This is a genomic window from Arthrobacter sp. UYEF36 (genome assembly GCF_040547025.1).
Lineage (GTDB): Bacteria > Actinomycetota > Actinomycetes > Actinomycetales > Micrococcaceae > Arthrobacter.
This window is the reverse complement of sequence record NZ_JBEPOX010000008.1, coordinates 1-57,671: the sequence shown is the minus strand read 5'-3', so window position 1 is coordinate 57,671 and position 57,671 is coordinate 1. Positions and strand designations below refer to the sequence as shown.

Annotated in this window: 43 protein-coding genes (1 of these 43 running past the window's edge); 18 read left to right on the top strand and 25 right to left on the bottom strand. The window is 68.1% G+C overall.

Annotated elements, in window-relative coordinates; genetic code table 11:
* Nucleotides 1-98, bottom strand: the 5' end (the start) of a protein-coding gene (locus tag ABIB29_RS12955) for a DUF2505 domain-containing protein (RefSeq protein WP_354173216.1). 400 nt of this gene lie to the left of the window's left edge; the window shows 98 of its 498 coding nt (coding positions 1-98); it begins with the start codon at nt 96-98; its stop codon lies off the left edge, out of view.
* Between the two features lie 48 nt (nt 99-146).
* Nucleotides 147-1,682, bottom strand: a complete 1,536-nt coding sequence (locus ABIB29_RS12950) for an SDR family oxidoreductase (RefSeq protein WP_354173215.1) — start codon at nt 1,680-1,682, stop codon at nt 147-149.
* A 337-nt stretch (nt 1,683-2,019) separates the two neighbouring features.
* Here ABIB29_RS12950 and ABIB29_RS12945 point away from each other — a divergent pair, with 337 nt between their 5' ends.
* From ABIB29_RS12945 to ABIB29_RS12935, 3 genes are all read left to right on the top strand, one after another.
* A complete protein-coding gene (locus ABIB29_RS12945; RefSeq protein ID WP_354173214.1) occupies nt 2,020-7,068 on the top strand; it encodes a peroxidase family protein in 5,049 nt (1,682 codons plus the stop codon).
* Nucleotides 7,069-7,260: 192 nt separating this feature from the next.
* Nucleotides 7,261-10,953, top strand: coding sequence for a transcription-repair coupling factor (mfd, locus tag ABIB29_RS12940; protein WP_354173213.1), 3,693 nt, complete (start codon nt 7,261-7,263; stop codon nt 10,951-10,953).
* A 6-nt stretch (nt 10,954-10,959) separates the two neighbouring features.
* Nucleotides 10,960-11,790, top strand: coding sequence for a metal-dependent hydrolase (locus ABIB29_RS12935; RefSeq protein ID WP_354173212.1), 831 nt, complete (start codon nt 10,960-10,962; stop codon nt 11,788-11,790).
* 66 nt (nt 11,791-11,856) lie between these two features.
* On the opposite strand, the gene ABIB29_RS12930 is transcribed toward ABIB29_RS12935, so the two are convergent.
* The 6 genes from ABIB29_RS12930 to nirB all read right to left on the bottom strand — a co-directional run bounded on the left by ABIB29_RS12930 (nt 11,857) and on the right by nirB (nt 18,931).
* Nucleotides 11,857-12,087: a hypothetical protein gene (locus ABIB29_RS12930; protein WP_354173211.1), complete on the bottom strand. Its 231-nt coding sequence runs from the start codon at nt 12,085-12,087 to the stop codon at nt 11,857-11,859.
* A 63-nt stretch (nt 12,088-12,150) separates the two neighbouring features.
* Entirely contained in the window at nt 12,151-12,861 is a 711-nt protein-coding gene (gene deoC / locus ABIB29_RS12925) for a deoxyribose-phosphate aldolase (protein WP_354173210.1), read from the bottom strand.
* Between the two features lie 86 nt (nt 12,862-12,947).
* Nucleotides 12,948-13,808, bottom strand: a complete 861-nt coding sequence (locus ABIB29_RS12920; protein ID WP_354173209.1) for an FAD-dependent oxidoreductase — start codon at nt 13,806-13,808, stop codon at nt 12,948-12,950.
* Nucleotides 13,809-13,956: 148 nt separating this feature from the next.
* Nucleotides 13,957-15,117, bottom strand: coding sequence for a uroporphyrinogen-III synthase (locus ABIB29_RS12915; RefSeq protein ID WP_502915609.1), 1,161 nt, complete (start codon nt 15,115-15,117; stop codon nt 13,957-13,959).
* A gap of 38 nt (nt 15,118-15,155) precedes the next feature.
* Nucleotides 15,156-16,190, bottom strand: a complete 1,035-nt coding sequence (gene cobA / locus ABIB29_RS12910; RefSeq protein ID WP_354173208.1) for a uroporphyrinogen-III C-methyltransferase — start codon at nt 16,188-16,190, stop codon at nt 15,156-15,158.
* A 2-nt stretch (nt 16,191-16,192) separates the two neighbouring features.
* Nucleotides 16,193-18,931, bottom strand: a complete 2,739-nt coding sequence (gene nirB / locus ABIB29_RS12905) for a nitrite reductase large subunit NirB (RefSeq protein WP_354173207.1) — start codon at nt 18,929-18,931, stop codon at nt 16,193-16,195.
* Between the two features lie 269 nt (nt 18,932-19,200).
* On the opposite strand from nirB, the gene nirD reads away from it, so the two are divergent.
* Entirely contained in the window at nt 19,201-19,578 is a 378-nt protein-coding gene (gene nirD / locus ABIB29_RS12900) for a nitrite reductase small subunit NirD (protein ID WP_354173206.1), read from the top strand.
* A gap of 16 nt (nt 19,579-19,594) precedes the next feature.
* Here nirD and ABIB29_RS12895 read toward each other — a convergent pair whose 3' ends face one another.
* On the bottom strand, nt 19,595-21,358 hold the full coding sequence (locus ABIB29_RS12895; RefSeq protein ID WP_354173205.1) for a phospho-sugar mutase: 1,764 nt from the start codon (nt 21,356-21,358) through the stop codon (nt 19,595-19,597).
* Nucleotides 21,359-21,489: 131 nt separating this feature from the next.
* Here ABIB29_RS12895 and ABIB29_RS12890 point away from each other — a divergent pair, with 131 nt between their 5' ends.
* Nucleotides 21,490-21,972, top strand: coding sequence for an RrF2 family transcriptional regulator (locus ABIB29_RS12890; protein WP_354173204.1), 483 nt, complete (start codon nt 21,490-21,492; stop codon nt 21,970-21,972).
* Between the two features lie 23 nt (nt 21,973-21,995).
* Here the strand turns inward: ABIB29_RS12890 and ABIB29_RS12885 are convergent, their stop codons facing one another.
* Nucleotides 21,996-22,814: a purine-nucleoside phosphorylase gene (locus ABIB29_RS12885; protein WP_354173203.1), complete on the bottom strand. Its 819-nt coding sequence runs from the start codon at nt 22,812-22,814 to the stop codon at nt 21,996-21,998.
* Between the two features lie 116 nt (nt 22,815-22,930).
* Here ABIB29_RS12885 and ABIB29_RS12880 point away from each other — a divergent pair, with 116 nt between their 5' ends.
* Complete coding sequence (locus ABIB29_RS12880; RefSeq protein ID WP_354173202.1) at nt 22,931-24,346, top strand: NAD(P)H-quinone dehydrogenase; 1,416 nt, start codon at nt 22,931-22,933, stop codon at nt 24,344-24,346.
* Between the two features lie 19 nt (nt 24,347-24,365).
* Nucleotides 24,366-25,070 carry a hypothetical protein gene (locus ABIB29_RS12875; protein WP_354173201.1) on the top strand — a complete coding sequence of 235 codons (705 nt, stop codon included), beginning with the start codon at nt 24,366-24,368 and terminating at the stop codon, nt 25,068-25,070.
* Here the strand turns inward: ABIB29_RS12875 and ABIB29_RS12870 are convergent.
* A complete protein-coding gene (locus ABIB29_RS12870; RefSeq protein WP_354173200.1) occupies nt 25,067-26,524 on the bottom strand; it encodes a benzaldehyde dehydrogenase in 1,458 nt (485 codons plus the stop codon). The two genes, ABIB29_RS12875 and ABIB29_RS12870, sit on opposite strands and share 4 nt — an antisense overlap.
* A 178-nt stretch (nt 26,525-26,702) precedes the next feature.
* Between ABIB29_RS12870 and ABIB29_RS12865 the strand changes: the two genes are divergently transcribed.
* Complete coding sequence (locus ABIB29_RS12865; protein ID WP_354173199.1) at nt 26,703-27,242, top strand: flavodoxin domain-containing protein; 540 nt, start codon at nt 26,703-26,705, stop codon at nt 27,240-27,242.
* A 15-nt stretch (nt 27,243-27,257) separates the two neighbouring features.
* On the opposite strand, the gene ABIB29_RS12860 is transcribed toward ABIB29_RS12865, so the two are convergent.
* Complete coding sequence (locus ABIB29_RS12860) at nt 27,258-27,950, bottom strand: hypothetical protein (RefSeq protein ID WP_354173198.1); 693 nt, start codon at nt 27,948-27,950, stop codon at nt 27,258-27,260.
* 1,176 nt (nt 27,951-29,126) lie between these two features.
* Here ABIB29_RS12860 and ABIB29_RS12855 point away from each other — a divergent pair.
* Entirely contained in the window at nt 29,127-29,579 is a 453-nt protein-coding gene (locus ABIB29_RS12855; protein ID WP_354173197.1) for an HIRAN domain-containing protein, read from the top strand.
* On the opposite strand, the gene ABIB29_RS12850 is transcribed toward ABIB29_RS12855, so the two are convergent.
* From ABIB29_RS12850 to ABIB29_RS12835, 4 genes are all read right to left on the bottom strand, one after another.
* Nucleotides 29,569-30,150 (bottom strand): PASTA domain-containing protein, encoded by a 582-nt coding sequence (locus tag ABIB29_RS12850; RefSeq protein WP_354173196.1) that lies wholly within the window; start codon nt 30,148-30,150, stop codon nt 29,569-29,571. The genes ABIB29_RS12855 and ABIB29_RS12850 overlap by 11 nt on opposite strands.
* Nucleotides 30,151-30,761: 611 nt before the next feature.
* Complete coding sequence (locus tag ABIB29_RS12845; protein ID WP_354173195.1) at nt 30,762-32,318, bottom strand: FAD-dependent oxidoreductase; 1,557 nt, start codon at nt 32,316-32,318, stop codon at nt 30,762-30,764.
* Entirely contained in the window at nt 32,315-34,537 is a 2,223-nt protein-coding gene (locus ABIB29_RS12840) for a molybdopterin oxidoreductase family protein (RefSeq protein ID WP_354173194.1), read from the bottom strand. Before ABIB29_RS12840 ends, ABIB29_RS12845 begins: the two co-directional genes overlap by 4 nt.
* A gap of 1 nt (nt 34,538) precedes the next feature.
* Nucleotides 34,539-35,927: an MFS transporter gene (locus ABIB29_RS12835; protein WP_354173342.1), complete on the bottom strand. Its 1,389-nt coding sequence runs from the start codon at nt 35,925-35,927 to the stop codon at nt 34,539-34,541.
* Between the two features lie 323 nt (nt 35,928-36,250).
* On the opposite strand from ABIB29_RS12835, the gene ABIB29_RS12830 reads away from it, so the two are divergent.
* On the top strand, nt 36,251-37,663 hold the full coding sequence (locus ABIB29_RS12830) for an MFS transporter (RefSeq protein ID WP_354173193.1): 1,413 nt from the start codon (nt 36,251-36,253) through the stop codon (nt 37,661-37,663).
* A gap of 155 nt (nt 37,664-37,818) precedes the next feature.
* Here the strand turns inward: ABIB29_RS12830 and ABIB29_RS12825 are convergent, their stop codons facing one another.
* The 3 genes from ABIB29_RS12825 to ABIB29_RS12815 all read right to left on the bottom strand — a co-directional run bounded on the left by ABIB29_RS12825 (nt 37,819) and on the right by ABIB29_RS12815 (nt 41,273).
* Complete coding sequence (locus ABIB29_RS12825) at nt 37,819-38,550, bottom strand: glutamine amidotransferase (RefSeq protein ID WP_354173192.1); 732 nt, start codon at nt 38,548-38,550, stop codon at nt 37,819-37,821.
* Between the two features lie 67 nt (nt 38,551-38,617).
* Complete coding sequence (locus ABIB29_RS12820; RefSeq protein ID WP_502915602.1) at nt 38,618-40,471, bottom strand: acetyl/propionyl/methylcrotonyl-CoA carboxylase subunit alpha; 1,854 nt, start codon at nt 40,469-40,471, stop codon at nt 38,618-38,620.
* 124 nt (nt 40,472-40,595) lie between these two features.
* Nucleotides 40,596-41,273: a Maf family protein gene (locus ABIB29_RS12815; protein WP_354173191.1), complete on the bottom strand. Its 678-nt coding sequence runs from the start codon at nt 41,271-41,273 to the stop codon at nt 40,596-40,598.
* Nucleotides 41,274-41,345: 72 nt separating this feature from the next.
* On the opposite strand from ABIB29_RS12815, the gene ABIB29_RS12810 reads away from it, so the two are divergent.
* Entirely contained in the window at nt 41,346-41,639 is a 294-nt protein-coding gene (locus ABIB29_RS12810; protein WP_354173190.1) for a hypothetical protein, read from the top strand.
* Between the two features lie 99 nt (nt 41,640-41,738).
* The gene (locus ABIB29_RS12805; RefSeq protein WP_354173189.1) at nt 41,739-43,163 is read left to right on the top strand and encodes an HNH endonuclease; all 1,425 of its coding nucleotides are present in this window, start codon (nt 41,739-41,741) and stop codon (nt 43,161-43,163) included.
* Between the two features lie 119 nt (nt 43,164-43,282).
* On the opposite strand, the gene ABIB29_RS12800 is transcribed toward ABIB29_RS12805, so the two are convergent.
* A complete protein-coding gene (locus ABIB29_RS12800; RefSeq protein ID WP_354173188.1) occupies nt 43,283-45,823 on the bottom strand; it encodes an MMPL family transporter in 2,541 nt (846 codons plus the stop codon).
* A 1-nt stretch (nt 45,824) separates the two neighbouring features.
* Nucleotides 45,825-46,580 (bottom strand): TetR/AcrR family transcriptional regulator, encoded by a 756-nt coding sequence (locus tag ABIB29_RS12795; protein ID WP_354173187.1) that lies wholly within the window; start codon nt 46,578-46,580, stop codon nt 45,825-45,827.
* Between the two features lie 237 nt (nt 46,581-46,817).
* On the opposite strand from ABIB29_RS12795, the gene ABIB29_RS12790 reads away from it, so the two are divergent.
* Nucleotides 46,818-47,384, top strand: coding sequence for a hypothetical protein (locus ABIB29_RS12790; protein ID WP_354173186.1), 567 nt, complete (start codon nt 46,818-46,820; stop codon nt 47,382-47,384).
* An 81-nt stretch (nt 47,385-47,465) separates the two neighbouring features.
* On the opposite strand, the gene ABIB29_RS12785 is transcribed toward ABIB29_RS12790, so the two are convergent.
* From ABIB29_RS12785 to ABIB29_RS12770, 4 genes are all read right to left on the bottom strand, one after another.
* A complete protein-coding gene (locus ABIB29_RS12785; RefSeq protein ID WP_354173185.1) occupies nt 47,466-48,908 on the bottom strand; it encodes a dicarboxylate/amino acid:cation symporter in 1,443 nt (480 codons plus the stop codon).
* 176 nt (nt 48,909-49,084) lie between these two features.
* A complete protein-coding gene (locus ABIB29_RS12780) occupies nt 49,085-50,794 on the bottom strand; it encodes a DUF885 domain-containing protein (RefSeq protein WP_354173184.1) in 1,710 nt (569 codons plus the stop codon).
* Between the two features lie 93 nt (nt 50,795-50,887).
* Nucleotides 50,888-51,136, bottom strand: a complete 249-nt coding sequence (locus ABIB29_RS12775; RefSeq protein WP_354173183.1) for an acyl-CoA carboxylase epsilon subunit — start codon at nt 51,134-51,136, stop codon at nt 50,888-50,890.
* A gap of 77 nt (nt 51,137-51,213) precedes the next feature.
* Entirely contained in the window at nt 51,214-52,797 is a 1,584-nt protein-coding gene (locus ABIB29_RS12770) for an acyl-CoA carboxylase subunit beta (protein ID WP_354173182.1), read from the bottom strand.
* A gap of 283 nt (nt 52,798-53,080) precedes the next feature.
* On the opposite strand from ABIB29_RS12770, the gene ABIB29_RS12765 reads away from it, so the two are divergent.
* The 5 genes from ABIB29_RS12765 to ABIB29_RS12745 form a co-directional block, all read left to right on the top strand.
* Nucleotides 53,081-53,971, top strand: a complete 891-nt coding sequence (locus tag ABIB29_RS12765) for an SDR family oxidoreductase (protein WP_354173181.1) — start codon at nt 53,081-53,083, stop codon at nt 53,969-53,971.
* Between the two features lie 73 nt (nt 53,972-54,044).
* A complete protein-coding gene (locus ABIB29_RS12760; RefSeq protein WP_354173180.1) occupies nt 54,045-54,965 on the top strand; it encodes a biotin--[acetyl-CoA-carboxylase] ligase in 921 nt (306 codons plus the stop codon).
* Nucleotides 54,958-55,566, top strand: coding sequence for a PH domain-containing protein (locus tag ABIB29_RS12755; RefSeq protein WP_354173179.1), 609 nt, complete (start codon nt 54,958-54,960; stop codon nt 55,564-55,566). Before ABIB29_RS12760 ends, ABIB29_RS12755 begins: the two co-directional genes overlap by 8 nt.
* Nucleotides 55,556-56,902 (top strand): adenylate/guanylate cyclase domain-containing protein, encoded by a 1,347-nt coding sequence (locus ABIB29_RS12750; RefSeq protein WP_354173178.1) that lies wholly within the window; start codon nt 55,556-55,558, stop codon nt 56,900-56,902. The genes ABIB29_RS12755 and ABIB29_RS12750 overlap by 11 nt, the downstream gene beginning before the upstream one ends.
* A 156-nt stretch (nt 56,903-57,058) precedes the next feature.
* Nucleotides 57,059-57,671 (top strand): hypothetical protein (locus ABIB29_RS12745; protein ID WP_354173177.1); only part of this gene is annotated, 613 nt, incomplete at its 3' end.

Here is a 57,671-nt window from a genome sequence, read left to right as displayed (position 1 = left end):
ACGAGTTCACTCGTGTGGCGCAGGAAGTCCTCATTCACGAAAACAGCGGTGACGCGGTCAACGTGGTGCGGAAGGTTGGTGGATGCACTCAATGCCATGGGGGTCCTCCGTGGGGGTGGAACTGCTCGTTTCGGGCTCCAAACATCCTACGCGGTGTGCCCGGCTGGCTCCGATTCCTGATCCTGCAGAGCCTTCGCCGCGGCCGTGATATTCCGCGACATGGCTGGGAAGATCAGGCTGTGGAACGGCAGGACCGCCAGCCAGTACAGGCGCCCGCTGAGGCCCTTCGGGAAGAATATTGCCCGCTGGCGGTAACGGCTGCCGGTCCCCTCCGGCTCCACCGACAGCTCCAGCCAGGCCCGGCCCGGCGCCCGCATTTCGGCGCGCAGCCGGAGCAGCCGGCCGCGATCGATCCGCTCCGCCCGCCACCAGTCCACCACTTCACCTTCGGCGAGCAGGTGCGGGTGCCGCCGGCCGCGCAGCAGCCCGGCTCCGCCGGTGAGCTTGTCCAGCCAGCCGCGGACGCGCCAGGCCAGGGGCATGGAATACCAGCCGTTCTGCCCCCCGATCCCTTCGATAATGGTCCAGACGTGTTTGGGATCGACGTCGCTGGAGAAGCTGCGCTCATCGAGGTAGACGAGGTAGCCGGCCCACTCGGGGTCGGAGGGGAGCGGATCGGCGTCGGCGCCCGCACTGGCCCAGGTGGTTTCCACCTGGCCGTCGCGCTCCTTGCTCAGGGCGAGGGCCACCGCCCCGCGGTAAGGGGTGAGTCCTCCTTCCGGCGGCGGGATATACGCGTCAATGTCGTGTTCCCGGGAGACGGCGTCGTGCTGGAGGGACTCCACGAGCGGCAGGGACATCGATAGCGGAATCGGTGTGGTCAACGCTACCCACATTCCCGCGAGCTTGGGGGCGGGAATGGGAAGCGCCAGCACCACGCGGTGCGGGAGGCCGGCCTCCGCAGCGTAATCCTGCATCATGCCCGCGTAGCTGAGGACCTGGCGGCAGCCGATGTCGAAGGTACGGTTGATCGGGCCCTCGAGCGATGCGGCCCCGACGAGGTAGTGGAGCACGTCCCGAACCGCGATCGCCTCGATCTTGTTGCGCACCCAGCTGGGGGCGGGCATCAGGGGCAGCGTCTCGGACAGGTGCCGGATCATCTCAAACGACGCCGAACCGGAGCCGATCACGACGCCCGCCTGGAAAACGACGGCGTCGACCGGGCTGTCGAGGAAGACCTTGCCCACGGCTTCGCGGGATCTCATGTGGGTGGAGAGTTCGGCGTTGGCGGGATGCAGGCCGCCCAGGTAGACGATCCTCGCCACGCCGGCGTCGGTTGCGGCCCGCGCCGCAGTCTCGGCCATCGCCTTTTCCTTGGACTCAAAGCCCGATCCGGCCGCCATGGAATGGACGAGGTAATAGAGCACGTCGACGCCGTCCAGGGCCGCTCGCAGGGCATCGCCGTCGTCGAGGCTGCTCTGGACGACCTCGACGTCGGCCAGCCACGGAACGCCGGCGATCTTGGCCGGCGTGCGGACCAGGACCTTCACGGTGTGCCCGGCTTCCAGCAGCCTGGGGACCAGCCGGCCGCCGATGTAGCCGGTCGCGCCGGTGACCAGCACCGTTCGTGGCTTGCCGTTCGGTGCCGGCGGGGTCTGTGCGGATTCGGGGGTGGCGGTCATGGTGACTCCTTGTCGTCTATGAAGCATTCGGAGCGCCGGGCCGTTCGGACGGCCGTGTATCCTGCCAGCCTAGCCCGGCGGTCGCCCGTGCCGGCAGGTCCGCGACCCGCAGGAATGAACGATCCCATGCGGAGCCGCCCCCATGAGGGCAACGCCCGCTCTCTCACGGGCACCTTCCAGCTCTCTCCTGGACCCTGCTCCCTGCTGTTGCTCCTGCACCTTCCGGCTCACGGGTCCCAAGAATTTTCCAAGGCCCCAGGGCGAAGCTGGAGCTATCCAGTGAACCGAGTGACCACATCGAGGGGGGAGCCGGTGCGACTCGATGGAGGAACAAATCATGGCGAAACATCGTCAGACCCGGGGGAGGGACGGCGGCCCCCGGGCCCGAGGGACGGCACCAGGGGTTACGCGCAAAGTCGCGGCCGGTGCGCTCGCTCTGCTGCTCAGTGCCGGGGTGGTCCCGTCCGTGCTGGCGCCGGCGGTTTCCGCGGCGCCGACCGGTCAGGGATTCACACTCAATGCAGGCGACATGCGGTTCATTCTGAAGCAGATCAAGATCGCCGAAAACCACGCCACCAAGGAGGACGCCCAGGGCAATGATGTGGCCGGCCAGCCGCTCATGGGCTTAGGGCCCAACCAGATTGCCAACCCGCTGCTGCCCTACGGTCTCCGCACGGTGGACGGCACGGAAAACAACCTGGTGGCCGGCCAGGACCACTTCGGTTCGGCGAGCAGGGCATTCCCCCGGCTCTCGGATCCGGAGTGGCGCACCTCGTCCGGCGGCCAGAGCTACCAGTCCGTAAACGCGAACGTGACCGACAACGGTCCGCGCTTTGTCAGCAACGTGATCGTGGACCAGACCGCCACCAACCCGGCGGCCGTGGCGGCCGCCGGCAAGGCGCACCGCACGGTCAATGACAGCCCGACGGCCGTCCCCTGTGACGGCAACGGGCTCCCGGAAAACTGCGTGCCGGAGGGTGCAACCCTTGACATCCCGAACGTCACGACCGACTTCGGGCTCTCGCCGCCGTACAACGGTATGTTCGCGCTGTTCGGGCAGTTCTTCGACCACGGCGTGGATTTCACCAAGAAAACCAAGAACTACGTCATGATGCCACTCGCCGAGGACGACCCGCTGTACGTTCCGGGCGGTCGCACCAACTTCATGCTGCTCAGCCGGGCCGAAAACCAGGCCGGCCCGGATGGAACCCTGGGCACCGGCGATGATGTCCAGGACGCCACCAATACCGATTCGCCCTGGGTTGACCAGAGCCAGACCTATGCCTCGCATCCCTCACACCAGGTGTTCCTGCGGGAATACGCCCTGGACGGGAACAACAAGCCGGTGGCCACCGGCGAACTGATCGAGGGCCAACCGGGCGGCATGGCCACGTGGGCAAACGTCAAGACGCAGGCACAGGAACTTCTCGGCCTCGACCTGTCGGACTATGACGTCGCCGACATCCCCAAGATCGCGACCGACCAGTACGGCCGCTTCCTGCGCGGACCCAACGGACTCCCGCAGTACGAGACCGCCACCGGCCGGGTGGAGGGCAACCTGACCGCCCCGGTAGCGCCACCGGCAAATGTGGAGCGCATCGGAATCGCCTTCCTGGACGACATCGCCCACAACGCGGCGCCGTTCAACTCCCAGACCGGGCTGCCCCTGACCGCCGACGGCGACGGCGAGCTCAACCCGGTCACCCAGCCCCTCGCTAATCCGGGAACCTACGACGACGAGCAGCTGGCCGCGCACTTTGTTGCCGGCGACGGACGGGTCAACGAGAACATCGGCCTGACGGCCATCCACCAGGTGTTCCACTCGGAACACAACCGGCTGGTCGGCTACATGCAGGACCTCGTCACCACGCAGAACATTGACCTGAACGAGTGGAAGCTCCCGAACGGTCAATGGAACGGTGAACGCCTGTTCCAGGCAGCACGGTATGTCACGGAGATGCAATACCAGCACATCGTTTTCGAGGACTTCGCCCGCAAGATCCAGCCCGGCATCAACCCCTTCAACGTGTTCACCCAGTCGGACACCGGGATCGATCCCGCGATCAAGGCAGAGTTCGCGCACGCCACCTACCGGTTCGGGCACTCGATGCTGACCGAGACGATCGACCGGAAGACCAACAGCGGCACGGACATCGGAATGCCGCTGCTGGACGCCTTCCTCAATCCCACCGCCTACTACTCCAGCACGGTGGGCACCCTGAACCCGAAGCAGGCCGCCGGCGCCATCGCCATGGGCATGACGGACCAGGTGGGCGCTGAACTCGACGAGTTCGTCACCGACACCCTGCGGAACAACGTCCTGGGCCTGCCCCTGGACCTTGCCTCGCTGAACCTGGCCCGCGGCCGGGAAACCGGCGTCCCGTCCCTGAACAACTTCCGCTCCCAGCTGTACGCCAGCACCGGCGAGTCCTCGCTGAAGCCGTACACCAGCTGGGTGGATTTTGGCCAGAACCTCAAGCACCCGGACTCCGTGGTGAACTTCATGGCGGCCTACGGCACGCACCCGACTATTACGGCCGCGACGTCGATCGCTGACAAGCGGGCGGCTGCCCAGCGGCTCTTCGACATGGATACGGCGGATGCGCTGACTCCCACGGACTCCTTCGAGTTCGTCAACAGCTCCGGCGCCTGGGCGGACGGGGCCACCGGACTGGGCACCGTCGACCTTTGGGTGGGCGGTCTCGCCGAGTACCAGAACCTCTTCGGCGGTCTGCTGGGCTCGACCTTCAACTACATCTTTGAACGCCAGATGACGGACCTCCAGGACGGGGACCGCCTGTACTACCTCTCCCGCACCTCGGGCCTGAACCTGCGGACCCAGCTGGAAGGCAACTCCCTCGCCGAGCTCATCATGCGCAACACCGACGCCTCTGCCCTCAAGGCTGATGTGTTCGGCGTCGCGGACTGCGAGTTCGAAATGGCCAACATCACCGCGACCACCGGCAACTCCGTTGCCGATGATCCGGCCTCGGCCTGTGATGAATCCGCGCTCCTCATGCGGATGGCGGACGGCACCATCCGGTACCGCGTCAGCAACACCGTCGACCGCCCCGGGCTCAACGCCCAGTCCACCTTCAACGGCAAGGACAACGCGGACCCCTCGCTGGCAGTCGACAGGATCTGGGGCGGCATCGACAACGACACCGTCTGGGGCAACAACGGCGACGACATCATCGAAGGCAACGATGGCGCCGACACCGTCCTGGGCGGCGAAGGACACGACCGCATCACCGATTCGCACGGCGACGACGTCCTCAAGGGCGGACCCGGCAACGACGCGATCGACGCCGGACCCGGCCTGGACATCATCATGTCCGGTGAGGGCCACGACTTCTCCAACGGCGGCCTCAACGGCAACGAAACATTCGCCGGGGAAGGCAACGACCTGGTCCTCGCCGGCGACGGCCCCGACACAGTGTTCGGCGGCGGCGGCGATGACTGGCAGGAAGGCGGAAACTCCAACGACCTGCTGCAGGGCGACAGCGGCGCACCCTTCTTCGACGACATCAACGCTCCGGGCCATGACGTACTGATCGGCGATTCCGGTGAAGACGACTACGACGCTGAAGGCGGCGACGACGTGATGGTCGCCGGCCCCGGCATCGAACGCAACCACGGGGTGTTCGGCTTCGACTGGGTCACGCACGCCCGCTCGATCGAACCGGCCGATTCCGACATGCGGATGATCATCGTCGACGGGCCCAACGCCCTCAAGGACCGCTTCCTCCTGGTCGAGGCCCTCTCCGGCTGGGACAAGGATGACGTGCTCCGCGGCGACGACGCGGTGCCCTCGGTGCCCAACACCGAGGTCCACGTCGAGGGTCTCACCAACGAACTGGACGCGGCCGGCATCGCGCGGATCAACGGACTGGCGGACCTGCTGCCCGAAGGTGCCACGACCTTCGGTGCCGGCAACATCATCATCGGCGGCTCCGGCAGCGACGAGATCTGGGGCAACGGCGCCGATGACATCATCGACGGTGACAAGTGGCTCAACGTCCGGCTCAGTGTTGTCAACGACCAGGGCGAGGAAACCCGGACCGTCACGACCCTGACGGAGCTCCAGGCCGACATCATGGCCGGCAACATCAATCCCGGCAATGTGAAGATCGTCCGGGAGATCCTCTCCAGCCCGGGCGAAGCCGATGTCGACACGGCCGCGTTCTCCGGGGCCCTGGACGAGTACGACATCAGCACCGTCGACGGCGTCACCACCGTGGTGCACGTCGGCGGCCGGGCAGAAGACGGCACGGACCGGATCACCAACGTTGAAAAACTGCGGTTCTCCGACCAGACCATCGACGTCATCCCGGCCGTTGTCGAGGCGCCCGCTGCGCCTGCTGCCCCCACCGCAGTTGGCGGCAACACAACAGCGACGGTGAGCTTCGCGGCACCCGCGGGTGCTGACACGCTCAACCTCCTGGTCCGCACCGGCGGCACCGTCGTCAACACGATCGAAGGCATCGCCGCCACGGAGACGAATCTCCAGGTGGTCGGCCTGGCCAACGGCACCGCCTACAACTTCCAGGTTGAGGCCGTGAACGCGGGAGGCACCAGCCCGCGGTCCGCGGCCTCGAACGAGGTGACTCCCGGTGCTCCGGCGGCGTCGATGCGGTTGAATGACTTCAACGGTGACGGCAACACGGACGTGATCTCCCGTGACGCTTCGGGGCAACTGTGGCTGTACCCCGGCACGGGGACCGGTGACTGGTTCACCCGGATTAGCCTCGGCGGGGGCTGGAATGTGATGACGTCAATCGTCAGCGCCGGTGATTTCAACGGCGACGGCGATGCCGATGTCATCGCCCGGGACACCAGCGGGGAGCTGTGGCTCTACCGGGGCACCGGGACCGGCGACTGGCTGCAGCGCCAGAGTCTCGGCGGAGGCTGGAACGTGATGACCTCCATCGTGGCCCCGGGTGACTTCAACGCGGACGGCCGGGCGGACCTGATCGCCCGGGACAGCAGCGGCGAACTGTGGCTCTACCCGAACGACGGCGCCGGCGACTGGCTCACCCGGGTTGACCTGGGCGGCGGCTGGAACATCATGAGTTCCATCGTGGCCCCGGGCGACTTCAACGCCGACGGCAAGGTGGACCTCGTAGCCCGCGACAGCAGCGGTGAACTGTGGCTCTACCCGGGCAACGGGCAGAACGAATGGTTCACCCGCGAGAGCCTCGGGGCGGGCTGGAACACCATGAACGCCATCACCGCACCCGGTGACATGAACGGCGATGGCAAGCCCGATGTGATCGCCCGGGACACCAGCGGGCAGCTCTGGCTCTACCCGAACGACGGTGCCGGTGACTGGTTCACCCGGATCGACCTCGGCGGCGGCTGGAGCCCCATGACGGCGATCCTGTAACCGTCAGCTCCACGAGGAAGGTCCTCCGCATCCCGGCCGGGAAGCGGGGGACCTTCCTCGTTGCCTCCCGGACCACACTCCTGGTGCGGACCTGCCTCCGGGCTGCGCGGTAGGCTGGGGGGACCCGGGATTCTCACGAATTCCGGCTATTCGTGTTGCCTGCACCCCGTGATCCCTTCAGGAGCAACAGCTATGAGCCTCAACGGCCCCTCTCTCACCGGTTTGCGCCGTGTCCTCGCCGAAGACCGGAACTACGCCCGCGTCCGGTCCGAAGCCGCCCGCGGTTTCGCCGCCCGCAGTGAGGACTACCAGATCAGCGCCCCCGCCGGGCTGCGCTCGGCGCTGCTCGCGGAAATGGCCGATGGGCTTGCCGCGTTAGCGGAAAACACAGAAGACACAGCAGCGGACGGCACCGCGGCGGCGGGAGGCCGCTGCCTCGCTCCTGTCGTCCTGGCCATCACCGCGACCGGACGTGAAGCCGAGGACCTCACCGAGGCGCTGCGCGCCTTCCTGCCGGCCGACGCCGTCGCAGAATTCCCCAGCTGGGAAACGCTCCCGCACGAACGGCTCTCACCGCGTTCGGACACCGTGGGCCGGCGCCTGTCGGTGCTGCGCAGGCTCGCGCACCCCGAAACCTCCCCAAGCGGCGCGCTGCGCGTTGTCGTAGCCCCGGTGCGCGCCGTCGTCCAGCCGATCGTGGCGGGACTCGGCGAACTCGTCCCGGTCACCCTGAAGGTGGGCCAGGAGGTCCCGTTCAGCGATGTCGTCCGGAGCCTCGCCGACGCAGCCTACGCCCGCGTGGACATGGTGACCCGGCGCGGCGAGTTCGCCGTCCGCGGCGGCATGCTGGATGTCTTCCCGCCCACCGAGGACCATCCCCTCCGGGTGGAGTTTTTCGGCGATGAAGTGGACCAGATGCGCTGGTTCGCCGTCGCCGACCAGCGCTCGCTGACCGCGCCCGGTGTGCACCACCCCACCGAACTGCACGCCCCGCCGTGCCGCGAAATCCTGATCACCCCCTCCGTCATGTCCCGGGCCGCGACGCTGAAAGCACAGCTGCCGGCCGCCGCGGACATGCTGGAGAAGATCGCCGGCGGCATCGCCGTGGAGGGCATGGAGTCCCTGGCCCCGGTGCTGGTGGACGCCATGGTGCCGTTCCTGGACCAGTTCCCGGCCGGCTCGATGGCGGTCGTGATCGAGCCCGAGAAGGTCCGGACCCGCGCCCACGACCTCGCTGCCACCAACGAGGAATTCCTCGAGGCGGCCTGGTCGACGGCCTCCGACGGCGGCACCGCACCCCTGGATTTGAGCTCCGCGGCGTCGGCGGCCCTGCACTCGGCCAGCTTCCGTTCCCTGACCGAAACCCGCTCCGCGGCCCTCGAGCACGAGGTGTCCTGGTGGTCGATCACTTCGCTGGCCACCGACGAGGAACTGCTGCCCGACGTCGACGTCCTGAACCTGCATGCCCGCGAACCCCGCGGCTACCAGGGCGACGTCGCCGAAATGATGGACTTCATCGGCTCCCACGTGCGGGATCAGTGGCGGATCGTCGTCGTCACCGAGGGCCCCGGACCCGCCCAGCGCCTCGCCGAACTCTTCCACGACAACGACATCCCCTGCGCCCGGGTCGACACCCTCGACGGCGACCCGCAGGCCGGGCTGATCGAGGTGACCACGGCCGCCGTCGGACGCGGTTTTGTCCTGGAGCCGCTCAAGCTCGCCCTGCTGACCGAGGCCGACCTGCTGGGCCGGACCTCCGCCGGTTCCACGAAGGACATGCGCCGGATGCCGTCGAAGCGGCGGAACGCCGTGGACCCGCTGCAGCTCGTGGCCGGCGACTCCGTGGTGCACGAACAGCACGGCATCGGCCGGTTCGTGGAACTGATCCAGCGAAAGATCTCAGTCGGCGGCTCGAAGGATTCAGTCGGGGTCCGCGAATACCTCGTGCTGGAGTACGCCCCGTCCAAGCGCGGCGCCCCGGGCGACCGGCTCTTTGTGCCCACCGACCAGCTCGACCAGGTCACCCGCTATGTCGGCGGGGACACCCCTGCGCTGAGCAAAATGGGCGGCGCGGACTGGGCCAGCACCAAGTCCAGGGCACGCAAGGCCGTCAAGGAAATCGCCGGCGAGCTGATCCGGCTCTACTCGGCCCGGATGGCCTCCCGCGGCTACGCCTTCGGCCCGGACACCCCGTGGCAGCGCGAACTCGAGGAAGCCTTCCCGTATGTGGAAACCCCGGACCAGCTGACCACCATCAACGAGGTCAAGGCGGACATGGAACGGGAAATCCCGATGGACCGGCTGATCTCCGGCGACGTCGGCTACGGCAAGACCGAGATCGCGGTCCGGGCGGCGTTCAAGGCCGTCCAGGACGGCAAGCAGGTCGCCTTGCTGGTGCCCACCACGCTGCTCGCCCAGCAGCACTACGAGACCTTCACCGAACGCTTCTCCGGTTTCCCGCTGGTGGTCAAGGCGCTGTCCCGTTTCCAGAGCGGCAAGGAGGCCAAGGAGACCGCCGAAGGAGTCAAGGGCGGTTCCGTGGACGTCGTGATCGGCACCCACCGGCTGCTGTCCAAGGACTTCGCGTTCAAGGACCTCGGCCTCGTGATCGTGGACGAGGAGCAGCGCTTCGGCGTCGAACACAAGGAAGCGCTCAAGAAGATGCGCACCAACGTGGACGTCCTGGCGATGAGCGCCACCCCGATTCCGAGGACCCTGGAAATGTCGCTCACCGGCATCCGCGAGACCTCCACCCTGGCCACCCCGCCCGAGGAACGCCACCCGGTCCTGACCTACGTGGGACCGTACACAGACAAGCAGACCTCCGCGGCGATCCGCCGCGAACTCATGCGGGAGGGCCAGGTGTTCTTCGTGCACAACCGGGTGTCCACGATCGACCGCACCGCCGCGAAGATCCGCGAACTTGTCCCGGAGGCCCGGGTGGAGGTGGCGCACGGGCAGATGTCCGAGAGCCGGCTCGAGCAGATCATCGTGGATTTCTGGGAGAAGCGCTTCGACGTGCTGGTCTGCACCACCATCATTGAGACCGGCCTGGACATCTCCAACGCCAACACGCTGATCGTGGACGGGGCGGACAAGTACGGCCTGTCCCAGCTGCATCAGCTGCGCGGCCGCGTGGGCCGCGGCCGCGAGCGCGCCTACGCGTACTTCCTGTACCCCTCGGAGAAGCCGCTGGGCGAGGTGGCGCTGGAACGGCTCAAGGCCGTCGCCACCCACAACGAGCTCGGCGCCGGCATGCAGCTGGCGATGAAGGACCTCGAGATCCGCGGCGCCGGCAACCTGCTCGGCGGGGAGCAGTCCGGCCACATCCAGGGCGTTGGCTTCGACCTTTACATCCGCCTGGTCGGCGAGGCCGTCGCGGACTACCGTGGCGAGGCCGAGGAGAAGGCCGCGGAGATGAAGATCGAGCTGCCGGTCAACGCGCACCTGCCGCACGACTACGTTCCCGGCGAACGGCTGCGCCTCGAGGCGTACCGCAAGCTCGCCTCGGCCATCACCTACGAGGCGATCGACGAGGTGCTCGCGGAGCTCGTGGACCGCTACGGCGAGCTGCCGCTGCCGGCGAAGAACCTGATCGACGTGGCCCGCTTCCGGGTCGGCGCCCGCGAGGCCGGGCTCAGCGACGTTGCCCTGCAGGGGAACTTCATCAAGTTCTCCCCGGCGCAGCTGCCGGAGTCCAAGCTCATGCGGCTCACCCGGATGTACCCCGGTGCGCAGTCCAAGCCGGCCCTGGACGCGGTCCTCATTCCCAAGCCCAAGACCGCCCGGATCGGCGGCCGGGACCTGCAGGACGCCGAGATCCTCGAGTGGGCCAACGGCGTCATCCGCAACATCTTCTCCGACGCCCCGCTCACAGTGGCTTAGCCCGTGATGGGAGGACACCACGCCGCGTCGGGAGCCGCGGCGTGGGTGGCTATTGCCTCGACGGGGCCGTACACACTGGGCTGGTATCCGCTGGACGCGACCGGGATCGTGATCGGCGGAATGGCGACGGCGGGGACGGCCCTGGTCTGCGACTGGGACCACCGTTCCAGCACGGTGGCGCATTCGCTGCCGCCGCTGTCAAACGTGATCGCCGTCGGCATCGAGAATGTCTCCGGCGGGCACCGGCAGGGCACGCATTCCCTGCTCGGCGCGGCGTTCTTCGTGTTGCTCGCGGCGCTGGCCGGGCAGCTCCAGCTGCAGACGGACTGGGGGCTGCTGTCGGTGGGCGCCGGGCTGCTGTGCATGTTCTTGATCAACATCGCCGCCAAAGCCCTCAAACTCTTCCCTAAGTACGGCTGGATCAGCAACTGGGTCTTCGCCCTCACGATGGCCGGGCTGGTGACCTGGTTCGCGCCGCACCAGTGGACCTGGCTGCCGGTCTCGATGCTGACCGGGGTGCTGGTCCACATTGTCGGGGACATGATCACCACCGGGGGAGTGCCGCTGCTCTGGCCCATCGTGATCAAGCCGCCGAAGCTCCTGCGGAAACTGCCGCTGCTGAGGAACATCTGGAGGTCCAACGGGGCCTTCTCCATCCCCCTGCTGGGCCGTGCCGGCTCGCGGCGGGAATGGTTCGTGCTGATTCCGGTCAGCGCCTACGCCATGATCGGAATGTTCGGCGCCGTGCTGGCACTGGCCAAGCTGCACTGGCCGGACGCCGTGGCCGTGGGGACCGGCCTGGTCCAGAGCCTCTTCGGGGTGCTCGCCGCCGCGTAGCAGCCCCGCTTAAAGAACTGAAGCTCCGCAAGATGCGGAGCTTCAGTTCTTGAAGTAAGTGCTGCTTTAGAATTCGCCCGCGGAATCCGAGCGGCCGGTGACGGTCTGGGGAATCCAGAATGCCAGGGCGAACAGGCCGAGGCAGGCGGCCATCGGCCACGGGTTGCCCAGCGTCAGGAAGCTCAGGGAGTAAAGGGAACCGCCGAAGAGGACCATCATCAGGACGAACAGGATGATGCTGGAGCCGAGGCTGTTCTCGTTCTGCGGCGTCGTGGCGGTGGTGGTCTTGCTGGACATTCGTTCCTCCTCGGCCCCGTGGGGCTCAAAACTGTGGCGGCTACGGTTGTTATCGGATAGCAGTCAGTACGCGGAGGAACCCTGTTCACCCTTGACGATCGCGATGCCGGAGCTGGCGCCAATTCGTGTTGCACCTGCAGCAATCATAGCCTGTGCGTCAGCGAGTGAACGCACCCCGCCCGAGGCCTTGACGCCCAGGTCCGGGCCCACGGTGTGGCGCATCAGCGCGACGTCCTCGGCGGTGGCCCCGCCACCGTTGAAACCGGTGGAGGTCTTTACGAAGTCGGCGCCCGCGGCCACGGCCGCCTCGCAGGCCAGCACCTTCTGGGCATCGTCCAGCAGTGCCGTCTCGATGATGACCTTCAGGATGGCGCCGCCGTCGTGCACGGCCTCGGCGACGGCCGTGATGTCATCGACCAGGGCGCCCTTGTCGTTGGCCCGGGCCGCGGCAATGTTGATCACCATGTCGACTTCCTCGGCACCGTCCAGCACCGCGCCGCGGGCCTCGAAGGCCTTGACGTCGCTGGGGGTGGCGCCCAGCGGGAAGCCCACGACGGAGCACGTCAGCACACCGGAGCCCTTCAGGGCCTTCTTGACCGTCTTGACCCACACCGGGTTGACGCACACGGATTTGAACCGGTACTCGGCAGCCTCGGCACAGACCTTGAGGATCTCGGCCTCGCTTGCCTCCGGCTTGAGCAGGGTGTGGTCAATGTAGGAGGCAATGTTAGCGGGGGTGGTGCTTCCGGCAGTCGCGGCGGCTTCGTTGCTCATGGGGTCCCTTCGTGGCTTCTCAGGTGTCCATCTTGCCACAACAGGGCTACCTCCGGAGGGCGTCCGCGCCGGGTTCAGGCCGCGGTTCAGGCAGCCTCGGCGAGGGGCTCCGCGAGTCCGGCCCGGAGCAGCTGGGAGGCGCAGACCGAGGCGGCGGAGGACGCGGCCACCAGCAGTCCCAGACGGACGCCGTCGAACACGGCGGCGTCCCCGATGGCCCAGATTCCCGGGACGGACGTGCGGAAGTCACGGCCGATCACGATCCCGCCCTGGCGCGCCGTCTTCAGGCCGGCGCTGACCGCGAGGGCGTCGCGGGCGATCGGCTCCTCGGCCAGGACGACCAGGTCCCCGGCCATGCTGGAGCCGTCCTCGAACACAATCCCGGCGGCTGCGAGCGTCGAGCCGGCGAGGGTCGGAACGACGGAGGCCGGCCGCCGGGTGGTGCGGATGGGGCGGACGCCGCGGGCGCGCAGCACGGCCTCGGCCTGGCCCGCGGCTGTCCCCGTACCGACCAGGATGCCCAGCGGACGCCGTCCCAGGACCCGGGTGACGTCCTTGACGGCCTCCCCCAGCCGGGCGGCGTCGTCGATGGTGGAGTAGTTCAGGCACCGGCCTTCCCCTGCCAGCGGCGTGCCGGCGGGGGAGGACCCGGTCGCGATGACCAGCTGGTCGTAGCTGAATTCCAGGCCGTCCGCCGTCGTGACGTAGCGGCTGTCCGGGTCGATGTAGCTCGCCGGCTGGCCGAAGCGGACGGAAACCTGCGGGAGGGCGGCGAGTTCCAGGAGCTCCTCGGGGGCGTCGTCCCGGTTGCTGAGCATCGTGATCCCGCCGGCGAAAGGTGTCCGGGTCAGCTGGCGGACGAGGGCCTGCGCGGCCGGGCCGGCCCCGGCGATGACGATCCGGGGCCGGGTCTGGGAATCGGCGGAAACGGTGGGGGTGGCGGACATGGTGAGGCCCTTTCGCTGGTGGCCCGTGGTGTGGCCTGACTGCTTGATGAACCCAGCGTAGGCGGCTGATCTTTCCGGCGTGTTTCCTCGGTGTTGCGGGATTTTCGCCGCCCGTTCGCCAATGTTTACCCGCCAGTAATGCCGTGGCTCACACCCTGATCCGGTAGCCGCGCTTCACCACGGTTTCCACGAGCCGCCCGTCCGGCAGGGCGGAGCGCAGCCGGCTGACCGTCATGTCCAGGGCATGGACCGAACCGCGGAGTTCCAGCAGTTCGGACAGCGACTCGCGGGACAGCACCGCGCCGCCGGCGCCCATGAGGGCCCGCAGGAGCAGGAGCGGGGCGGGAGCCAGCTCCACGGACCCGCCGTCGATCCGCAGCGAACGGCCACGGAGTTCCACGCGCCCCGAGACGGTATCGAGGCGGCGGACGTGGTTGAGGGCAAGGTGCTCCACAACGAGCCGGATCAGGGCGCCCATCCGGAACCGGTCCGGGACCAGCGGCTGCAGTCCGGCATCAATGAGCGGCTGCGCCGTGATGGGGCCGACGACGGCGGTTGCCACCGTGGTCTTCAGGCTCTCCACGAGCTGCTTGTACAGGCCCATCTCATGCGCGGTGCTCCACATGGCATCCACGGCGGGGGCGCTGGTGAAGGTCAGCACGTCCAGGTTGCCGCTGCACGCGGCCTCTATCAGCCGCGGCAGCCGGTCCGCGCCGTCGGGCTTGACCCAGCGGTACGGGGTGACGGTCAGGACCGTGGCGCCGGACATCCGGAGGCGTTCGAGCTGGCGGACATCGGTGTAGCCGTGCAGCTGCACCGCGACGGTCTTGCCGCGCACCCCCTCGGCCAGGAGCATGTCCACCAGCGTGGCGGTGGTTTCGTCGCTGCTGATCCCGACGTCGGCCAGTCCGGCCGCGCGGACGGCGCCGCGGGCCTTGGGCCCGCGGACGAACATCCGGGTGGCGCCGAGGGTCTCCAGTAGCTGCTCACCGATCCCGAAGGTGTCCGCCGCCTCGCACCAGCGCCGCATGCCGTAGGCGGTGGTGGCGATGCACAGCTCGGGCCGGGCGGCGATGATGGCCCGGGTGTCCTCGATCAGGTTCACGTCCTCCTGCACGGGCGCGATCTTCAGCGCCGGCGCATGCAGCACCTCGGCGCCGCGCCGCTCCAGGGCCTCGATCAGGTCCTGGGAGCGGCGGTGCGAGGTCACGCCGATCCGGAAGCCCTCCAGCGGCAACTCCGCAGTTGCCGCGATGGTCTCCGCGCTGGTCTCCGCCGTGGCTGCCGCAGTCGGGTCGGGGCCGGGCAGCCCGGCCGGGGCGATGGCGTTGAGCGCGCTCACGGCCCTCACGCTCCCATCAGGGACGCGGCGAGGCGGTCCAGCTCGGCTTCGGCTTCCGCACAGCCCCGGTTGGCCTCGGCCACCCGGACGACGTCGCCGATCACCAGCACGGCGGGGTTGCTGCACTCCGCAGCCGCCGTCGTGATGGTGCCCAACTCGGCGATGGTGGTCCGCTGGCCGGGGCCGTAACCGCGCTCGACGACTGCCATCGGCATGTCCGCGCGCATCCCCGCCCGGCGCAGCCCGGCGGCGAGCTGGTGCAGTGTGCCGATGCCCATCAGCACCACGATGGTCCCGCCCAGCCCGGCGAGGTGCATGTGCTCCTTCTCGGTCAACGGGGCGTGCCCGGAGACCACCGTGAACATGTGGCTGACCTCGCGGTGCGTGACCGGGATCCCGGCCGCGGCCGGGACTGAAATTGCGCTCGTCACGCCGGAGATCACCCGGACGGGCACACCGGCCTTCACGCAGGAGGCCACTTCCTCGCCGCCGCGGCCGAACACGTACGGGTCGCCGCCCTTGAGCCGCACCACGTTCTTCCCGGACCGGGCGGCGTCCACCATGAGGTCCTCGATGCCGGCCTGGCTGACCGGGTGATGGCCGGGGCGCTTGCCCACATCCACCAGCTCGGCCGTGCTCAGTGCGGGCAGCTCCTGATACGGGGCCAGCCGGTCGTAGAAGACGACGTCGGCGTCCCGCAGGGCCTTGACCGCGGCGACCGTCAGCAGCTCGGTGGTTCCGGGACCGCCGCCGACCAGGGTGACATGGCCGGCGGGGCCGGCGGCAGGTTCCACCGCGACCGGGATGCCGGTTTCGCGGCAGCGCTCCAGCAGTGCCTCCCATCCGGGCTGGCCGTCGTCGACCGCGGCGACCAGGAACGGACGCTCCGGCAGGGGGCCGTCGTGGCGGGCACCAGCCGGGCTGCTCAGCCGGGAGACGACGGCGCCGGCCGCCCGGTAGCGGCGGACTGCCTGCCGGGCGGCGGCGTCCGAGCCGGTGACAAGGACTTCGCGTCCGGTGAGATCAATGTTGAGCTGCATGGCTATACCTCGTTCTCGTCAAGCAGTTCAGGGGTGGTGGCACGGACTGGGATGGAAGAACCGATCAGGACCTTCCCCTTTTCTTCGGCCGTGGCGGGGCGCATCTGGCCGCGCTCGTCGGGGACGAAGGTGATGGAATCGTCCTTCTGGTCCGGGGCGTTGACGAAGGAGCGGAACCGGCGCAGGCGTTCGGGATCCTTCAACGTGTCGGCCCATTCGTCGACGTAGGTGTCAACGTGCCTGGCCATGGCGGCTTCGAGGTCCCCGGCGATGCCCAGGGTGTCATGGACCACCACGTCCTCGACGTGTTTGATGCCGCCGGCAAGCTCCTCCTGCCACCGCGCCGTGCGCTGCAGGCGGTCAGCGGTGCGGATGTAGTACATGAAGTAGCGGTCGATGTACTTCAACAGCGTTTCGTCGTCGAGGTCCTTGGCCAGCAGCTGGGCGTGCGCCGGGGTGGCACCGCCGTTGCCGCCGACGTAGAGGTTCCAGCCGTCCGCGGTGGCGATCACGCCGACGTCCTTGCCGCGGGCCTCGGCGCATTCCCGGGCGCAGCCGGAGACACCCATCTTGAGCTTGTGCGGGCTGCGGAGGCCGCGGTATCGCAGTTCCAGCGCGATGGCCATGGCCACCGAGTCCTGGACCCCGAAACGGCACCAGGTGGACCCGACGCAGGACTTCACCGTGCGCAGGCTCTTGCCGTAGGCCTGGCCGGACTCGAACCCGGCGTCGACCAGTTCCTTCCAGATTTCCGGGAGCTGCTCCAGCCGGGCGCCGAACATGTCGATCCGCTGGCCGCCGGTGATCTTGGTGTAGAGGTTGTACTTCTCGGCCACGGCGGCAATGACACCGAGCTTCTTCGGGGTGATCTCACCGCCGGCGATGCGCGGCACCACGGAGTAGGTCCCGTCCTTCTGCATGTTGGCCAGGGCCCGGTCGTTGGTGTCCTGCAGGGTACCGCGGCCCGCGTCCAGGACGTAGGCGCTGTTCTGGCTGGCCAGGATGTTCGCGATGGTCGGTTTGCAGATGTCGCAGCCGGAACCGGTGCCGTACTTGGCCATGACCTCCTCGAAAGAGGTCAGCTCCAGGACCCGGATGGTCTCGAAGAGTTCCTGGCGGGACAGCTCGATGTGCTCGCAGAGGGCCTTGGAGACCTCGACGCCGGACTTGGTCAGTTCCGTTTCCAGCAGCTTCTTGAGCATCGGCACACAGGATCCGCAGCTGGTTCCGGCGCGGGTGCAGCCCTTCAGTTCGCCGAGTTCCCGGACCGGGGCGTTGCCCTCGCAGGCGCCGCAGCCGTTGATGGCGTCGCGGATGCCGCCGGCGGCCACGTTGTTGCAGGAGCACAGGATGGCGTCGTCCGGGAGTTGGGTTTCCGGGGCGTCGCCGCCGCCGGCCGCGGTGAGGTAGGCGCCGGGTTCGGCGGCCAGTTCGCGGCCCAGCATGGGGCGCAGGGACGTGTACGGGGTGGCGTCCCCGACGAAGATGCCGCCCAGCAGGGTCTTGGCATCGTCGGTGGTGACAATTTTCTGGTAGACACCGCGGGCCGGGTCGGCGTAGACGATTTCCAGTGCGTGCTCGGTCCGGGCGAAGGCATCACCGAAGCTGGCGACGTCGACGCCGGAGAGCTTGAGCTTGGTGGCGGTGTCGAAGCCCGGGAAGGTGGCGTCGCCGCCGTGCAGCCGGTCCGCGACGATCTCCGCCATGGTGTTGGCGGGAGCCACGAGGCCCAGGCACATGCCGCCGAAGTTGGCGACCTCGCCGATTGCCCAGATGCCGGGGACCTGGGTCTCACAGCCGTCGGAGATCACAACGCCGCCGCGGGGTCCGAGGTCAAAAAGCGGCGCGGTGCCCTCCGGCGCGGCGCCCTCCGGCGCTGTGCCCGGGGCGGTGCCTTCCGTCTCGACGCCGTGCGCGGCGCCGTTGGCGGCGCGGAACAGCTCGTCGCGGGGTTTGACGCCGATCGCGACGATCACGAGGTCGGCGTCAATGATGCGGCCGTCAGCCATCAGCACCCCGGTGACCTGGCCGTCGTCGTCGGACAGGACTTCAGAGGGGAACACGCCGCCGTGGACGGTGAAGCCCTTGGCTTCGATCAGGCGGCCCAGGGCCTGCCCGGCGCCCTGGTCCAGCTGGGTGTTCATCAGCCAGGGGGAGCCGTTGATGACAACCGGGGTGGCGCCGAGCTGTTCGGTGCCGGCGGCGGATTCGAGGCCCAGCAGGCCGCCGCCGATAGTGACGGCGGTGACCTTGCGGCCCAGCTTCTCCGTCAGTTCGGCGATCGCCTGGTTGATGGCCCAGACATCTTCCAGCGTGCGGTAGACGTGGGTGAGTTCGGATCCCGGGATCGGCAGGCGGGCGGCGTCGGAGCCGGTCGCGACGACCAGCTCGTCATACGGGTACACGGTGCCGGCCGCGGTGGTCACGGTCTTGCCCCCGGTGTCGAGGCCGGTCACGCGCTCGCCGGTCCGCAGGGTCAGTGCCTCGTGGTCCCACATCGAGGCGCTGCCCAGGGTGAGGTCGACGTCGGAGTCGGTGAGGGCCTTGCTCAGCGCGACCCGGTCGTAGGGGAGGTGGGCTTCCTCGGTGAGGACGGTGACGTTCCAGCCGACCAGGCCCCGGGCGTGCATTGCGTCGGCGAAACGGTGGGCGGCAGGGCCGCCGCCGGCAACCACAACGCGGCGCGGTGCTGTGGCGCGCTCTGCGCCCTGGTTCTGGGGGCTTGAAGTCTGTCCGGTCACGGTGGGCCTTTCGCATGGGCCGCAGTCGGTGCATCGCGGCCTTCTCAATCGAGGTGTCCACCCAGACTAGGCAAGCGCAGTTTCGCTTCAGTTTCCCTTATGTTTCGTGATCTTAACTTCTGCATCACGGACGCGTTTCCGGCCGGGTGAGGTCTCTTTTACCCGCCGGACACATTAACTGCACGCCGCTGTTACACCCCGGCCCTAGCTTGGGTATGTGGCCGCAGGAGCGGCTGAGCCCGGGAAAGATGTATCAGAGAGGGGCCGAAATGACTGCCGTACTTGAGAGCGCAGCACAAAGCTTTGTTGAACACCCCGGCTTCGGGACCGGCTGGCACCGCGTATGCGCCGTGACGGACCTGGAGCCGGCCTGGGGCGAGGCCGCACTGATCGCCGGGCGGCAGGTGGCGTTGTTCCGCAGCGTGTCCGGTGAGGTTTACGCCGTCGGCCAGGAGGATCCGGCCACCGGCGCGCACGTGATGAGCCGAGGCATCACCGGGTCCCGCGGTTCGCGCCCGACCGTTGCCTCGCCGCTGCACAAGGAGGTCTACGACCTCCGGACGGGGGAGTGCCTGGGCACGCCGGCGCTGCGGCTCCCAACCTTCGGTACCCGGATTGTGGGCGGGTACATTGAGGTCGAGCTGTAGCGGCTGACCCGGGGCGTTAGAGTCCCAGCGCCTCGCGGACGTCCAGCAGGACGGCGTCGAGCGCGGCGCGTGCCTCGTGCCGCGCCCCGGGCAGTTCGGCGGCCGAGCCGACGCTGCGGATGACCTCCAGGTAGCACTTGAGCTTGGGCTCGGTCCCGCTGGGGCGGATGATGATGCGGCTGGAATCCTTCGTCAGGTACAGCAGGCCGTCGGTGGGCGGCAGCTGTGCGCTGCCCTCGGCCAGGTCCGTGACGGTTTCGACGGCGGAGCCGCCAAAGGATTCCGGCGGGCTGACGCGCAGCCGGTTCATCATGGCGTCCAGCAGGCCCAGGTCCGCGACCCGGATGCTGAGCTGGTCGCTCGCGTGCAGCCCGTGGACCAGGTACAGCTCGTCGAGCGTATCGAAGATGGTCTTGCCGTCGGCTTTCGCCGCGGCCGCAAATTCGGCAATCAACACCGCCGCGGAGATCCCGTCCTTGTCCCGGACCAGGGAGGGCGCGACGCAATAACCCAGCGCCTCCTCGTAGCCGTACAGCAGGCCCGGAACACGGGCAATCCACTTGAAGCCGGTGAGGGTTTCCGCATGGGCGTAGCCCGCCGCGGCAGCGATCCTGGCGAGCAGGCGCGAGGACACGATCGAGTTCGCGAACACTCCTGCTGTGGCTTCTCCGCTGCCGCCGCTGCCACTGCCCCTGCCGGCGGCCAGCCGCGCCACGATATGCGCGCCGAGCAGGGCGCCGACCTCGTCGCCGCGCAGCATCCGCCAGGCGCCGGTGTCCGGATCCTTCGCGGCGACCGCGGCGCGGTCCGCGTCGGGGTCGTTGGCGATCACAAGATCCGCCTTCACGCGGGCAGCGGTTTCGAGGGCCAGGTCCAGGGCGCCGGGCTCTTCGGGGTTGGGGAAGTTCACGGTGGGGAAGTCCGGGTCCGGTTCGGCCTGCTCGCTCACCACGGTGACGTCGGCGAAACCGGCCGCGTGCAGCGCCGCGACGGCGGTCTCGCCGCCCACCCCGTGCATCGGGGTCAGGACGATTTTGAGCCCGCGGGCCGGGAAATGCTCCGGTTTGGCCAGGGCTGCGACGGCGGCCTCGTAGTCGGCGGCGATCGAGGGATCCAGCACGGTCCAGCCCTCCGTGGCCAGCGCGACGCCGGAGAGCTCACCGACGGCGTCGATTTCCGCCGCGATCAGGGCATCGTACGGCGCCACGATCTGCGCGCCGCGTCCGCTCTCCTCGACCGCGTGGCGGCCCAGGTAGACCTTGTAGCCATTGTCCTGCGGCGGGTTGTGGCTGGCGGTGACCATCACGCCGCCGTCGCACTCCAGGGCCCGCACCGCATAGGCGAGCAGCGGGGTGGGCAGGGCGGACGGCATCAGGAAAGTTTCGACGCCGGCGGCGGTGAGGATCGCCGCGGTCTCTTCCGCGAAGATGTCTGAGTTGTGCCGGGCGTCGTAGCCCACGACGGCGCGCGGCCGGGTGCCGGGGGCGGCCTGGGCGACGGCGCCGGTCAGGAAGGCGGTGAACCCCGCGGCGGCGCGGCGCACCACAGCGCGGTTCATCCGGTTCGGTCCGGGGCCGAGGGCCGCCCGCAGGCCCGCGGTGCCGAACTGCAGGGTGCCGCTGAAACTGTCGGCGAGCTCCTGGCGTGCCGCCGCGGCGCCGTCGTCGGCGAGCCGGACCAGTTCGGTCAGGGCGGCGGCGGTGGCGGGATCCGGGTCCTGGGCGGCCCAGGTCCGGGCGTCGCTCAGCAGGCGGGTGAGTTCGGCAGCAGAAGACGTCATAGGAACAAAACTAGCGTCATTCGCCGCGGATGCCTGCCCCGACAAGCGAGAGGCCGACTTACAGATCAATCACAGGCGTCCTGGCCCGCAACCCTTGACAGCCAATTTTCCGGACACGTAGCGTCTGGAATATGAAGATGGGCCGTGGGGTGGAATGGGCCGTACACAGTTGCGTCAACATGGCGTGGACACCGGCCGGCGAGGCGGTCAACAGCGCCCGGCTGGCGGAGTATTACAAGCTCCCGGGCGCCTACCTCAACAAGCAACTCCAGGCGCTGGTCCACGCCGGGATCCTCGGCTCCGTCTCCGGCCCGCGCGGCGGTTTCCATCTGGCGCGCAGGCCGGAGACCGTGACCGTCCTGGATATTGTCCTGGCCCTGGAAGGCCCCGATCCGGTGTTCCGCTGCGACGGCATCCTGGCGAACGTCCCGGACTCCGACGCTGAGCAGAACTTCGTCCGGACCTGCCTGATCTCCCAGGCCATGCGCCAGGCCGAACTCGCCTGGCGGCAGGCACTGGCACGCCAGACCATCGCCGGGATCGCGGATTCGATGGAACGGCGGTTCCCGCAGGACAAGGCAAAAGCGGTGCGCTACCTGGCGTCGGGGAGCTGACGCCCGCGCCGGGGAGCGGAGCCTCAGAGCTTCGCGATGATCTCCGCCAGCAGTTTGGAGATGCGCGGGCCCGCGGCCTGGCCGGATTCGAGGACTTCCTCGTGGCTCAGCGGCACCGGGCTGATGCCGGCGGCGAGGTTGGTCACGAGCGAGATGCCAAAGACCTCCATACCCGCGTGCCGGCCGGCGATGGCTTCGAGCGCGGTGGACATGCCCACCAGGTCCGCGCCGATCCGTTTGGCGTACTGCACCTCCGCCGGAGTTTCGTAGTGCGGGCCGGTGAACTGGGCGTAGATGCCCTCGTTCAGGGTGGGGTCGACTTCGCGGGCGAGGCCTCGGATCCGTGCCGAGTAGAGGTCGGTGAGGTCCACGAAGGTGGCGCCTTCGAGCGGTGAGGTCGCGGTGAGGTTGATGTGGTCGCTGATCAGCACGGGGGTGCCGGGTGTCCAGTCCTCGTTGAGTCCGCCGCAGCCGTTGGTGAGGACGAGGGTCTTGCAGCCGGCCGCGGCCGCGGTGCGGACCCCGTGGACGACGGCGCGGACGCCTTTGCCCTCGTAGTAGTGGGTGCGGGCGCCCAGGACCAGGGCGCGCTTGCCCTCTTTGGTCAGCACGGAGCGGATGGTGCCGACGTGGCCCACCACCGAGGGGGAGGAGAAGCCGGGGACCTCGTCCGCGGAGAGCGTCGCGGTGGTCTCACCGATCAGTTCGGCGGCGTCGCCCCAGCCCGAGCCAAGCACCAGGGCAACGTCGTGCGCGTCGATCCCCGTCTCTTCGGCGATGTAGTCGGCGGCGGCGCGGGCAGCGTCGAAGGGGTCCGTGTTCAGGAATTCTGTTGTACTCACCGGTATAAGTTATCTTGCCGGCGGCGTGCTGCCCAGCACGCTGCCCCACGCCGTGCGGTGCGGTCCGGTCCCGGATTCTTGGCGGTGCCGGTCCGGATGGTGGACAATGGCTGATTGTGACTACGCATCCCGATTTCAGCTCACCCCGCATCGCAATCCTGGGCGGAGGGCCCGGCGGCTACGAAGCAGCCATGGTCGCCGCCTCCCTTGGCGCGAAGGTCACCATCATCGAACGCGCCGGGCTCGGCGGCTCCGCGGTACTCACCGACGTCGTGCCCTCGAAGACCCTGATTGCCACGGCGGACCTGATGACCCGCGTCGGCGAGGCCGGCGAGCTCGGCGTCAAGTTCGACCTCGACGGCGGCGACTGCACCCCGACGATGCGCGCGGACCTCAAGCACATCAACGACCGCCTGCTGCGGCTGGCCCGGCAGCAGTCCGTGGACATCCAGAAGGGCCTTGAGAAACAGGATGTCCGGATCATGCTCGGCTCCGGCAAATTGCTGGACAGCCACACCATCGAGGTCCTCACCGCCGACGGCACGGAAATCGTCGAGGCGGACGCGATCCTGCTGGCCGTCGGTGCCCATCCGCGCGAGCTGCCCACCGCCCGCCCGGACGGCGTCCGGATCCTGAACTGGGCGCAGATCTACAACATGGACGAGCTCCCCGAGGACCTGATCGTGGTCGGCTCCGGTGTGACCGGCGCCGAGTTCGCCTCCGCCTACAACGGCCTCGGTTCCAAGGTCACCCTGATTTCCAGCCGCGACCGCGTGCTGCCCGGCTCGGACACCGACGCCGCCGAGGTCCTCGAAGGCGTCTTCGAACGCCGCGGCGTCAAGGTGCTGTCCCGCGCCCGCGCCGAGACCGTGGAACGCACCGATGACGGCGTCATCGTCACCCTCGGCGACGGCTCCAAGGTCACCGGCAGCCACTGCCTGGTCGCCGTCGGTTCCATCCCGAACACCGCCGGGATCGGCCTCGAGGAGGCTGGCGTGGCGCTCACCGAGAGCGGCCACATCAAGGTCGACGGCGTCTCCCGCACCACCGCGCCGAACATCTACGCCGCGGGCGACTGCACCGGGGTGCTGGCACTCGCGTCCGTGGCCGCGATGCAGGGCCGGATCGCGATCGCGCACTTCCTGGGTGACAGCGTGACCCCGCTCAAGCTGCACCAGGTCGCGTCCAACATCTTCACCTCGCCCGAGATCGCGAACGTCGGCGTCTCCGAGGCCGAGATCGAATCCGGCAAGTACCAGGCCGACGTCGTGAAGCTTTCGCTGCGCAGCAACGCGCGCGCCAAGATGCGCAACCACAAGGACGGCTTCATTAAGATCTTTGCCCGCAAGGGCTCCGGCACCGTGATCGGCGGCGTGGTGGTGGGTCCGAACGCCTCGGAGCTGATCTTCGCGATCTCCCTCGCGGTCACCCAGAAACTGCATGTCGACGACGTCGCGAGCACCTTCACCGTGTACCCCTCGCTGAGCGGTTCGATCTCCGAAGCGGCCCGGCGCCTGCACGTCCATATGTAAAACAACGGAGGCCGTAGCCATGCAGAGTCCCCGCACCCTGATCGACGCCGTCGAGCAGGCGGCCGCAGCGCCTGCCGGGGACAAGGAGCAATTTGTCGGGTACGGCGTCACCGGTGTTCCGTTCAGTTCCGGCCACGTCCTGGCCTTGCGGCGTTTCGCGGCGTCATCGATCGGGCCGGGGTACACCTCGGTCTGGATACGCAACCCCGCCGGCGCGTGGTCAATGCATGGCACCGTGGACCCCGGGCTCTCCTGCCCCCGGTACTTCGGCAGCGCTCTCGAATCGGCGTCGACCGCCCGCATTTCCATCACGTGGAGCAACAGTGACGAGTTCACGGTCGACGTCGACGGCGGGGTTGCTTTGACGTGGGAGCTGACCCTCCGTGCCACACCGGTTACCAGGCTCATGTCGGCGGTGTCGGGCGCAGCCCCGGAGCGGCTCTGGCGAAGCCAACATTTCCTGAAGGCCATGGGCGCCGTGGCCAGCCCGCTGCTGGGGGCGGGGCGCATCGGGCTGACGGGCCGCGTTCCCAATGGCCAAATTTTCGCCGTCCGCCCCCGGTGGATGTGGTTCGTCGCGGGCAGCCGGGCCGTGCTGGGCGGACAGGACCTGGGAACGCCGTCGGCCCTGCCGGTCCAGGAGAAGCTGGGGGATTTCTGGATCCCCCAGCGCGGCATCCTGATGCTCGGAACGGCAGCGTTCGAACCCGGAGCCCGAGCCTAGAACGGGTACGGGGCGATGTCCGGCCGGACCGTGAGCCACTGGATTTCGGTGAAGGACTCCATGTTGGCGTGGTGCCCGCCGATCCGGGAACCGTTGCCCGAGCTTTTCATCCCGCCGAACGGTGAGTTCGCCTCGTCGGACACCGTCTGTTCGTTGATGTGGACCTTGCCGGAGTCCAACTGGTCCGCGATGGTCATCGCCATGCCCACATCGCCCAGGATGCCGATCGAGAGGCCGTATTCGTTGCCGTTGGCGAGGGCTACGGCTTCCTCCATGGTGGAGAACTTCATCACCGGGGCCACGGGGCCGAAGATCTCGTCCTTCCACGCCGGGCTGGCCACGTCGAGGTCGGCGAGGACGGTGGGCCGGTAGAAGTTGCCGTCGTGCGTGCCGCCGGCTGCCAGCCGGGCCCCGCCCTGCACCGAGTCCTGGACGATCGTGTCGATCCGGTGCAGCTGTTTCTCGTCAATGATCGGGCCCAATGCCACAGTGCCGCTCGTCGGATCGCCGACCGGCAGATGCGAGGCCTTCTCCGCGAGGGCGCTGACGTAGTCGTCGTAGATGTCCTCGTGGACGATGTGGCGCCCGGCGGTCATGCAGATCTGGCCCTGGTGCATAAAGGACCCGAACGCCGCCGCGGAGGCGGCCTTGGCCAGGTCCGCGCCCGGCAGGACGATCAGGGCGTTGTTGCCGCCGAGTTCCAGGTGCGCGCGCTTGAGCAGCCGCCCGGCCGTCTCGCCGATCTTCCGCCCGGCCGCCGTCGACCCGGTGAAGGCGATAACACCGACTTCCGGTGCCTCGACGACGGCGGCGCCGATGTCGGCCCCGCCCGGCAGCAGGGACAGGAGCCCGGGCGGCAGCCCGGCCTCCTCGAAGATCCGTATCAGCGTGACCCCGCCGCAGACTGCCGTCCGGGGATCGGGCTTGAGCAGCACGGCGTTGCCGAGGGCCAGCGCGGGGGCGACCGCGCGGATGGAGAGGATCAGCGGGAAGTTGAACGGCGCAATCACGGACACGACGCCGACCGGACGCCGGCGGGCGAAGGACCAGCGGTTTTCGTTCGAGGTCAGCACATCCCCGGCCGGGAGGGAGGGCAGCGCCGAGGCGTCGTAGCATTCGTTGGCCGCGATGTGCGTTTCCAGGCCCGCCTTGGGCGCAATGCCGCCGGACTCGCGCACGATCCAGTCCTGGATCTCGGCGGCGTGCTCCTCCCAGAGCATCCCGGCGCGGCGCAGCACGGCGGCGCGGTCCTCGGGGTTCAGTTTCGCCCAGTCCTTCTGGGCGGCTGCCGCCGTTGTGGCGGCTTCACGGACATCGTCCACGGAGGCGAGGCCATAGCTGCCCAGCGTCGCGCCGGTGGCGGGCTCGATGGCGTCGGCCGTCCCGCCGCCTCCCGGGCGCCAGCCGTTGAGGTGGATCTTGCCCTCCCAGAGGGAGGCGTCGAGCAGGGACATGTCCTGTCCTTTCGTGGGGGATACGTCGTACCGCGCCGGCCGGCCGACTGTGAACCGGCCCGGAGCCTTCCTACATCACATGCTGTAGAGGCGCCGCCGTCAAGGGTGCGGGGCGCTTTCGCGACGTCGGTGACGTTCGGCCCTACTTCTTCACTGTGGTGCGAGGACACAGTGGAACATGGCCAAGATCTATATCCCCTACGGGAGCGTTGAAGGACAGACCGCCCAGATTGCGGAGTACATTGCAGAGCGGGTCCGGGCCCACGGTCACCAGGCTGAAACGGCGGACCTCAAGCACTCGAAGCACACCCTGCCGGGCGGCTACGACGGCGTCATCGTGGCGGCGTCGGTGCACATGGGCAAGCACGAGGGCTTCGTGACCGACTTTGTGAAGAAGAACCGCGGGGAGCTCGACCGCCTGCCCTCAGCCCTGGTGTCGGTCAGCCTGGCCGTCCGCGGGGACGAGCAGAGCGCGGAGGGATACGTGGAAAAGTTTGAGGAGGAAACGGGGTGGCGGCCCGCACACGTCGGGTTGTTCGCCGGCGCGCTGCTGTACACCCAGTACAACTTCCTCAAACGCCAGCTCATGAAGAAAATCACCAAGGACGAAGGGTCCTTGGACCTGGATACGACCCGTGATTACGTCTACACCGAGTGGGACGGCGTCCAGCGGTTCACCGACGACTTCCTGGCCGGACTGGCCGCCCCGGCGGGTTAGGGGCAGGCTTAGGGATCAGGAGCAGGCATAGGGCGGGACAGTGTCCCCGGGGGCGAAGGGTTTGAACCAGTGTTCGAAGCCCAGCCGGCCGGCGTCGTCCTCAAGAACGTCCAGGCTGTCTGAGAACAGCGCTTCGCTGTCCGCGTCCTCCAGCAGGACTTCCTCCACCTGCGCCCGCCACTCCTCCGGGAGGTCGAGTTCGTAGATGTCCTCGGTGACTTCCGCCTGATCGAGCAGGCACCGGACGGCGAGTTCGGCGGCGAGGCAACCGGGGGCAGTCCAGCCACGGACCAGGGACGCCGTCAGGTCGGCGGCGACGACGATGAACTTCTGGGTGAATTTCGCGTCGTAGCTGCCGGCGAACTGCGGCGGCAGCGAGGACAGCACCGAGGTTCCGGCGATGTCGGGCGGGGTGGCGGTGTCCAGCTTGCTGAGGGTGCCCAGATCGCGGAAGAGCTGGTCGATGAGGATGCTCGACGAGTTCCAGAGCAGGCCTGCCAGCAGGCGGGTCTGGCGCACGGCTCCCTGACGGTCTTCCGCCGGGACGGCTGCCATTTCGTCCAGGTCCTCCGGGTCGAACAGGAGCCGCTGCTCTGCAGTCATGTCATCCGGATGCGGGTCAAGGCCCAGGAGTTCGAGGCTCAGCCCGGTCAGCTTGTCGGCGTCGGTCAGGAGTTCTTCGGTGATGTCGTCGTCGTCGGCGCTCATGGCCCCGATGCTACCCGCCATCCGTTCCGCACCCGATTCCTGTTACGCAGAGGTATATGGGCGCCTTAGACGATCCCGCAGATCAGCGGAACCATGCTTGCCGCCGTGAGCGATGCGATCGGGCCCGACCGTCCGATGATCGTAATCAGCAGCGGCGACACGCCCAGTGGCCACGAGCAGCCAGCCGGCCAGCGCGGTACGTTTCAGGCCGAGCACGGCGGCCGGGAAGGAGAGGGCGCCCTGGGCTTTGCCCCAGGGAGTCGATTCGAAGGACTGGCCCTATGAGTACATGCTGGCGCTCGGGCGGGTTGAGCGGTCACGTGAGAACCTGGATCGACAGGTATGAGATGGACTGGTGCACAGGCTCTGCTACTCGCGAGACACCCGGAACCGATTGACTCTCTTCTTGGTATCCACGAGCCAGGCGTGTACATGGTGGGACCTGTCAGCATGCCTTCACCGTCACTATCCCAGGAGTTCCGTCATGTTGATCACATGCAGCCTTTGTAGGTGGACATTGCCGTGGATGATCTGGGGAAGCGATTCAGAAAATACAACCGTCGCCGCATCGGGGGTTCGTCCCCTCGCTTCTCCTTGGCGTCCCTCCTGGATGCTGAGCTCGAGCTGCTTCGTGGAGCTTCGATTCGCGGGGGAAGGTGAAGCTATATCGGACAGCCGAGACGTGCCTCACGGCGTGGATGAGCGATCATCTGCTATTCACGTGGGTAGTTGGCGAACGCCAAGGAAGCCCTCGATTTCAAGGACAGAATAATAAAGCATCTTTTGCCTCCTCTGAATCTAGACAAGGCCGTTGCCGATAGACGCTTTGCCTCGTGTTCGCGGACCGACTCTAACTGATCGGGAAGAGCCAGCCCCTCGCCGCGCCATGACTTAAAAGGATGTGCCCTGCAACTAAAGGTAATTCCGCGTGCCAGGTTGCCTAACGCTGTACCCCGGTGGCGCAACTTGTTGCGACCTACTCCAAATCAAGATGTTCAGGAATCGATCAAGCGTCTGGTTAACGCGAAGTGCAATCCGTTCCGCGATCGCATATAGGCCGCGAAGCGCGCCCTTTTGTTCAGGATTACCAACCGTCGACAGGCTGGCGTCGGCGTTCTGCAGACGTGCGAGCCTTTTTCATAAGCGCAGTTCAGAATCGGCGTTAGGCTCTGGGCCATGGAGACTATCAAACGGCACACGGTGAACTACGGGAAGCCTGCGTTCTTCCCGAAGCTAAAGACGACGCCGCGCCGCTGCGTCGGCCAGGGTTATTACCTGAGCGACCGTGAACGGCGTGAACTTCAGATGCATCTTGCGTTCCTGGTCAGGGATAAACGCAACGCGGCGGACCCCAACGCGGTTGCCGTTATCCGTGATGACTTCCGGAAAGTGGGCTATCTTTCGGAAGCGCAGGCCAAGACGCTTGCACCCATCTTGGACGGACTGGAATCCCTGCAGGTCTCCTGCCGTGTAGATGGAGCGCGGCTATGGCTCGACCTACCAGCCCCAGCATTGCTAAAGAAGGCGCTAAAGCCAAATGAAGTCCGACACCCTGCGTGCTGGGGGTCCCCCAAGCCGACCCCGGTCAACGAGCCGAGTGGACGAAGGTCAGCCCGGCCTAGTTCCTGATGCCTCCATGGCCGCGGCAGGCGCCCTGGCGCGTCGTTCCCGGCCAAGCGTAGCCATCCTTGCAGATAATACCGCTGTACACCGGCGGGGCAACGGGAGCCGGCGGCACGTAGACCGGGGCGGGCGGGGCGACGTACTTCGGCGGATCCGCCACGACCGGCGGGGCCACTGGCGCCGGGGGCGCCTCAACCAGCTTGGCGGGCGTCGGTGTCGGCGTGGGTGTCGGCTTGGGATCCGTCAGGTGTCGGACCCCAACCTTCACTATCGAGCCCTTGGTGACCTGAGTCCCCTGAGCGGGATCCTGGGAGATGACCTCCCAGTTGCCCTTTAATACGATCGTTTTGCCGTTGTCGGTATCGGTGGCATCGGCCTTCAGTCCGAGCCCTTGGAGCTGGTCGGTGGCCTTGTCCAGAGTCGCGCCGATGACCTCAGGCACGGTGATTGAGGCTGCCGGAGCGACGGCTACAGCCGTCGCGGTTGGTGTGGCTGCGGACTGTGCGGAAGCCTGCTTACCGCTGCAGCCGGTCAGTACTAGACCGGCGAGCATGACGAATGCGAGTGTTTTCTTCAAGATTTCCCCCTACGGAACGCGGCGCCAAGGACAAGGCCGCTGGTCATAAGCTACCAGCTTCGGAGGCGTGACAAATTTCGCAACCGGCCCGGTTTTCTGAGGGTGGCCGTTGGACTACGTGCGAGGAATTTCCGGCATCCCGTGACTAATCTCAGTCACGGCCTGCGCTGCGTTTGACGGATTCCGGCCTAACCGCCTTGAAGGCATTCCTGATGCCGTACCGCCTGGGCCATGCACCCAAGGAAAACCAAAGCACGCTGGACGAGAATGCGAGGCACGGGCTGCCCATGGGCCCTGAGGTGCTAAGAGGTCCGGGAGAAGAGGACAACGTGAAGAGCAGCAGAATCATAATGTCACTCTTGGCTTTGGCGTTCATTAGGTTGCCAAGGCCGTCCGCCACGCGGCCGTTACGATCACAGAAGAACCTCTCTGGTGACGACCACGCAGAGCGCGGAGACGCGAAGATGTGGGTGATCATCACGCTGGTTTCGGTCGTTTTGATTGCGGTACTTCTGGCGATCTCCGGCCCGGCTCTGGCGGCCCTGTTAGCCAGGTTTTGGAAAAATTCGGCTAAGAGCCGGAAACTTCCGGACTGTCCGGATTCAGGGCCGCTACGCAACGGCCCCCTGAAAGTGCTTTTCGATAATCCCCTTAATGTCGTCATGGCAGCCGCCGCAGCCTGTCCCGGCGCGGGTGGCGCCGGAAACCTCGCCCACCGTCCCGCAGCCGTCGGTCACCGCAGCGGCGATCCTGGTTCCGCTGACCCCCGCGCACCGGCACACGGTGCGCTCGGGGTCGGCGGCGCCGGCGGCGGCCACCTGGTCCGGGCCGTCGAGGCGCAGCAGCAGGGACCGGTCCGCGGGGAGCTCGGCGCCGCGCTCGAAGAGCTGCACCAGCTCGGCCGCGGTGCGGGGCATGCCCACGGCCACCAGGCCTTCGAGCACCCCGGCGCGGGTGGTCATCTTCACGTAGCGGCCGTGCTCGGGATCGGCCCACTGGGCGATCTGCAGCCTGGCCCGGCCATTCACGGCCCCGGCAGCCAACGCCTCCTCGTCCCACGGTTCTGCGGACACCTCCCCGGCCACGGCCATGTTCATGCCACGCGCCTTGAGCACCACCACGCCCGGCAGTTCCGCCGCAAGCGCCGGCAGCAACTCAGCGTCCGGAGTTCCAGAGGCCAGCAGGGTCAGGTACCCGGCGAGCCATTCGGCCTGCCGCCAGCCCGGTCCCACCAGCCCGGAAGGACCGCGTGCCGTCCGGCACTCAGTGCAGTCAGGCTCGGGGCAGCGGACCTCGGCGCAGTCGCCGATCGCGAAAATGTGCGGCTCATGGTGGGCCCGGAGCTTGTGGTCCACCAGGATGCCGGCACCGGTGGAGAGCCCGCAGCCCTCCGCCAGCTCGGTCCGCGGCCGCACGCCGCAGGAGAGGACCAGCAGGTCGCCGTCGATCGCGGATCCGTCATCGAGCAGCAGCGCGGAGAAGCCGCCGTCGGGCGCGTTGTGTTCCACTCCGGTGGACCGCGCATTGGCGGCCACCCGCACGCCGCAGTTCCGCAGCGAAGCCGCGAGCACGGCGCCGCCGCCGCGGTCGATATTGCGGCCCAGCGGATGCGGGCCGTTATGCACCACCGTCACCGTGGCGCCCTCCTCGGCCGCGGCGAGGGCCGTCTCCAGGCCCAGCACGCCGCCGCCCAGCACCACCACGCGCCTGCCGCCGGCCACGGCCGCCTGCAGTACCGAGGCGTCGCGCAGGTCCCGGAGCGCGGTGACGCCGGCAGGCAGCACCGGCGCGGAGGGGTCCGGGTTGAGTCCGGTGAGGTTGGGGATCACCGGGCGGGAGCCGGTGGCGAAGACCAGCCGGTCGTAACCGGGGGAGGTGCCGTCGCTGAGGATCAGCTGCTGCCGGGCGCGGTCTACACGGCGGACCCTGACACCCAGCCGGACGTCGACGCCGTCGGCAATCAGCGCGGCGGCGTCGGAGAGCGCCAGGGCCGACGCCGTGGTCCGGCCGACCCCGAGATCCGCCACGAGTACCCGGTTATACGCGGCTTCTGCCTCCTCGCCGACCACCGTCAGGTGCGCTAGTCCGCTGCGGACCGCCGGCAACAGCTCGTCGACCAGCCGTGCGGCCACCGGCCCGAAGCCCACAACAACGATGCGCTCAGTCATAACGCACCTTCCTTCTGCAATTCATTGGCGCGGAGATTCGCGGCGCCGGGCCGGACCCAGACGTGGCTGAACTTGAACTCGGGCATCCCGGAGATCGGATCCGTGGCCGCCTCCGTGAGTCGGTTGGCGCTCTCCAGCTCCGGGAAGTGGAACGGCAGGAACACCGTCTCGGGCCGGATGTCAGTGCTCAGCTCGGCGCGGCAGGACACCTCGCCGCGCCCGTTGGAAATCGAGACGACGTCGCCCTCGGCGATGCCCTGCGCGGCGGCGGCCGCCGGATGGATCTGCAGCCGCGCTTCCGGCTGTGCCGCGGCCAGCGCCGCCACCCGCCGGGTCTGCGCACCGGACTGGTAATGCTCCATCAGCCGCCCGGTGATCAGTGTCATCGGCTTGCCTGCCCGGTCCGCAGCGTTTGCAGCGTCCGCCGCGGCAGAAGATGCACGACGGCGGGGTGTCACCGGGGTGAACACGGCCCGCCCGTCCGCGTGGGCGAAGGAATCCAGGAACAGCCGGGGGGTGCCGGTGCTGCCGGCGGGGTAGGGCCAGTAGGCGGCCTCCCCGCGGTCCAGCATGGCGTAGTCGATCCCGGCGTAGTCGGCCAGGCCGCCGGAGGACGCGAGCCGGAGTTCCTCGAAAACGGTCTCCGGATCCTCGCTGAACATCGAGGGGGCGTCCAGGGCCTCGGCCAGCCGGGCCATGATCCACAGCTCGCTGCGCACGCCGGGCGGGGGATCGAGGGCGCGGCGGCGGCGGAGCACCCGGCCCTCGAGGTTGGTCAGGGTGCCTTCCTCCTCGGCCCACTGGGTGACCGGAAGGATCAGGTCCGCCTCCGCGGCGGTCTCGGAGCGGAAGAAATCGCAGACCACCAGGAAGTCCAGGCTCCGCAGCCCGGCGATCACGGCGTTGGCGTCCGGCGCGGAAACCGCCACATTGGCACCGTGCACGAAGAGGCAGCGGACGCCGTCGGGCTGTCCCAGGGACTTCAGCAGCTGGACGGCGGGGAGGCCGGGGCCGGGAATGAGCGATTCCGGCACGCCCCACACTGCGGCCATATGGGCGCGGGCGGCGGGGTCGGTGATCTTGCGGTAGCCGGGGAGCTGGTCCGCTTTCTGGCCGTGTTCGCGGCCGCCCTGTCCGTTGCCCTGGCCGGTGAGGGTGCCGTAGCCGCTGCGCGCGGAGCCGGGCAGGCCCAGCAGCAGCGAGAGGTTGATGGCGGCGGTGGCGGTGTCCGTGCCGTCGACGTGCTGCTCCACGCCGCGGCCGGTGAGGATGTAGCTGCCGCCCTGGCGGGACCCGTCGGCAAGCCGGCGTGCGGTGTCCCGGATCAGTCCGGCCGGGACGCCCGTGAGGGACTGCACGCGTTCGGGCCAGTAGGCGGCGACGCTGCGGACCAGGGCCCCGTAGCCGCTGGTGCGTTCCGCGATGTAGCCGGCGTCGGCCAGGCCCTCGTGGATCACGACGTGGGAGAGGCCCAGCAACAGGGCGAGGTCGGTGCCGGGCAGCGGCTGCAGGTGCAGGCCGCCGCCGTCGGAGGTGAATGCCGCGGTGGCGGAGCGGCGGGGGTCCACCACGATCAGGCCGCCGGCGTCGCGGGCGCCCTGCAGGTGCTGCACAAACGGCGGCATCGTCTCGGCGACGTTGGAGCCGAGCATCAGGATGGTGCTGGCGGAATCGAGGTCCTCCAGCGGGAAGGGCAGGCCGCGGTCCAGGCCGAAGGCGCGCATCCCGGCCGCGGCGGCGGAGGACATGCAGAACCGGCCGTTGTAGTCGATTCGCGAGGTTCCCAGGGCCAGCCGGGCGAACTTGCCCAGCTGGTAGGCCTTCTCGTTGGTGAGCCCGCCGCCGCCGAAGACTCCGACGGCGTCCGCCCCGTGGCGGGCGCGGGTGGACTTCACCGCGGCGGTGATGCGGTCCAGCGCTTCGTCCCAGCCGATCGGGCGGTGGACGCCGTCGGCGCCCCTGAACAGCGGTTCGGTGACGCGGCCGGGGTGGTTCAGCAGCGACGCCGAGGTCCAGCCCTTGCGGCACAGCCCGCCGCGGTTGGTGGGGAAATCCCGTCCGGCTACGTCCAGAATGGCGGCGGACTGTTCCGGCACGGGGTCTGACCCCGGCTGGGGAGCCGGGGTCAGTCCCTTTGCGGCCGGGGCCGCCGGCGTGGTGAGCGTCATGGCGCACTGCAGAGCGCAGTAAGGGCAGTGCGTGTCGGCGCCGTTGGTCATGTTAGACGTGTCCCATCGCGTTTCGGTTGGCGTTGCGGATGTAGCAGAACCAGCACACGGCCAGCATCAGAACGTAGGCCCCGACGAAGCCGTAGAACGCGGGGGTGTAGGAGCCGCTGGCGCTGTTGGAGGCGTTGAGCACCTGCGGGATAACGAAGCCGCCGTAGGCGCCGTTGGCCGAGATCAGGCCGAGGGCCGAGGAAGCGAGGCGCTGGGTGGTGACTGTGCTGGCGCCGGACTTTGCTGCCCGGCTGGAGGTGGCGAAGATGATCGGGATCATCCGGTACGTCGCACCGTTGCCGAAGCCGCTGGCGGTGAAGAGGAGCAGGAACAGGCCCAGGAAAAGCCAGAAGTTCTTCAGCGGCAGGGTCCAGACCATGGTCAGGGTGATGACGGCCATCGCGGCGAAGGCTGCGACGGTCATCCGGGCGCCGCCCATGCGGTCCGCCATGCGTCCGCCGTAGGGGCGGGCCAGCGAGCCGACCAGCGGGCCCAGGAAGGCGAGGGACAGGGCCACGGTGCCGACTCCGATGGAGGAGAACGCCGGGAAGTAGTCCTTGATGAGCTTGGGGAACACCCCGGCGAAGCCGATGAACGAGCCGAAGGTGCCGATGTACAGCAGCGCCATGATCCACAGGTGCGGTTCCTTGAGCGCGGCGAGCGAGCCCGCGACGTCGCCCTTGGCGCTGGTGAGGTTGTCCATGTACTTCCAGGCGCCGAACGCGGCGATCAGGATGAAGGGGACCCACATCCAGCCGGCCATGGGCAGGTTCACGGTGCCGGCGGCCAGCAGGGTGATGGCAATCGGGACGGCAAGCTGTGCGACGGCGGCGCCGAGGTTTCCGCCGGCGGCGTTCAGCCCCAGCGCCCAGCCCTTCTCGCGGGCCGGGTAGAAGAAGGTGATGTTGGCCATCGAGCTGGCGAAGTTGCCGCCGCCGAAGCCCGCCAGCGCGGCCACGAACAGCATGGTGCTGAACGGGGTCTCCGGGTTGGAGACGCACAGGGCCAGGCCGATCGAGGGGATCAGCAGCAGCAGGGCAGAGACGATGGTCCAGTTGCGGCCGCCGAAGCGGGGGACCATAAAGGTGTACGGGATCCGGAGGGTGGCGCCGACCAGGCTGGGCATGGAGATCAGCCAGAAGATTTCCGAGGTGGTGAAGGTGAAGCCGGCCGCGGGCAGCTGGACCACCACGATTGACCAGAGCTGCCAGACGACGAAACCGAGGAACTCGGCGAAGATGGACCAGTTCAGATTGCGGCGGGCAATGGTGCGCCCCTGGGACTCCCACTGGTACTTGTTCTCGGCGTCCCAGTTGGCGATCCAGCGGCCGGGACGGTGCTCAAGGGCGGAATCGCCGAGGGTGGTGCCGGCGTCGAGAGTGGGCGAAATGCCGGTTGGGGCAGCTGCAGTGCGTTCAGCAGTCACGGGGACCTCCTTGGGGATGTTGTCCCTCAAAAGTAGGTAATCCGCGTTTCCGGGACCCTCGCGGTTTGTTAACGTGCTGTGACGTTTGCCTATCGGCGCGTTGGTGGCGGGGTGAGGGGCTGGGTGAGGCGTAGTGTGATGACCACCACGTGAGACGAAATCAAACGTCCAAATAGTGGACCGCTTGTCCACCGAATGGACTGCGAGAACTATCATGTAATCCTACTTATCCCCCTCCGGACGGTTTTTTTACAGCCGCGGTCCGGTCTTGATGAAAGCGCTACTACATGTCATCCACTGCCACTTCCACGGAGCATGGGTCCGCCCAGCCGGTGAACTCGCGCGGCCGCGTCATCGTCGCCAGCCTGGTCGGCACCACCGTTGAGTTCTACGACTTCTACGTGTACGCCACCGCCGCTGTGCTCGTTTTCCCCCGGCTGTTCTTCCCCGGCCAGAACGAGACCACCCAGCTGCTGAGCTCGTTCGCCGTGTTTGGCGTCGCGTTCATTGCCCGCCCGCTCGGGTCCATCATCTTTGGCCACTTCGGTGACAAGTTCGGCCGCAAGGGCACCCTGGTGGCGTCGCTGCTGACCATGGGTATTGCCACCTTCCTCATCGGCTGCCTCCCGACGGCGCTCGTCCCGGGCTGGGAGTTCTGGGCGCCGGCGCTGCTGGTCGTCATGCGCTTCGCCCAGGGCCTTGCCCTCGGCGGCGAATGGAGCGGTGCCGCCCTGCTGGCCACCGAGAACGCCCCGGCGAACAAGCGTGCCATCTACGGCACGTTCCCGCAGCTGGGTGCGCCGATCGGCTTCATCATCGCCAACGTGATCTTCCTGGTCTTCAGCTACGCCCTGTCGCCGACGGCCTTCATGGAATGGGGCTGGCGTGTGCCGTTCCTGCTCAGTGCCGTGATGGTCATCATCGGCCTCTACGTCCGGCTCAAGCTGATCGAGACCCCGGCCTTCACCAAGGTCCTGGAGTCCAATGAGGTCGCCAAGCTGCCGCTGGCCCGCGTCTTCAAGTCCAGCTGGCGCAACCTGATCCTGGGCACGTTCATCATGCTCGCCACCTACGTGCTGTTCTACCTGATGACCACCTTCACGCTGACCTACGGCACCCGGGCCTCCAGCCTGGACGCCGCGAAGGCCGCAGCGGAGAAGGCCGGCAAGCCGATGACCGAGGCCGCGGCCGCCGCGTTCGTCCCCGGCCTGGGCTTCACCCGCAACGACTTCCTCTGGATGCTGATTGCCGGCGTCGTGTTCTTCGGTATCTTCACGCTGGTCTCCGGCCCCCTGGCGGAAAAGTACGGCCGCCGCAAGATGCTGATCGTCGTAACCCTCGGAATCTTCGCCTTCGGACTGCTCTTCGTTCCGCTGTTCAGCGCCGGTTTCGTCGGCACCATGGCCCTGCTGATCATCGGTTTCTCCCTGATGGGGCTGACCTTCGGGCCCATGGGGGCGCTGCTGCCGGAGCTGTTCCCGACGAACGTCCGGTACACCGGCTCCGCCATCAGCTACAACTTCTCCAGCATCCTCGGTGCGGCCGTGGCCCCGTTCATCGCCGTCTGGCTCTGGGAAATCGGCAAGGGCAGCCCCGTGCTGGTCGGCGTCTACCTCGCCTCCATGGCGGTGCTGACGCTGATCGCACTGTTCGTCAGCAAGGAAACCCGCGACCTGGAGTACACCAACAACGTCGCCTGACGCCCGTTCCCCGGCTGGGGCTGACGCTCCAGCCCGGTTACTGACGAAAAATGCCCGGTGTGTTCGCTGAACACACCGGGCATTTCCGTGCCGGCGGGAGGGTGCGGTAAAAGCAACCGGGCAGGAGCGTCGGAACACCTGGCGGCAGTCCGGGATCAGCGCGCGTACCGCTCCACGAAGTTCCGCAGGATCTTCATCGATTCCGTAGCCGTGAACCGCCGGGCATCCTCCATCAGCCTTTCGGCGGATTCCGGCGGAAAGTAGCCGGCATGGCGGTAGATATCGATCCTGGTGACCAACCCTTGCGCGTCGAGCTCGGGGTGGAACTGGGTGGCGTACAGGTTGGTCTTGATCCGGAACATATGCACCGGGCAGGCCGCTGAGCTGGCCAGGAGTACCGCGTGCGGGGGGAGCAGCGTGCAGGCCTCCTTGTGGCCGGTGAAGGCCGTGAAGCTCTCCGGCAGCCCCCGCAGCAGGGGATCCACCAGCCCTTCTTCGGTCAGCTTGATGGTCACACCGCCCAGCCCTTCGCCGTAGGTCCGGTCGATCACGGCGCCCTGGTGCCGGCCCAGCGTGCCGACCCCGTAGCAGGCGCCGAAGAAGGGGAAGTCCGCAGGCACGATCCGGTCCAGCAAGGCCGCGAGCTCGTGCTCCACCCGGTGCTGGACGTCGCTTTTCTGCTCGGCGGGGTCGCTGGACGTGAACGGGCTCCCGCCCACAATGACCCCGGAGTACTCGGAGAGGTCCAGTTGGGGCAGCGGAGCGGCTTCCATCCGTATCCGGCTGAGCTGCGACGGTTCGAGCCCGCCGTAGCGCAGGTAGGCTTCGTATTCGTCCTCGGCGGCGGCGTCCTCGGCCCGGGAGGCGAGGAGCAGAAATGGTTTCACAGACCAAGTCTGCACGGGCGGGACACGGGGGCGCCAGAGGCGCGCCAGCGTCCCGCCCTTCGTGCTGTTACTCGGCGGAGTTGTCCTCGATCAGCGCGATGATGGCGCCGGCGGAGACGGTCTCGCCGGCCGAGGCGGAGAGTCCGATCACGATTCCGGCGCGGTGCGCGGTGAGGGGCTGTTCCATCTTCATCGCCTCGAGCACCACCACAAGGTCGCCTTCGGCGACGAGGTCACCCTCGCCGACGGCCACCTTCACGATGGTTCCCTGCATGGGGGAGGTCAGGGCGTTGCCGCTGGCTGCCGCCGCGGCGGCGCCGCCGCGGGCCCGCTTCTTGGCCTTGGCCGGCTTGACGGCGCCCGCGCCGCCTCCGGTGCCGAGCGACGCCGGGAGGACGACCTCAAGCCGTTTGCCGCCGACCTCGACGACGACGCGCTGGCGTTCGCCGGCGTCGGGCGTTTCAGCCTCGGTGCCGGTCGGCGTCCAGGCGGGAATGTCGTTGACGAAAGCCGTCTCGATCCAGCGGGTGTGGACCTTGAACGGGCCCTCGGCGGGGGCGAAGTCGGGGTTGGTGACGACCGCGAGGTCGAACGGAATGACGGTGGGGATGCCCTCCACCACCATCTCCTCGAGGGCGCGGCGGGCGCGCTGCAGGGCCTGTGGGCGGGTGGCGCCGGTGACGATCAGCTTGGAGAGCATCGAGTCGAAGTTGCCGCTGATGACGTCGCCCTGCTCCACGCCGGAGTCGATCCGGACGCCGGGGCCGGTCGGGTTCTTCAACAGGGTGATGGTGCCCGGGGCGGGCATGAAGTTCCGGCCCGGGTCCTCGCCGGTGATGCGGAATTCGATCGAGTGGCCGCGGACTTCCGGGTCCCCGTAGCCGAGTTCCTCGCCGCAGGCCAGCCGGAACTGCTCGCGGACGAGGTCGATTCCGGTGACTTCCTCGGAGACGCAGTGCTCCACCTGGAGCCGGGTGTTGACCTCGAGGAAGGAGATGGTGCCGTCCTGGCCCACGAGGAACTCGCAGGTGCCGGCGCCGAGGTAGCCGGCTTCCTTGAGGATGGCCTTGGAGGATTCGTAAAGCCGGCGGTTCTGCTCCTCGGTGAGGAACGGGGCCGGTGCTTCTTCGACGAGCTTCTGGTTGCGGCGCTGCAGTGAGCAGTCGCGGGTGGAGACGACCACAACGTTGCCGTAGGCGTCGGCGAGGCACTGGGTCTCGACGTGGCGCGGGGCGTCCAGGAAGCGCTCGATGAAGCACTCGCCGCGGCCGAAGGCGGCGACGGCTTCCCGGACGGCGGATTCGAACAGTTCGGGGATTTCCTCGCGGGTGCGGGCTACCTTGATGCCGCGTCCGCCGCCGCCGAAGGCTGCCTTGATGGCGACCGGCAGGCCGAACTTGTCCACGAACTCGAGGATTTCCTCCGCGGACTCCACCGGGTCGGCGGTGCCGGGAACCTGCGGGGCGCCGACCTTTTCGGCGATGTGGCGTGCCTGGACCTTGTCGCCCAGGGCGGAAATCGCGGCGGGGGAGGGGCCGATCCAGGTGATTCCGGCGTCGATGACCTTTGCGGCGAACTCGGCGTTCTCGGCCAGGAAGCCGTAGCCGGGGTGGATGGCATCGGCGCCGGAGCGGTGGGCCACCTCGATCAGTTTGTCCATCACGAGGTAGGACTCGGCGGCGGTGTTGCCGCCCAGGGCGTAGGCCTCGTCAGCGAGCTTGACGTGCAGGGCGTCGCGGTCCGGATCCGCGTAGACCGCCACGGAGGAGATGCCTTCGTCGCGTGCGGCACGGATGATGCGCACAGCGATTTCGCCACGGTTGGCGATCAGCACCTTGCTCAGCGGATGGGTGACTGCGGCGGTGCCTTCTGGGGCCGATCGCTGCACGGGGTTTGCGGACTGCTCCGAATTTGCTGACAAGGCGTCTCCTTCTTTCCTTCAGGGAGCCTAGCGCGGTTTTGTGGGTTCCGCCGATATTACTTGCGGATTCCGCGGGTAAAGCGCCCCACCTTTGTAGGGTTGCTACAAAGGCCTGCGAATTAGCTCACTCGGCCCGGAGCAGTGCGGGATCCGCGGCGCCGGTAGTCCACAGTTCCGTGATACCCACCTGCGCCTGGCCCAGCAGCCCGCGGAGGGTGGAAATGGACAGCCCGACGACGGCGTGCGGGTCGCCGTCGACCTTGCGGATGAAGGCCCCGCCGTAGCCGTCGATCGTGAACGAGCCGGCGCACTGCAGCGGCTCACCGGTGGCGATGTAGGCGTCGATTTCTTCAGCGCTCATCTCCATGAAGTGGACCTCGGCGGAGGTGACGTGCCCGAGGGTTGCGCCGGAGCCGGCCGTCCCGGATTCTTCCGAGTCCCCGGTGTCGCGGCAGTCGACGAGCCAGTGGCCGGTGTGCAGCACGCCCTTGCTGCCGCTCATCCGGAGCATCCGTTCCTTGGCGACCTCGGCTGTGTACGGCTTGCCGTGCGCCTCGCCGTCGAACTCGAAGACCGAGTCGCAGCCGATCACCAGGGCGCCGTCGGCCTCGGGCAGGGAGGCGACGGCCTCGGCCTTCGCGCGGGCGAGCAGCAGTGCGGTGTCGTGCGGGTCGGTGACGCCGTAGCGGGCCTGGACGGCGTCCTCGTCGACGTCCGAAACGAGGATCTCGTGCCGGATGCCGGCGTCGGTGAGGAGCTTGGTGCGGGCGGGGGACTGGGAGGCAAGAATGAGGCGGGTCACCGCACCAGCCTAGTTCCTGGGGCTCGTCGTCGCCGTACCCTTTTTGTCAGAGGTCGATGGGAGCGTTGGTTCATGGACGGGAACCAAGGACCGATAGACGAACTCCGCAGCGTGATAGCGATGTGCGGCCGCGCGCTTGAGGAGGTTACTTTGCCCGAGAGCAGCGCAGGGCAGATTGAAGCCTGTCGGCGGTTGGAGGAGCTGAGCGCCGCGTTTGCCACTGTCAGGACGCGTCTTGAAGTGGCGCTGGTCCTAGGCCGCGTGCCGATATCTGCGTCCGGGACGGGGACTACCTCCATGGCCTCCGAAGCGGTTGACCGGCTTCTGTTGGCGCTCAATAATGTCTTAGCCCTCCGGGACACTTGAGCCATGGACGGTACTCAGTCAGCCGCGGGGGTTCTGGCAACTGTGGGGTGCAACTGCGCCTGTAGTTGCGGGAAGAGTCAGGCCACCGAAGATGCAGGCATGGCGCTGTGCGGCGGCGTGCCTGAGCTGGACGGTGCGCGCTTGATTGCTGAAATCCGGGCCCTGGAAGACCGCAAGTCTGCCCTGGCTGCCCGTCAGGCCCGTCTGTCCGTCGCCTTCGACCTGATCCAGCGCCGCGAACAGGCCGACGCCGGAATGCCCGCGGCGGAACTCGGGGCCGGTGTCGGCGCGCAGATCGCCCTGGCCCGGCGGGAATCCCCGGCCCGCGGCGGCCGGCTCCTGGGCCTGGCCAAAGCCCTCGTCACCGAAATGCCCCACACCCTCGCCGCCCTGGAGACCGGGCAGCTCAACGAATGGCGCGCCACCCTCCTCGTGCGCGAAACCGCGTGCCTGCCCGCGGCCGACCGGGCCGCCGTCGACGCCGAACTCGCGCCTGACACCGGGACCTTCGACGGCGCCGGAGACCGGCAACTCCTCGCCGCCGCCCGGACCGCCGCCTACCGCCGGGACCCCCGCTCCGCCACCCAGCGCGCAAGCCACGCCGCCACCGAACGGCACGTCAGCCTCCGCCCGGCCCCGGACACCATGTGCTATTTGACGGCTTTGTTGCCCGTCGCGGCCGGTGTGGCCGTGCACGCGGCCCTGACCCGGCACGCCGACACCCTCCGGGCCGCCGGGGACCCCCGGACCCGCGGACAGCTCATGGCCGATGCCCTGGTCGAACGCACCACCGGAAAAGCCGGCGGGATCAGCGGCATCGAGATCCAGCTCGTGATGACCGACCGCACCCTCCTCCAGGGCGACAGCGAACCTGCCCGCCTCCCCGGCTACGGCATCGTCCCCGCCGGCTGGGCCCGCGAAATGCTCACCAACGACGGGAAGGACGCGGGAACAGGCGCGGCGGGATCTGGCGCACCACGAACGGGCCTGGCGGGAACAGGTGCCCGGCCCGGGGACACCACCGGGGACCAGACCATGAACGTTTGGCTCCGCCGGCTCTACACCGCCCCCGGCACCGGGGAGCTCACCGCACTGGATTCCCGCGCCCGGCTCTTCCCGCCCGGACTCCGCCGCCTCCTCACCGCCCGCGACGACACCTGCCGCACGCCCTACTGCGACGCCCCGATCCGCCACTACGACCACATCATCCCCTGGCACCGCGGCGGACCGACGACCCAGGGCAACGGCGCCGGGCTCTGCGAAGCCTGCAACCACACCAAAGAAACCCCCGGCTGGACCGCCCGGCCACGCCCCGGCCCCCGACACACCCTCGACATCACCACCCCCACCGGCCACAGCTACCACTCCACCGCCCCACCACTGCCGGGAACCCCTGTCCGTGAGGCGGAGCCGGACCTGGACCTGGACATTGCCGTGGCAAGGAGCCCGGGCCACCGCCGCCAACGCCGCTGCAGAGCCAAGGACCTCCACCGCGCCCGGCAGCAAAGCCAGCGTGCGGCCTGATAAACACCGCTCCCGTCGTCGTCGGACGCCGGCCTCGCCGAACCTGCCCACAACAAAGCCGCCCGCCGATCGGGATGATCAGCGGGCGGCTTGGGGAGCCAGGTGGCAGCCGGCGAGGGCTACCGCGCGGCAGCCTCTTCGGGTTCCGACACGGGACCCGGGACGGCAGCCGCGGGCTTGCGCAGCTTGGCGCCTTCAACGTCCACGTCGGGCAGGATGCGGTCCAGCCAGCGCGGCAGCCACCAGGCCTTTTCGCCCAGCAGGTACATCACGGCCGGGACGATCGTCATCCGGACCACGAAGGCGTCGATCAGCACACCGAAGGCCATGGCGAAACCGAGCGGCCGGACCATGTTCAGGTGGGAGAAAATGAAGCCCGAGAACACGCTGACCATAATGATCGCGGCCGCCGTCACCACGGCAGCTGCGTGGCTGAAGCCCGAGCGGACCGCGCGCTTGGCCGATTCGCCGTGCATGTACGACTCGCGCATGCCGGAGGCGATAAATACCTGGTAGTCCATGGCCAGGCCGAACAGCACACCGATCAGGATGATCGGCAGGAAGCTCAGCACGGCGCCCGGGTTCTCGACGCCGAAGATGGCTCCGAGCCAGCCCCACTGGTAGACGGCGACGACGGCACCGAAGGCGGCGGCGAGCGAGAGCAGGAACCCGCCGGTGGCCAGCAGCGGCACCCAGATGGACCGGAAGACCAGCAGCAGCAGGATCAGGGAGAGGCCAACCACAATCGCCAGGTACGGCGGCAGTGCGTCACCGAGTTTGGTGGACACATCGACGTTGCCGGCGGTCTGTCCGGTGAGCCCTATGCTGACGCCGGTGGTGTCCTTGATCTGGCCCTTTTCGGCGCGGAGTTCGGAGACCACCTGGACGGTGCTGGCGCTGGCCGGTCCTTCGTTCGGGATGACCTGGAACACTGCGGTGCGGCGGTCTTCGCTCAGGGCCAGCGGCACGGCGGCAGTGACATTCTCGGTCTCGCGCAGGATGTCCGCGACGTCGAACTGTGCGGCCTGCGCCTCGGCTTCGCTGAGACCCTCGGGGAGGTCGCCCACCACGATGATCGGGCCGGTCATGCCCTCGCCGAAGCTCCGCTTGGTGACGTCGTAGGCCTTGAAGGCCTGCGAGGCGACCGGCTCGGAGCTGGCGTCCGGCAGCGCGAGCCGCAGCTGGCTGGCGGGCAGGGCCACGACACCGAGCAGGACCACTCCGGCCAGCAGCGCCAGCCACGGGTGCTTGGTGACGATGCCGCCCCAGCCGTGGCTGCTGCGGTATTCGTCCTTGGCGCGGTCCTCGGTTTCGTGACCGGGGGCGGCGTTGTGCCGCTCCGCCTTGGCCCAGGCCCGCTTGGAGATCAGTTTCCGGCCAATCAGGGAAAGCACGGCCGGCGTCAGGGTCAGGGCCACGACGACGGCGACGGCCACCGTGGCGGCGGCCGAAAGGCCCATAACGGCCAGGAACGGAAGGCCCGGGACCACGAGGGCGGCGAGGGCGATGATGACGGTCAGGCCGGCGAACAGCACGGCGTTGCCGGACGTGCCGGTGGCCAGGGCCACGGATTCCTCGGGGTCCATGCCGGAGAGCAGCTGGCCGCGGTGCCGGTTGACGATGAACAGCGAGTAGTCGATCCCGACGGCGAGGCCGAGCATCAGCGCCAGCATCGGGGAGATGGAGCTCATGTCCACGGCGCCACTGAGGGCGAACGTGCCGCCCACACCAACGGCGACGCCGACGACGGCCATCAGCAGTGGAAGTCCGGCGGCGATCAGGGTCCCGAGCATGATGATCAGGACCAGGGCGGCAACGGCGATGCCGATGAGCTCGGCGGTGCCAAAGAGCTCGGAGATGTCCTCGCTGATTTCCTTGCTGGGCAGCGCGGTGACGTTGGCTGCGGACACCTCCTTGACGATGTCCTGGACTTCCTGGCGGACCTCGGGGTTGAGGCCGTTGATGGAGGTCTTGAACTGGACCTGGGCGATCGCGGCCTTGCCGTCCTCGGAGACGAAACGGAGGCCCTGCGAGGCCTCCAGTTGGCGGGCGCCGAGGGCCAGCTTCGCCTCGCCGGCCTCCAGTTCCTTGGTGCCGGCGTCGAGCTTTGCCTGGCCTTCCGCGAGGGCTGCCTTCTGCTGGCCGAGCCGTGCCTCGATCGCAGCGGCCGGCATACCGGCGGCCGCCATCTGCTGTTCGGCAGCGTCCAGCTGCGCCTTTCCGGCGGCGATCTCGGCAGCGGCCGTTTCCAGCTGGGCCTTGCCGGCAGCGGACTGCTCCTTGCCGGCGGCGAGGTCGGTGGCGGCCGTCTCCAGTTGTGCCTGGGTGGCGAACGGGTCTACCGTGCCCTGGACGTCCGGCAGGGTTTCTAGCTTGGTCAGCGCTGCACTGACGGCGTCCTTGCCCGCCTGGCTGAACTGGGCATCGTTGGCTTCGAACACCACGCTGGCGGAGCCGCCGGAGGACGAGGGAAGCTCGGTCTTGAGCTTGTCCGCCATTTGCTGCGTTTCGGTGCCGGGGATCTGAAAGTTATTGGACAGGGTGCCGTGGAAGGCAGTTGCCGCTCCACCGACGGCCACCATGACTGCGAGCCACAGGGAGATGACGAGCCAGCGGTGGCGGTAGGAGAACTTGCCGAGACGGTAGAGCAACAGGGCCATGTCAGTGCCGATCTGGGGAAGGGGTGGCGGTGGAGGTGGGCGTGGAGTCGTCGGCCGGGGTGGTGGCCTGGGCGGTTGAGGGGGCGGCGTCGGTGCGGGCGAACCCGGAGCCCAGCAGGCCCATGGAATCAATCAGCAGCTGCCGCAGGGCGGACAGGGATTCCGGTGTGAGGGATCCGCCGCACCGCAGGAACCAGACGTCCATGGCGGCTTTGCCGCAGGAGATGACTGATCCGGCCAGGGCGCGGAGGTACAGTTCGTCGAGCTCGACGCCTTCGCTGAGGCGCTCGCGGGCCGCGGTGATGATCTGGGCGGTGCAGTGGTCCCAGGCTTCCAGCTCGGACCGGCTGAGCTGCGGGTTGGCCTGGCCGAGGCTGTACAGCTCGGCCAGCGGCGCCACCGTCATCGGGTCTGCGAGTTCCACGAGGGCTGCCCGGGCCGATTCCAGGAACGGTTCCCCGGCCGGGCGCCGCCGGAACTGCTGGAGTGCCTTGTCCAGGAAGCCGAAGGTGACGGCGGCAATGGCCGCTTCGGTGCTGCTGAAGTAGTTAAAAAAGGTGCGGCGGGAGATGCCGGCGGCGTCGGCGATGTCCTCGACGGTGAAATTGCCGGGGCCGTTGGACCGGAGCAGCGCCAGGGCGGCGTCGGTGATGGCCTGGCGCGTGGCCGCTTTGTTCTGTTCGCGGCGCGACGGTCCTTCTGCTGGCGGGTGGGACGCCGTGGGCGCCGCCGCGCCGGAAGCTGGGGATGTGGGCACACGGTTACACTACGTGCATGTTTGCACTCCGGGCAACTTTTACCAGCGGCCGGTCCGGGACCGAAGCGGGCAAACTGGCCCGCATCCCTTCCCGGTGACCGCCGCCAGCCCTCACAGGAAGATGAAAGGTTCCAAACAGCTCCCGCAGAAGGGTCCGGCAGAGACTTGAACTACGTCTCGGAAGAGACAACCACCAATCGCAGCCGTCACCAGGCTGCAGACCAGGAGACAGCACACATGTCACGTACGAAGAGAATGACGCTCGCCATCTCGGCCGGGGCTCTGGCCCTGGGCGCCGGACTCGGAGTTACCGGGATGGCCTCAGCTGCCACTACTCCGACCCCCACACCCAGCTCCAGCGCTTCGTCAGAGGCAACGCCCGGAACGACCGATGGTCAGGGCATGCGCGGCGGGCATGGTCACGGCCGTGGCGGAGAGCGCGGCGCCGCCCAGGCTGCCGTGCTGGCTGCCAAGCTCGGCGTCGACGAGGCCAAGGTGACCGAGGCCCTCCAGGCCTTCCGCGAAGCGAACAAGCCAACCACCCCGCCGGCCGAGGGCACCAAGCCGGACCGCGCCTCCAGGGACGCGGCACTGGCGAAGTCGCTGGCGGAGTCGTTGGGCCTTGAGGAATCCAAGGTCACCGCGGCCCTGGAGGAGCTGCGGACCGCGGCCCAGGCTGGCCGCGCTGCGGCGCTGAAGACCAAGCTGGACACAGCGGTCACTGACGGCACCCTGACCCAGGCCGAGGCAGACGCCGTCGCCAAAGCCGTGGAGAAGGGTGTGATTGGCGGCGGCGGGCGCTAGGCCCGCTGCCGTCCCTGACGCGCTACAAACCACAGAAGTCCCCGGGAACCTCCCGGGGACTTCTGCTTTAGCTTCTGGCGTTTACGCCCTGGCGTCGGCCAGCTCGCGCCCGTCCGGTGACGCCGCGGGGGCAGCGGCAGCGGAGGGGTCGACGGCGGCGGTGTCGGCGTCGTCCACGAACGGGTCACCGGTGCGCGGTGCGTTGTACAGCGACTCGTCAAGGATGCCCTGGCGTTTGGCCACGATCGTGGGGATCAGCGCCTGCCCGGCCACGTTGACCGCGGTGCGGCCCATGTCCAGGATCGGGTCGATCGCCAGCAGCAGCCCGACGCCGGCCAGCGGCAGTCCCAGCGTGGAGAGCGTCAGGGTCAGCATCACGACGGCGCCGGTGGTGCCGGCGGTCGCGGCGGAGCCGAGCACGGAGACGAGGGCGATCAGCAGGTACTGGGTGAAGTCCAGCTGGATGCCGAAGAACTGGGCCACAAAGATTGCCGAGATGGCGGGGTAGATCGCGGCGCAGCCATCCATCTTGGTGGTGGCGCCCAGCGGGACGGCAAAGGAGGCGTAGGCGCGGGGGACACCCAGGCTGCGCTCGGTCACACGCTGGGTCAGCGGCAGCGTGCCCACCGAGGAACGGGAAACAAAGGCCAGCTGCACGGCCGGCCAGACGCCGGAGAAGTACTGCTTGATGGACAGGCCGTGGGCGCGGACCAGGACCGGGTAGACGACGAACAGCACGAGGGCCAGACCCACATAGATGGCGAAGGTGAACTTGCCCAGGGAGCCGATGGTGTCCCAGCCGTAGATCGCCACAGCGTTGCCGATCAGGCCGACGGTGCCGATCGGGGCGATCCGGATGATCCACCAGAGGACCTTCTGGATCACGGCGAGGGCGGAGGCGTTGAGGTTCAGGAACGGCTCGGCCGCCTTGCCCACCTTGAGTGCTGCCATACCGACGGCGATCGCGATCACCAGGATCTGCAGGACGTTGAAGCTCACCGCGGTGGTGGCGACGCCCTCGGTGACGGTGGTGCTGGCGCCGAGGCCCAGGAAGTTCTTCGGGAACAGCCCGGTCAGGAACGCCCACCAGTCACCGGACTTGCCGGCGTACTTGGCTTCCTGGGTGATGCCGGTGTTGGCGCCGGGCTGCAGGAACACGCCCAGGCCGATGCCGATCAGCACGGAGATCAGTGCCGTGATGGCGAACCAGAGCAGCGTGTTCCAGGCCAGCCGGGCGGCGTTGGAGACGGCGCGCAGGTTGGAGATGGAGCTGACGACGGCGGTGAAGATGAGGGGCACGACGGCGGTCTGCAGCAGGGAGACGTAGCTCGAGCCGATGGTCTGCAGGGTGGCGCCGAGGGCGTTGGGGCTCGCCTTGGTGCTGCCCGTGTACTTGGCCAGCAGGCCCAGTCCCAGGCCCACGATCAGGGCGGCGATGATCTGGAAGCCGAACGAGCCGGCCCATTTGGGCAGCTGGAAGCCGGTCTTTCCGGCGGGTGCGGGGGTGCTTGTCTGAGTGCTCACCGGATCACGCTAGGTCCGGGTCACCTATCACGGCGAACGTATGTTGAGAAATATGACGCGGCAGGATTTCAGGTCCTGCCGCGAAATCCCCGGAAATCCCACGGAAGACCACCCGTTTGTGAAGTTATTCCAGCCCCCGGTGTGGCAATTGTCTCCCTCGGGACCCGGGAACCGCCTTACCCCAGCAACGCGCGCTTGAGGGTGTCGAGGCCGACGGAGCCGATATTGAGCGCCTTAGTGTGGAAGGCCTTCAGCTCGAAGCCGGGGCGGGATTCGAGCTCGGCGCGGATCTGCTCCCAGAGCCGCTGCCCCACTTTGTACGACGGCGCCTGGCCCGGCCAGCCGAGGTAGCGGGTGAACTCGAAGCTCAGCTGGCCTTCGCTGATCGCGAGGTTCTGCTGGAGGAACCCGTACCCCTTGTCCGGAGTCCAGGTGCCCGACCCCCAACGCTCGGGCACCTCCAGCTCCAGGTGGACACCGATGTCGAACACCACGCGCGCGGCGCGCATCCGCTGCATGTCCAGCATGCCCATGTGGTCGCCCGGATCCTTGAGATAGCCCAGCTCCTGCATCAGCTTCTCGGCGTAGAGTGCCCAGCCTTCGCCGTGCCCGGAGGTCCAGCAGACATTCCGGCGCCACTTGTTGAGCAGCTCGCGCCTGTAGGTGGCGGTCGCTACCTGCAGGTGATGGCCCGGCACGCCCTCATGGTAGACCGTGGTGGTCTCGGCCCAGGTGGTGAAAGTGTCCTCGCCCGGCGGGACGGACCACCACATACGGCCCGGCCGGCTGAAATCGTCCGAGGGGCCGGTGTAGTAGATGCCGCCCTCGTCGGTCGGGGCAATCTTGCACTCCAGGGTCTTCATCACGTCCGGGATGTCGAAGTGCACACCCGCAAGGTCGGCCACTGCCCGGTCGGAGAGCTCCTGCATCCACACCCGGAGGGCTTCGGTGCCCTTGAGCTGCCGGGCGGGGTCGTTGTTCAGGATTTCCTTGGCTTCCCCGATCGTGGCGCCGGGGCGGATTTCCTCGGCCACCCGCTCCTGTTCAGCGATCAGCCGGTCGAGTTCCTGCACACCCCAGGCGTACGTTTCCTCCAGGTCCACCGCGGCGCCCAGGAACGCGCGGGAGGCCAGCGAGTAGCGCTCGCGGCCCACCGCGTCCTTCTCCGGGGCGACGGGCAGCAGTTCGGACTCCAGGAACCCGGCCAGCCGGGAGTATGCCATGCGTGCGGAGGCAGCGCCGGCGTCGAGCCTGGCCTGCACGTCCTCGGGCAGCGGGCCGTCCGCGGTTTTGGCGTCGGCGGCGAGCTTCGCGAAGAAACCATCCTCCGCGGCGTGCTTGGTGGTCTGTTCGACCACGATCTTCACCTGGCGCGCGGCGGCAACTTTGCCGGCCGCCAGGGCGGTGCGCAGTGACACGATGTAACCGTCCAGCGCGGCGGGAACGTTGTGCGCACGGCCCGCGATGTGGTCCCACTGCGCCGCGGTGTCCATCGGCATGAGGTCGAAAATCGCGCGGATCTCCTGCGCCGGGGAGGCGATGTTGTTCAGCTCGGCCAGGTCCCAGCCGGAGTCGTGGAGTTCCAGCTGCAGGCCCAGACGCTCGCGCATGGCATCCAGGGTGACGGCGTCGACGTCGTCCGCCGGTTCCAGGCCGTCCAGGGCTGCCAGGGCCTCGCGTGCGGCAACCGCGAATTCCTCAACCCCGGCGGGGGAGAAGTCCTGGTATTCGGTCTCGTGCCCGGGGAGCCCGAGTTCGGTGGCGAAGCTCGGGTCAAGCCGGATCAGGGTGTCCGTGAAGGCATCGGCGACGGCGTCGATGGCGGTGTGCGGGCGCGCTGGACCGTTGTTGTTGGCGGCAGTGTTTTCAGTGGGTTCGGTAGTCACCCGAAAGACACTAGCCGGGCCCGGCCTGTCATGAAAGGGTTGCTGCACTTTTCCCCGGAGTCAGCGGCTCAGCGGCTCCGGTGCTCAGCTGCCTCAGCCGCGGCTGCGCTTCCATGACCCGGGCCCCGGCTTCGGTGCCAGCTGGAGCTGCTGCCGGCGGATCCAGTGCCGGGCGCTCGGCTTTTGCGGCTCGGCCGGTTCGCCGCTGCCCACGGACAGCACGACGGCGGCCAGCGCCGCGAGCTCCTCCGCCGTCGGCTCGCCCTTGACCACGGCGAACAGCGGCTGCTCGGCCGCCGGTGTCTCCCCGGGCTCAGCCGCAGGCTGGGTGGATGGGCCCACGCCGGCGGGGGACCCGGCCTGAGCTGGCGAAGGCTGGGAGCCGGTGGGGACTTGCGAAGGCTGGGAGCCGGTGGGGATCACAGCGGGATGTTCCCGTGCTTCTTGGCGGGCAGGCTGGCGCGCTTGTCCCGCAGGGCCCGCAGGCCCTTGATGATCTGCACCCGGGTCTCGGACGGGGCAATGACCGCGTCCACATAGCCGAGCTGGGCGGCCTGGTAGGGGTTCAGCAGCTCTTCCTCGTACTGCCGGATGACCTCGGCGCGCTTGGCCTCGACGTCGCCGCCGTCCGCCGCGACGGCGGCAAGCTCGCGGCGGTACAGGATGTTGACGGCGCCCTGGGCGCCCATGACGCCGATCTGCGCGGTAGGCCAGGCCAGGTTGAGGTCCGCGCCGAGCTTCTTGGAGCCCATCACGATGTACGCTCCGCCGTAGGCCTTGCGGGTGATGACGGTCAGCTTCGGCACGGTGGCCTCGGCGTAGGCGTAGAGCAGCTTCGCGCCGCGGCGGATGATGCCCTGGAACTCCTGGTCCTTGCCGGGCAGGAAGCCCGGGACGTCCACCAGGGTAATGATCGGGATGTTGAAGGCATCGCAGTGCCGGACAAAGCGGGCGGCCTTCTCCGAGGCGGCGATGTCCAGGGTGCCGGCGAACTGCATCGGCTGGTTGGCCACAATGCCCACGGTGTGGCCCTCGACCCGGCCGTAGCCGATCATTACGTTCGGGGCGTAGAGGGACTGCATCTCCAGGAAGTGCGCGTCGTCCACGATCTGTTCGATGACCTTGCGCATGTCATACGGCTGGTTGGCCGAGTCCGGGATGAGCGCGTCCAGGGCGAGGTCCTCGTCGTCGGGCTCCAGCTCCTGGGTGTGCTCCAGCACGGGGGCTTCGGCGAGGTTGTTGGAGGGCAGGAAGTCCAGGAGCTCGCGGACGAACTCGATGGCGTCGGCCTCATCGGAGGCGAGGTAGGTGGAGGTGCCCGTGTTGGCGTTGTGCTGCCGGGCGCCGCCGAGGGTTTCCATGTCGACGTCTTCACCCGTGACGGTTTTGATCACATCCGGGCCGGTGATGAACATGTGCGAGGTCTTGTCCACCATGACCACATAGTCGGTCAGGGCGGGGGAGTAGGCCGCGCCGCCGGCGGAGGGGCCCATGATCAGCGAGATCTGCGGGACGACGCCGGAGGCATGGACGTTGTTGCGGAAGATGTCCGCGAACATCGCCAGCGAGGCGACGCCTTCCTGGATGCGGGCGCCGCCGCCGTCGAGGATGCCCACCACGGGGCAGCCGTTGCGCAGCGCGAATTCCTGGACCTTGACAATCTTCTCGCCGTTGACCTGGCTCAGCGAGCCGCCGTAGACGGAAAAGTCCTGGCTGTACACGGCCACGGGGCGGCCGTCCACGGTGCCGTAGCCGGACACCAGGCCGTCGCCGAGCGGCTTCTTCTTGTCCATGCCGAAGGCTGTGGAGCGGTGCACGGCAAGCGCATCGAACTCGACGAAGGAGCCGGCGTCCAGCAGCAGGTCGATGCGCTCGCGGGCGGTGTTCTTGCCGCGCGCGTGCTGCTTCTCGATCGCTTCAGGGCCGGAGGGCTGCTCGGCACGGGCCTGGCGGTCGCGGAAGTCGGCAATCTTTCCCGCGGTCGTGGTCAGATCGTGGCTCATCAAGTGTCTCCGGCTCTGTCGCTGATGTTCTGCTGAATCGTGTGGTGCTGGCGGTGCTGCGGTGCGCCGGCCCTGTCCTGCGTGGCGCTTTAGCTGGTATCCACAAAAGCCGGGCCTTGATGGCAAGTCTAGTGACGCTATTGGCCCGTGCCGCTGTAGAAAACCTACAATATTCGCCCCAACTCTCACCGGGACCACAACGTCGGCATCGGCCGGGGCCGCCCCGACGCCCGCGGCGCGCCAATGTTACTCACCAGTAACATTCGTCGGCTAGAGTGTCCTCATGACTTTGAGCAACGACGCTTCGGGCACCGCTGCAGGGCCCTACCAGGCCGCCGGTTCCCTCCAGGGCCGCACCATCCTGATCTCAGGGGGAAGCCGCGGCATCGGCCTGGCCATCGCCACCCGCGCCGCGCGCGACGGCGCCAACATCGTCCTGATGGCCAAGACCGGCCAGCCGCACGCCAAGCTGGAAGGCACGGTCTACTCCGCCGCCGAACAGATCGAGGCGGCCGGCGGCCAGGCCCTGCCGCTGGTCGGGGATGTGCGCAACGACGCCGACGTCGCCGGCGCGGTGGCCGCCGCCGTCGAGCGCTTCGGCGGGATCGACATCGTCATCAACAACGCCTCCGCGATCGACCTGTCCAAAACCGACGACGTCGACATGAAGCGCTACGACCTGATGCAGGACATCAACGTCCGCGGCACCTTCCTGCTCTCCAAGCTCGCCCTGCCCGCGCTGCGCGAATCCGACGCCGGCCAGATCCTGACGCTCTCCCCGCCGCTGAACCTGGACCCCAAGTGGGCCGGCATGCATCTGGCGTACACGATGGCCAAGTACGGCATGAGCCTGACCACCCTGGGCCTCGCCGAGGAACTGAAGGTCGACGGCATCAGCGTCAACTCGTTGTGGCCCTGCACCCTGATCAACACGGCGGCCATCCGCAACATGCCGGGCGGCGAAAAGATCGTCCAGGGCGCCCGCGGACCCGAAATCATGGCCGACGCCGCCCACGCCGTCCTGACCAGCAGCAACGCCATCCCGGAATCGGGCAGCTGGAGCGGAAATTTCTACACCGACGAGCAGGTCCTCGCGGCCGCCGGGGTCACGGACTTCACCCCGTACAGCCTGGGCGCTCCGGAAGAGAAGCTGATTCCTGACATCTTTCTCTGAGTTTCCTGCGGCTTCCGGGCCAGCCGGCGGACCGGGCAGGCCGGAGGCGGCGTAACTCGGTAGGATTCAAAGCATGGAAGCCGCGCAGGAAGCCCCGGACCGTCCGCCCCTTGATGTGAACGCCCTCAGTGATGAGGCGTTCCTTTCCGCCAACGGCATTCCGCGGCTCACGGTGGTGGACTCCACCGGTTCCACCAATGCGGATCTGCTGAGCGGCGTCACCGAGGATCCCGCTGCGTATCCGGATCTCACCGTGCTGACCGCCGAATACCAGAGCGCCGCCCGCGGCCGGCTGGACCGCCACTGGGAGGCGCCGGCCGGCAGCGCCGTGTCCGTCTCGCTGGTGCTGCGCCCGGTCAACGCCGAGGGCCGGCCGCTGCCGACCCAAAGCTACTCCTGGCTCTCACTGCTCTCTGCACTGGCGCTGCGTGAAGCGTTGCTGGAAACGGCCGGCATCCCCGCGGAACTCAAGTGGCCCAACGACGTCCTGGTGCGCGGCCGGAAGATTGCCGGCATCCTGGCCCAGCTGGGCCCGATGACGGGCGGCGCCGTGCCGCCCGTCGTGCTGGGGACCGGACTGAACGTCACCCTCACCGAGGCCGAACTCCCGGTGCCGACGGCCACGTCCGTCCTGCTGGAACACCCGACGACGGTGGACCGGACCGGGCTGCTCAAGAGCTACCTGTCCCGGTTCGCCACGCTCTACCGCAGCTTCTGCAACGCCGACGGCGATCCCACCGCCGGGATGGCCGGCGGCCCGTCACTGCACAAGCGGGTCGAGCACCTGCTGACGACGCTGGGCAAACAGGTCCGCGCCCAGCTCCCCGGGGACCACGAAATCATTGGCCACGCCACCCGCCTGGATGACTACGGCTCACTGATGGTGGTGGACTCCGGAGGGCACGAGCACGTGGTGACGGCCGGCGATGTGGTGCACCTGCGGCCCTGGACACCTCCCGGCCAGAATGCGGACCACGAAAGCGGTTATGCGTAAAGAGCTCTTCCCGGGCGAGCAAGTCATTGTGGTGACCCGGCCGCAGCCCAGGACCCTGATTGTCCCGGCGCTGCTGTTTATCCTGGTTCCGGCGCTGGCCGCCTACGCCAGCGCGTGGATTGTGAAGGGTGGACCGGCCCAGCTGGTCCCGCTGATCAGGGCATCCACCAGGGAGTGGACGCCCTGGCTGATCGGTGCGTGTATTACCCTGGCGGCCTGGGTGCTGCTGGGTTACTGCCTGCCGAGGGTCATGAGCTGGCAAGCCACGAAGTACACCCTGACGAGCCAGCGGCTGGTTGCCCGGTACGGCATGCTGCGGCGCCGGGACCAGCAGGTCTCCCTGGCCACCATCCGTAATGTGGTCATCCATCAGTCGTTGCTCCAACGCGTATTGCGGTCCGGGAATATATCCTTGGATACCGGGTACCCCTCCAGCACGGTGGTTCCCGACGTTCCGGAAGCGGCGACGTTCCGCAACTTCATCCTCGACGCCATCCATGACCTCCCGCAGGGCGGGGTTCTGGGCGCCGGTGGAGGACCGTACAACGCCGCCGGGGCCTGGCCTGACGAGACGAGAGAAGGTGGAAGAGATGAGCGCTGAGAACGTACACCGCGACACGGGACTGCTGGCAGAGGTGCCGTCGCACGTTTCCGATGCCTTCGTCGAGACCGCCAGCCTCGAAGCAGCCGTCCTCGATTCCATCGCCGAAGGCGCTGATTACGCCGCGGACGCCGCTACCGTCGAGCAGCCCGGCGCCGCACCCGCTGAACCCGAGGACGCCGATGCCGTGGAAACGGACTCGGACCCGTCCGACGCCGAGTTCGATGCGGACGCCGACGCCGGACCCGAAAGCAGCGCAGGGACGGCTGCCGCCGTGCCGCCCACCGGAACCATGTCCGCCGAACGTGTTGCCTTGAAAGCCCTCGAGCAGCGGCTGCTCGGCGGGGAACGCAAGCTCCGCCGCCGTGAAGTCGCCTCCGGGGCCGGACTGTCCCTGCTCTCCGCCCGGAAACTCTGGCGGGCCCTGGGCTTCCCCAATATCGGGGACGAGGACGTAGCCTTCACCGAACGCGACCAGGCAGCGCTGAACACCATCGTGGACCTGGTCCGTGCCGGCAAACTCACCGAGGAAGCCGCCATCTCCGTAACCCGCGCCATCGGCCAGATGACCGACCGCATGGTGGTCTGGCAGGTCGAAGCCCTCGTCGAGGACATGGTCCAGAACCAGGGCGTCACCGACGCCGTGGCCCGCAAGCGCCTGGTTGGCGAATTGCCGTCCCTCGTGGACGCGCTCGAGGAAATGCTGCTCTATTCCTGGCGCCGCCAGCTCAACGCCGGCGTCCAGCGCCTTGCCGTGCGCGCCGAGGCCGGGCTGGCCTCCAGCGAGGAAGGCCGCGAAGGCGACGAGGATGACGCCCCGCTTCCGCTGGCACGGGCCGTCGGATTCGCGGACCTGGTCTCCTACACGAGCCTGTCCCGCCGGATGAACGAAAAAACCCTCGCGCAGCTGGTGCAGCGTTTCGAGAACAAGTGCGCCGAGATCATCTCGGTGGGCGGCGGTCGCCTCGTGAAGACGGTCGGCGACGAAGTCCTGTACATCGCCGAGACCCCCGCGGCCGGCGCCGAGATCTCCCTGGCCCTCTGCCAGGCTTTCACCGACGACGAGATCCTGCCGCAGGCCCGGGTGGCCATGGTGTGGGGCCGGATCCTCTCCCGGCTCGGCGACATCTACGGTCCGACAGTGAACCTGGCGGCGCGGCTCACCGCCCTGGCGGACCCGGGAACGGTGCTGGTGGACTCCATGACCGCGGCCGCGCTGGAAGAGGACGACCGCTTCGTCCTGCATCCGCGGCCGGCGGAAGACGTCCGGGGCTTCGGCGAAATCCACCCGGTGGAGCTGCGTCGCGGCAGCGGGCGCGGACTGGTCCTGGATTAGGAGTTGCCCCTGAGCTGCGTCGATGCCGGTCCTGCCGGACATCACCACACCAGGGTTTCTCTAATCGATAGCTAATATGCGATAGTCAAGTAATCCGACACCAGCCAGGGCGATGCCCGGTGCGTGGATGCCGTGACTTTGGGGGACACCGCACACATGAAGACCTTCCTGGACGCCCTGCGGCCAAAAACTCGCCGACCGGGTGCGGCACGCCCTCACACCGCCCGCCGCCGGCGTCTTCTGGCGGGAACCGGCCTTGCTGTTGCGTCCGCCGTCCTGGTCACGGGCGCCATCATCTATCCGGGGTTTAAGACCACTGAGGTGGAGTTGAATGATGGTGGGGTGTGGGTGGTGTCGAAGTCGAAGAATGCGGTGGGGCGGTTGAATTATCCGTCGCGTGTTCTGGACGGGGCGGTGACGCCGGCGGGTACGACGTTTGATGTGTTGCAGGATGCCGGGACGGTGTTTGTTGATGATTCCGCGGGTTCGACGTTGAACCAGGTGTCGGCGGCGCAGATGCGTTTGGGTGGGGATAAGAAGCTGCCGGGTTCGGCGGCGGTGAGTTTTGGGTCGAAGGTCATGTCGGTGACGGATGCGGCCAAGGGCACGGTGTGGGCGCTTTCGCCGTCGACGGTGAATGGTTTTGATGAGGAGAGTTCCGAGCCGGTGTTGACGGGTGCGCCGGGGACGGTGTCGGCGGTCGGGGCCGATGACCGGATTTACAGTGCGGATCCGAAGTCCGGGCAGGTCACGGTGACGGGTGTGGATG

Bases quoted from the DNA above. Each gene is read 5' to 3' on its own strand.
- ABIB29_RS12950 (WP_354173215.1), bottom strand. From the start codon at position 1,682: ATGACCGCCACCCCCGAATCCGCACAGACCCCGCCGGCACCGAACGGC.
- ABIB29_RS12945 (WP_354173214.1), top strand. From the start codon at position 2,020: ATGGCGAAACATCGTCAGACCCGGGGGAGGGACGGCGGCCCCCGGGCC.
- mfd (WP_354173213.1), top strand. From the start codon at position 7,261: ATGAGCCTCAACGGCCCCTCTCTCACCGGTTTGCGCCGTGTCCTCGCC.
- ABIB29_RS12935 (WP_354173212.1), top strand. From the start codon at position 10,960: ATGGGAGGACACCACGCCGCGTCGGGAGCCGCGGCGTGGGTGGCTATT.
- ABIB29_RS12930 (WP_354173211.1), bottom strand. From the start codon at position 12,087: ATGTCCAGCAAGACCACCACCGCCACGACGCCGCAGAACGAGAACAGC.
- deoC (WP_354173210.1), bottom strand. From the start codon at position 12,861: ATGAGCAACGAAGCCGCCGCGACTGCCGGAAGCACCACCCCCGCTAAC.
- ABIB29_RS12920 (WP_354173209.1), bottom strand. From the start codon at position 13,808: ATGTCCGCCACCCCCACCGTTTCCGCCGATTCCCAGACCCGGCCCCGG.
- cobA (WP_354173208.1), bottom strand. From the start codon at position 16,190: ATGCAGCTCAACATTGATCTCACCGGACGCGAAGTCCTTGTCACCGGC.
- nirD (WP_354173206.1), top strand. From the start codon at position 19,201: ATGACTGCCGTACTTGAGAGCGCAGCACAAAGCTTTGTTGAACACCCC.
- ABIB29_RS12895 (WP_354173205.1), bottom strand. From the start codon at position 21,358: ATGACGTCTTCTGCTGCCGAACTCACCCGCCTGCTGAGCGACGCCCGG.
- ABIB29_RS12890 (WP_354173204.1), top strand. From the start codon at position 21,490: ATGAAGATGGGCCGTGGGGTGGAATGGGCCGTACACAGTTGCGTCAAC.
- ABIB29_RS12875 (WP_354173201.1), top strand. From the start codon at position 24,366: ATGCAGAGTCCCCGCACCCTGATCGACGCCGTCGAGCAGGCGGCCGCA.
- ABIB29_RS12870 (WP_354173200.1), bottom strand. From the start codon at position 26,524: ATGTCCCTGCTCGACGCCTCCCTCTGGGAGGGCAAGATCCACCTCAAC.
- ABIB29_RS12865 (WP_354173199.1), top strand. From the start codon at position 26,703: ATGGCCAAGATCTATATCCCCTACGGGAGCGTTGAAGGACAGACCGCC.
- ABIB29_RS12860 (WP_354173198.1), bottom strand. From the start codon at position 27,950: ATGAGCGCCGACGACGACGACATCACCGAAGAACTCCTGACCGACGCC.
- ABIB29_RS12855 (WP_354173197.1), top strand. From the start codon at position 29,127: ATGGAGACTATCAAACGGCACACGGTGAACTACGGGAAGCCTGCGTTC.
- ABIB29_RS12845 (WP_354173195.1), bottom strand. From the start codon at position 32,318: ATGACTGAGCGCATCGTTGTTGTGGGCTTCGGGCCGGTGGCCGCACGG.
- ABIB29_RS12840 (WP_354173194.1), bottom strand. From the start codon at position 34,537: ATGACCAACGGCGCCGACACGCACTGCCCTTACTGCGCTCTGCAGTGC.
- ABIB29_RS12830 (WP_354173193.1), top strand. From the start codon at position 36,251: ATGTCATCCACTGCCACTTCCACGGAGCATGGGTCCGCCCAGCCGGTG.
- ABIB29_RS12810 (WP_354173190.1), top strand. From the start codon at position 41,346: ATGGACGGGAACCAAGGACCGATAGACGAACTCCGCAGCGTGATAGCG.
- ABIB29_RS12805 (WP_354173189.1), top strand. From the start codon at position 41,739: ATGGCGCTGTGCGGCGGCGTGCCTGAGCTGGACGGTGCGCGCTTGATT.
- ABIB29_RS12800 (WP_354173188.1), bottom strand. From the start codon at position 45,823: ATGGCCCTGTTGCTCTACCGTCTCGGCAAGTTCTCCTACCGCCACCGC.
- ABIB29_RS12790 (WP_354173186.1), top strand. From the start codon at position 46,818: ATGTCACGTACGAAGAGAATGACGCTCGCCATCTCGGCCGGGGCTCTG.
- ABIB29_RS12770 (WP_354173182.1), bottom strand. From the start codon at position 52,797: ATGAGCCACGATCTGACCACGACCGCGGGAAAGATTGCCGACTTCCGC.
- ABIB29_RS12765 (WP_354173181.1), top strand. From the start codon at position 53,081: ATGACTTTGAGCAACGACGCTTCGGGCACCGCTGCAGGGCCCTACCAG.
- ABIB29_RS12760 (WP_354173180.1), top strand. From the start codon at position 54,045: ATGGAAGCCGCGCAGGAAGCCCCGGACCGTCCGCCCCTTGATGTGAAC.
- ABIB29_RS12755 (WP_354173179.1), top strand. From the start codon at position 54,958: ATGCGTAAAGAGCTCTTCCCGGGCGAGCAAGTCATTGTGGTGACCCGG.
- ABIB29_RS12750 (WP_354173178.1), top strand. From the start codon at position 55,556: ATGAGCGCTGAGAACGTACACCGCGACACGGGACTGCTGGCAGAGGTG.